Origin of the sequence: Sphingomonas sp. Leaf21 (assembly GCF_916858675.1) — a bacterium.
Lineage (GTDB): Bacteria > Pseudomonadota > Alphaproteobacteria > Sphingomonadales > Sphingomonadaceae > Sphingomonas.
This window is the reverse complement of record NZ_CAKASM010000019.1, coordinates 1-57,671: the sequence shown is the minus strand read 5'-3', so window position 1 is coordinate 57,671 and position 57,671 is coordinate 1. Positions and strand designations below refer to the sequence as shown.

Below are 57,671 nucleotides of genomic sequence, written 5' to 3'. Positions count from 1 at the left end.
GTTGAACGACAGGATGTTCTTGGTCAGCTCGCTCGGCTGGCTGCCGTCGAACAGCGCATCGCCATCGTCGAACGCGCCGATCGTCGGCGAGGTCGGGTCGAAGCACAGCGACAGCTCGTCGGCTTCGGGACGCAGCTTGGCCAGCATGTAGGGATAGCGGCGGATATAGGCGGGAACGTAGAAGTTCGTCTCGGTCAGACGGCCTTCGTCGTCGACGAAGACGTTGACGCCCTCGTTCAGGCCCATCAGCGCCAGCGGGATCGGCTGCTCGCCCACCGAGAAGACGATCGGCATGAAACGCTGCACCAGCGGGAATTCATCGACGGTCACGGGGATCGCATGCTGCCCGACCAGGAAGGGCGCCGTCTCCTGCGGACGAACCTTGAAATTGGCGTGAGCCTCGCTCGAAAGCGGCTCGAGGCCGTTGTAGAAAAGGGGAAGGGACGGCGCGCTGGCCATGATGATCTCCAAAAAACTCAGTCCACGCGAGCCCCCCGGCCGCGTGTCGGACGCCAGTGTCTATGGGGCCGAAGCCTTATGCGCAAGCGACGAGCTTGCCGGGATTGAACAGACCGTGCGGATCGAGCGCCGTCTTGATGGCGCGGATCGCGCTAACCCGTTCGGGCGAAAGGCGCGCCAGCTCGTCACGCTTCATCTGACCGATGCCGTGTTCGGCCGAAATCGTGCCCCCCGCCGCCATCACCAGGTCATGCACGAAGCAGTTGATGGTCGCCGCCTGCTCGGCATAGAATCGGTCGCGATCGGTGCCGGGTGCCGCGCGGACGTGGAAATGGATGTTGCCGTCGCCCAGATGGCCGAAGCCCGAGGCATGGGTGCCGGGGAAGCGCGCGTCGCATGCCGCCGCCGCCTCGACCATGAAGCGCGGCATCGCCTCGACCGGCACCGCGATATCATGCTGGACCGCCGGACCCAGCGCCCGCTCGGCATCGGACAGCGAATGGCGGAGCAGCCACAAGGCCTCGCCCTGCGCCTGCGACGCGGCGATCACCGCATCGGCGACGACGCCCTCGGCCAGCGCCCTGGCGAGTTGCCCCTCCAGCATCGCGGCCGGATCGGCGGCGGGATCGCCGCTCACCGCCTCGATCAGGACGTGCCAGGGGTGATCGCGGTCCAGCGGGCTGCGCGCACCGGGGAGGTGCGCGACCGCGGCGGCCAGGCTTTCGGCGGGCATGATCTCGAAGCTCTCGACCATGTCGGTCGCCGCCTGCAAGCGCCGGAGCAGCGCCAGTCCGGCGGCGGGATCGGCCAGCCCGACCCAGGCCGTCGCGCTGGCCGCGATCGCGGGCGCGAGCCGCAAGGCCGCGGCCGTGACGATGCCCAGCGTCCCCTCGGCACCGATCAGCAGCTGTCCGAGGTCGTAGCCGCGATTGTCCTTCTTGAGCGCGGCCAGCCCGTCATACAGCGTGCCGTCGGGCAGCACCGCCTCGACGCCCAGGGTCAGCCCCCGCATCGTGCCGAAGCGCAACACCTGCGTACCGCCCGCATTGGTCGAGACCAGCCCGCCTATGGTCGCATTGCCCTTGGCCCCCAGGGTGAGCGGGAAGCGCATCCCCTCCCGCTCGGCGGCCGAATGCAGATCGGCCAGGATCACGCCGGCCTCGGCCACGACCGTCGCGGCATCCGCATCGATCCGGCGAATGCGGTTCATCCGACGGGTCGACAGGATCAGCGCCGATCCGTCGTCCGGCGGCGTCGCGCCACCGACCATCGAGCTGTTGCCCCCTTGCGGGACGAGCGGCACCCGGTGCTCGACCGCCGCGCGCAGCACCGCCTGCACCTGCCCGGTATCGGCGGGTGCCAGGATCGCGGGCGCATGGCCCGAAAAGCGACGCCGCCAGTCGATCTCCCACGGCGCGATCAGCGCGGGATCGGTGACGATGCCCTTGTCCCCCAGGATCGGCGACAGGGCTTGCAGCAGGGCGGTCTGGGCGGAATGCATGGCGGCACCGACTAAAGCAGGTTCATGAAGCGTTCAACGATGCGCCCTATGAACAGCTCCGCTGACATGTTGCGCCGCTATCGAAACCTCGCCGCCATCGCGTCGTTGACGCTGACGACGCCCGCCTTGCTCGGGGCGACGGATCCGATTCCGGCCGTCCGCTATGCGCAGGTCGTCATCCGCGAGCGGGTCGTGATCCGCGTGCCGCGTACCGCCCCGCCGCCTGCGCCGACACGCTGGAAGGAGCGCAAGGGCCCCCGCTGCATCGCCGCGCAACAACTGGCGGGCGCGCTGCCCGCCGAGGAGGGCGCGATCGACATCGTCCTGACCGGCGGCAAGCGGGTGCGCGCGCGTCTCGCCCGCGCCTGTCGGCAGATCGACTATTATTCCAGTTTCTATATCCGCCCTGGCCCCGACGGACAGATCTGCGCCGATCGCGATCCGATCCGCACGCGGGCGGGCCGGACCTGCGACATCGAACGCTTCCGCTCCCTCGTTCCGGCACGCTAGTCCGGGCGCGTCGACCTCGGCAAAACTTGACTTTCGGCGCCAAATCCGCAAGCGCGGAGACGCTGCTGGGCGAGCGCGGGACGATTCCCTTCCCGCCATATCTCGGAAAACTGCATGAGCTTTGCCGATCTCGGCCTCTCCGACGAACTTCTGAAGGTGGTCAACGACGCCGGCTATACCGAGCCGACGCCGATTCAGGCCTCCGCCATCCCGTCGGTTCTGATGATGCGCGACATCATCGGTATCGCACAGACCGGGACGGGCAAGACCGCCTCCTTCGTGCTGCCGATGATCGACATCCTGGCGCATGGCCGCAGCCGTGCCCGGATGCCGCGCAGCCTGATCCTCGAGCCGACGCGCGAGCTGGCCGCGCAGGTCGCCGAGAATTTCGAGAAATACGGCGCCAACCACAAGCTTTCGATGGCGCTGCTGATCGGCGGCGTGTCGATGGGCGACCAGGTCAAGGCGCTGGAAAGGGGCGTCGACGTGCTGATCGCGACGCCGGGCCGGTTGATGGACCTGTTCCAGCGTGGCAACATCCTGCTGACCGGCTGTTCGATGCTGGTCATCGACGAGGCGGACCGGATGCTCGACATGGGGTTCATCCCCGACATCGAGGAGATCTGCACCAAGCTGCCGTCGCAGCGCCAGACCCTGCTCTTCTCGGCGACCATGCCCCCGCCGATCAAGAAGCTGGCCGACAAGTTCCTCGAGAACCCGAAGACGATTGAGGTTGCGCGTCCCGCCTCGACCAACATCAACATCAAGCAGTGGATCGTGCCCGTCGCGGCGCAGTCGTTCGAGAAGCGCAAGCGGCTCCGCCAGCTTCTCCAGCAGGAAGAGGTTCGCACCGCGATCATCTTCTGCAACCGCAAGACGACGGTTCGCGAACTCAACAAGTCGCTCAAGCAGCACGGCTTCCGCTCGGGCGAGATCCATGGCGACATGGAACAGCCGCAGCGGCTGGCCGAGCTGGATTTGTTCAAGCGCGGGGACGTCAACATCCTCGTCGCCTCCGACGTCGCGGCGCGCGGGCTGGACATCAAGGGCGTCAGCCATGTGTTCAACTTCGACGCGCCCTGGCATCCCGATGACTATGTCCATCGCATCGGCCGCACCGGGCGTGGCGGCGCGACGGGCGTCGCCTATACCTTCGTGGCGCCGGACGATGCCGAAAATCTCGAGAATATCGAGAAGCTGACCGGTCAGAAGATCGATCGGCTCGACCTTCCCGCTCCCGCCGAGGAGGAACGCCCCGCCCGCCGGACCTGCCGCGATCGCGCGCCCCGACCGGTCGAGACCGAGACGTCGCCGCCGCAGCCCGAGGTCGTGGCCGAGGAGCCCCCTGCCCGCACGCAGCGGCCACGTCGGCAGGAGTCCCGGTTCGAGGAACCGCGTGCGCCGCGCAACGACGACACGCCGCGCCGCGATCGCCGCCGTTCGCGCGGTGACGAGGTGGCGGACGACACGGGTTGGAACGGCCCGATCCCCGACTTCCTGAAGGTGTCGTTCGGGATCTGATCCGATCATGTCGCTGGACATCATCAGCTTCGTCGAGCCGCAGTCGCCGAGCGTCGCCAGCCCCTGCGTCAATGTCTGCACGATGGACAAGGCGACGGGCTGGTGCCTGGGCTGCGCACGGACGATCCGCGAAATCTCCAACTGGAGCGCCAAGCCCGCCGACGAACGTCGCGCGATCCTGGCGGCGCTGCCCGCGCGCAAGGCGGAACTGGCGGCGCGATAGGGGTCGTCCCGACCGCCGTTCGGCCTGAACGGAAGATCGGCCTTACCGGCCGACGAACCGGCCCGGCCTCCTTTCGGTCACCGCGCGGACGCCCTCGGCGAAGTCCTCGGTCCGCATCAGCTTCGCCTGTTCGGCCAGTTCATGATCGGTGGCCGTCTCGACCAGCGCGCGCAGGTCGCCGCGCAGCGTCCGGCGGGTCGACGCCACCGCGAGCGGCGCCGCCGCCGCGATCTCATGCGCCAGTGCCAGCGCGGTGTCGTAGAGCGACTCCGCGGGCACCAGTTCGTCGACCAGGCCCCAGCGCTCCGCCTGTTCGCCCGCGATACGCCGCCCGGTCAGCAGCATCATCGCGGCACGCTGGCGCCCGATGACGCGCTCCAGTACCGCCGAAATGCCGAAGCCGGGATGCAGTCCGAGTTGGACGAAGTTCGCCACGAACCGCGCCTCGGGTGAGGCGATGCGGAAATCTGCGACCAGCGTCAGGCCAAGTCCGGCACCGACCGCCGCCCCCTGCACCGCCGCGACGACCGGCGTGGCCACGCCGAACAATCGCGCCGCCGCCAGATAGAAGGGGCTGCGCTCGCCCTCGGGCAGCGGGTCGGCGACGGGATTGGCGTTAACCAAATCCGCGCCCGCACAGAATACCCGACCCTCGGATCGCAGCAGGATCGCGCGAATGGCGGGATCGGATTCGATTGCATCGAACGCACCCACCAGCGCCGAAATGGTTCCCAGCCCCAGATGATTATTGGGCGGATTCCGTAGGGTCAGGATCGCGACGGGCCCGTCATGGCGAATTTCGACTGTCATGCCCTTCTATTAGCCCGCGTCGCGACATCAACGCCAGCACCATACCCGTTGCTCGAAAGTCACACCGCACGGTCTTCGATCACGGTTGTGCCGACAGACGCTTGAGCCCGTGCCGATGACGGGACTAGATGACGGGCATGTCATGATGATCGGTCGGCACAGGTCGGCATCGGACATCGGGAGCCGGCGGGCTTCTTGGCGGGAGAGGATGCCGGGCGGCCCGGAGGCGGGCCGCCCCTTCCCCACCTCGCCGACCCGCCCCGCGCCTTCGCGACGTGGGCCTTTCGGGGGTGGCGCCCGAGGCAATGACCGGGACGGCGAGGCAGTGCGTCGACGACCGGCAGTCGGGGAAACGGCATGAAGGCGATGATGACGGCTGCGTTGCGTGCAACGCTGGCAGGTTCGACGATCCTGGGCGGCGCGGCGGTGCTGAGCGCCCCGGCGGCGGCGCAGACGACCACCGCGCAGATCCGCGGACAGGTTCGCGGGGCCGATGGCGCGGGCAGTGCGAGCGCGCAGATCGTCGCGGTCAACACCGCGACCAACCAGACCTTCCGTCAGACCGCCGACCCGGCGGGCAATTTCGTGCTCGGCGGCCTTCGCCCCAGCCAGTATCGGGTGACCGCCACGGCCACGGACGGCCAGACCGTGACCCAGCTCGTCACCGTCTCGATCGGCCAGTCCGCGACACTCGACCTGCGCCTCGGCGCGGCGGCGGCGGCGGGCGAGGCCGGCGCGGGTAGCGAGATCGCCGCCGGCGGCGCTTCGGCCGGAAACGGCCAGGAAGTCGTCGTCACCGGCAGTCGCCTGGTCGAAACCCGCACCAGCGAGATCGCCACCAATGTCAGCCAGGCGCAGATCCGCACCCTGCCGCAGACCGACCGCAACTTCCTGACCTTCGCCGCGCTCGCGCCCGGCGTCCGCTACAATGACAGCGAGACCGACAAGAGCTTCACCTCGGGCGCGTCGACCGCCAGCCAGGTCAACGTCTTCATCGACGGCGTCTCGCTCAAGAACAAGCTGCGCGAGGGTGGCGTGGCGGGTCAGCAGAACAGCCGCGGCAATCCCTTCGGCCAGCTCGCCGTCCAGGAATTCCGCGTCCTCACCCAGAACTACAAGGCGGAGTATGAGCAGGCGGGCTCGGCCATCATCACCGCCGTCACCAAGTCGGGCACCAACGAATTCCACGGCGAGATCTTCGGCCAATACACCAATCGCAGCCTGACCGAACGCAGCTATCTCGACGAGGTCAACGACCGGCCCAAGCCCGCCTTCACCCGCAAGCAATATGGCATCTCGCTGGGTGGCCCGATCATCAAGGACAAGCTGTTCTTCTTCGGCGCCTATGAGGGCAATGACCAGGACCGCGCATTCAACGTGCAGAGCACCGGCTCCGCCGCCGCGATCGCCGAGTTCGAGCAATTTTCGGGCCGCCGCCTCAGCGAGTTCGAGGGCGCCTATGTCAGCCCGTTCCGGGGCGACTTCTATTTCGGCAAGCTGACCTTCACCCCCGATGATCGCCAGGTGTTCGACCTGTCGTACAGCCGCCGGACCGAAAGCGACATCCAGGGCTTTGGCGGGAACGTCGCCTATGAGGCGGCGGAGAACAAGCTCAACACCGTCGACACCTATCTCTACAAATGGACCTATAACGGCGACAACTTCATCAACGAATTCAACGCCAACTATCTCTATTACGCGTTCAACCCGACATCGTTGAACCCGGGCCTGCCCTCCTACGACTATGACGCGGTCATCGTCTTCGGCGGCAAGGATTCGACCCGGCGCGAGGTGCAGCAGAATTACACGATCCGCGACGACTTCACCTATAGCGGGCTGGACAACCACGTCTTCAAGATGGGCGCACGCGTCGAGATCACCGATATCGAGTTCAACAACCAGGCCTATATCCAGCCGCGCTACACCTATCGCCGCGAGCCGCAGAACAATCTGAACTTCGCCTTCCCCGCCGAGGCGCGGCTGGGGCTGGGCAATGGCCGCATCTACGGCTCGAACACGCAGGTCGGCCTGTACGTCCAGGACGATTGGGACGTAACCGAGACGTTGCAGCTCAATGTCGGCGTCCGCTGGGACTATGAGACCAACGGCTTCAACAACCAGTATCGCACCCCCGCCGCCGCCGCTGCCGCGCTGCGCGCCTTGCCGCGAACCAGCTATTTCGATCCCGAGAACTACATCACCGACGGCACGAAGCGGAAACCCTTTGCCGGTGCGATCGCGCCGCGCTTCGGCTTCTCCTGGGATATCAAGGACGATCAGTCGACCGTCATCTTCGGCGGCGCGGGCCGCTATTACGACCGCAACAATTTCAACAACACGGTCGACGAACTGAGCCGCACGATCAATCCGATCGGCGTGTTCCGCTTCTCCGCCGACGGCAGCCCGCGCAACGGCCTGCCGACCGTGCGGTGGAACAGCGCCTATGCCGACCGCGCGGGCCTGCTGACGCTGATCAACACCAATCCCGAGGTCGGTCTGCCCGAGCTGTTCGCGGTGAAGAACAATGCCCGCCCGCCGGTCAACGATCAGGTGTCGTTGGGCGTGCGGCAAAAGGTCGGCATCTTCCAGGCCGCGCTGACCGGTTCGTACCAGCGGGGACGCAACGGCTATACCAACATCTTCGCGACGCGGACGCTCAACGGGCTGGGCCCGTGCTGCAATACCGCGCCGGTCATCCCCTTCGGCTATTCCAACGCGATCATCGGCTTCGACGGGCTGGATACGCGGTACAAGGCGATCTTCTTCACCCTCGACAAGACCTACACCCAGGCCTCCGGCTGGGGAGTCAACATCGCCTATACCCTGTCGAAGTCGGAGCAGAATGGCGGCGATCTGTTCAGCCTGGATGCGGTGACGCCCGACGATTATGGCTGGCGCCCGACGCGCGGGGACGAGCGGCACCGGGTGGTGATCTCGGGCATCGTCGACCTGCCGCTGGGCTTCCAGTTCTCGACGCTGACCACGCTGGGCAGCGGCTCGGCCTATCAGGTCACCGACGGGACCAATGGCGCGGAGTCGGGCTTCAACCGCTTCACCGCCGCCTATCCGGCCAAGAACTGCATCAAGGGGCTGTTCGCCTTTTGCGAGGTCAACCTGACGCTGGCGAAGAAATTCCGTGTCTTCGGTCGCGAGGATCAGCTCGAGGCGGCGGTCGATGTGCTGAACGCCTTCGACAACAAGAACTTCTCGGGCTTCGACGAGTTCTTCAACAACACCCCCGCGCCGGGCGGCGGGGTGACCGATCCGCTCGAGCCCGCGCGGGTCGGCACCAATTTGCTGACCCTGCCGCGTCGGATCCAGTTCCGGGTCGGTTATCGCTTCTGACGACCGACCGGATCGGGCCGCAAGCAAGGAGAGGCCATGTACGATCGCCGCCGCGTCCTGAGCCTGGGCGGCCTGAGCCTTGCCGCGCTGGCGACGGGCTGTACCCGGTCGGGGGAGCGGATCGCGCCGCCGCAGCTCATCCCGCCTGCGCAGCCCGACCTGATCCGCGACCTGCAAGAGCGGACCTTCCGCTTTTTCTGGGAGACGACGGACGCTCAGACCGGCCTCGCCCCAGATCGCTGGCCGACGCCGTCCTTCGCCTCGATCGCGGCGGTGGGCTTCGCGCTGACCACCTATCCGGTCGGGGTGGTCAATGGCTGGATCACGCGGGAGGAGGCGCGCGCGCGGACGCTGACCACGCTGCAATTCTTCGCCGACACGCCGCAGGGGCCGGGCGAGACGGGGTTCAGCGGCTATAAGGGCTTCTTCTACCACTTTCTCGGCGTGACCAAGGGGCAGCGCTTCGCGCGCTGCGAACTGTCGACGGTCGACACCGCACTGCTGCTCGGCGGCGTCCTGTTCGCGCAGAGCTGGTTCGACGGCGAGCATCCCGACGAAGCCCGGATACGCGCGCTGGCCGACCGGATCTACGGCGCGGTCGACTGGACCTGGATCACCCCGCGCGCACCGCTGCTCGCCATGGGATGGCATCCGGAAAGCGGGTTCATCCCGTCCGACTGGGATATCTATAACGAAGGCATGCTGCTGTATCTGCTCGCGCTGGGGTCCCCCACCCATCCGCTGCCCGAAGGCACATGGGCCGCCTGGACCAGCCGGTTCGAGCCGAGCTGGACGACGCAGCGGGGCGAGCCGCATCTCCACTTCGCGCCGCTCTTCGGCCATCAATACAGCCATGTCTGGGTCGACTTCAAAGGCATCCGCGACGGCTATATGGCCACCAAGGGCATCGACTATTTCGAGAACAGCCGCCGCGCCGCCTATGCCCAGCGCCAATATGCCATCGACAATGCGGGGCGCTGGCGCGGCTATGGCGCCGACATCTGGGGCCTGACCGCCTGCGACGGTCCCGGTGATTTCACCCGGGTCATCGACGAAACCCCCTGCCGCTTCTTCAGCTATTCGGCGCGCGGCCCCGGCGAGCGCGACGACGGCACGCTCGCGCCGACCGCCGCCGCCGCGTCGATCGCCTTCGCGCCCGAGATCGCCGTTCCGGCCGTGCGCGCGATGCATGATCGCTATGGCAATGGCATCTACGGTCGATACGGCTTCCTCGACGCGTTCAACCCGACGCTGACCGATACGGCCGAGCCGTTGAAACACGGCCGGATCGTCCCCGGCATCGGCTGGGTCGACAAGGATTATTTGGGGATCGACCAGGGACCGATCGTCGCGATGATCGAGAATCAGCGCACCGGCCTGATCTGGAAGACGATGCGGCGGAACCCCCATCTGCAACGGGGATTGCAAAGGGCAGGATTCACCGGCGGCTGGCTGAACGGATAGCCGCCCCCCCTTTTGGGAGCGCGGCGATGACCGACACTATCCTGATCACCGGCGCCTCCGCCGGACTGGGCGCCCAATTCGCCCGCGCACTGGCCAAAAAGCCGGTCACGCTCGTCCTGACCGCGCGGCGGACCGATCGTCTGGCGGCGCTGGCGACCGAATTGGGGCAGCGACCGGGGGTGACGGTGCATGTCGTCTCCGCCGATCTGGGAAAGCCGGAGGGCGTGAAGGCGCTGCTCGAGGGGATCGCCGACCGGGGGCTCTCGATCGACACGCTCGTCAACAATGCGGGTTATGGCGCGCTGGGCGATTTCGCCGAGAGCGACCTCGGCGCGCAGACGGGAATGATCGACCTGAACGTCCGCGCGCTGGTCACGCTGACCCACGCCCTGTTGCCGCCGATGCTGGCGCGCGGGCGCGGCGCCGTGCTCAACATCGCGTCGACCGCCGCCTTCCAGCCAGGGCCCTATATGGCGGTCTATTACGCCACCAAGGCCTTCGTGCTCCATTTCTCCGAAGCCTTGCACGAGGAGGTCAAGGCGCGGGGGATCACCGTGACCGCGCTATGTCCGGGCCCCACCAGGACCGAGTTCGCGGAGGTCGCGGGCATGGCGGAGACGCCGCTCTTCACCCGCTTCGCCTCGGACTCCGAACAGGTGGTCCGCGACGGCCTCGCCGCGCTCGACCGGGGACAGGCGGTGATGGTGTCGGGCCTGCTCAACCGCGTCACCGCCGCGAGCACGCGCGTGACCCCACGCTCGGTACTCCGGCGGGCGGTGGCGCGGTTGCAGAGCGGGCGGCGATAGGTCCTGCTTCGCACGGAGGCGCGGACCTATTCCGCCGTAACCGGTGTCCGGCTGCCGCGCACGCTGTCGAACGCGTAGAGGGCGCAGCCGGTCCAGATCAGTGCGAAGGTGACGATGTGGACGGGCTTCAACGGCTCGCCGAACAGCAGCACGGCTTGCGCGAACTGGAGCGTCGGGGCGATATATTGCAACAGCCCCAGCGTGGCGTAGCGCATCCGCCGCGCCGCCGCCGCGAACATCAGAAGCGGCGCCGCCGTCACCGCCCCCGCCAGGATCAGCAGCATGTCGAGGTGCCGGTCGCTCCCGAACGCCGCCGTCCCGGTGCTGTTGGCGTGAAACAGCACCGCCAGAGCCGGACCGGCGAGCAACAGCGTCTCGACCGTCAGTCCGCCCAGCGCATCGATCGCCGCGATCTTGCGGACGAAGCCGTAGAAGCCGAACGACAGCGCGAGCGCGAGCGAAATGCCGATCGCCCCGCCGTCGCTGACCGCCAGCACCACGACGCCGAGCGCGGCGATCCCCACCGCGATCGTCTGACCGCGCCGGATCCGCTCGCCGAGCAACGCGACGCCCAGCGCGACATTGACCAGCGGATTGATGAAATAGCCGAGGCTCGCCTCCAGCACATGGTTGTTCTGGACCGACCAGATATAGATCAGCCAGTTGATCGCGATCAGCGCGGCGCTGGCGCAGAGCAGCAGCAGCGTCCGCCCCCGCGCCGCCGCCCGGATCGCGGGCCCGCGCCGGGCGATCAGCACGACGACCGCGAGCAGCAACAGCGACCACAGGATTCGGTGCGCCAGCACCTGCAGTGCGGGCACGCCCTTCAGCAGCTTGAGATAGAGCGGGAGAACGCCCCAACTGATATAGGCCCCGATGCCGAGCAACAGGCCGGTTCGCGCGGTGCGGTCGGTCGTCATGCCCGCCCCTGACCACATTTCGCGGCGGGAAGGCAAGCCAGGGCTCAGCCCGCGACCATGCCCCGCATGTCGACCAGCCCGCCGTGGTTCACGACGCGGCCTGCGACCATGCCGGTGATACGGACCTCCGCACCGGCCTCGACGATGACGTCGCCTGCGACCATCCCCTTGACGATGGCCCGGATCCCGGATGCGACGATGACGTCGCCGCCGATCATGCCGTCGACGACGCCGTCCGAGGTAACTTGCACAGATCCCGCCGTCATGCCGCGCATCCCAATCCTCCTGTCAGGGGTAGGACGCGCACCTGGCGGATAGGTTCAAGCGTGCACCCGACATCCGTTCAGCCCGCGCGAAGTCGAAGGCCACGCCCCGACACCACGCCCCGCCCCAGGCCTCAATCCGCGAACAGCATCACCGGCGTTTCGAGCAACCGCTTCAACGCCTGGACATAGCTTGCCGCGTCATAGCCATCGACCACCCGGTGATCGCAGCTGATCGACAGGTTCATCAGCTTGGCGCGCGCGATCGTCTCGCCGCCGCGCCCGTCCGAACGGAACACGGGTCGCTCGACGATGCGGTTCGGGCCGATGATCGCGACCTCGGGCCGGTTGATGACGGGCGTCGTCGCGATCCCGCCAAGCGGCCCGAGCGAGGTCAGCGTGATCGTGCCGCCGCCCATGTCGGTGCTGGCGATGCCGCCGGTACGCGCCGCGTCGGCGAGACGGCCGATCTCGGTCGCCAACTGCCAGACATTGCGGCTCTCGGCGTTGCGGATGACGGGGACCATCAGCCCGGCAGGGGTCTGCGTCGCCATGCCCATGTGCACCGCGCCCGAACGGTTCACCACGCCCGCCTCGTCGTCGTAACGCGCGTTGAGCATCGGAAAATCGGGCAGGGTCTTGCAGATCGCGACGATCAACAGCGGCAGCAGCGTGAGTTTGGGCCGGTTGCCGCGCCCCGCATTCAACTGCGCGCGCGTCTCTTCCAGCGCGGTGACGTCGATTTCCTCGACATAGGTGAAGTGCGGAATGGCGCGCTTGGAGGCGGCCATGTTCTCGGCGATGCGGCGGCGCATCCCGATGACGCGCACCTGCTCGTCCGCGCGGGGCGCACGGGCGGGGGTATAGCCCTGCCCCGAACCGTAACGCAGGAACGCGTCCAGATCCGAATGGCGCACCCGGTCGCCCTCGGCGGGCTTCACGCTGCCAAGGTCGATGCCCAGGTCCTGCGCCCGCGCCCGGACGGCCGGAGACGCCAACACCTTCTTCTGCTCCCTCTCCGCTTGTGGGAGAGGGTCGGGGTGAGGGGTGGCCACGGGGGATTCAGCAGAGGGCGCAGCTTGCGGCGCCCCCTCACCCCGGCCCTCTCCCACAAGGGGAGAGGGCGTGGCGACTTCTTCGACGCCAGGATTTTCCGCCTCCAGCACCGATTCCCCGGTCGCGGGCGACGCGGCTTCCTCGACCGTATCGGTCTCGATCACCATCAGCGCCGAGCCGATCGGCACCTGGTCGCCGACCTCGCCCGCCAGTTCGACGATCGTCCCCGATACCGGCGACTCCATCTCGACCGTCGCCTTGTCGGTCATCATGTCGGCGACCGACTGATCCTCCTCGACCCGATCGCCGAGCTTGACGTGCCAGGCGACGATCTCGGCCTCGGAGATGCCTTCGCCGATATCGGGCAGGCGGAAGGTGAAACGAGCCATGTCAGGCGTCCTTCAACAAGGTCTTGAGCGCCTGGCCGATACGGACCGGGCCGGGGAAATAGGCCCATTCCAGGCTGTGCGGATAGGGCGTGTCGAAGCCGGTCACGCGCGCGATCGGCGCTTCGAGATGATAGAAGCAGCGTTCCTGGACCAGCGCGGACAGCTCCGCGCCATAACCGCCGGTCCGCGTCGCCTCATGCACGATCATGCAGCGGCCGGTCTTCTTGACCGACTCCTCGATCGCCTCGATGTCGAGGGGCACCAGCGTGCGCAGGTCGATGATCTCGGCATCCACGCCCATGTCGGCGACCACGGCGGCGCAGACATGCACCATCGTGCCGTAGCACAGGATCGTCACCGCCTCGCCCGCGCGCACCGTCGCCGCCTTGCCCAGCGGGATCTTATAGTATCCGGTCGGCACTTCGCCACCGGGATGCTTCGACCAATTCTCCGCCGGGCGATCCCAGTGGCCGTTGAACGGACCGTTATAGATGCGCTTGGGCTCGAAGAAGAGGACGGGGTCATTGTCCTCGATCGCCGAGATCAGCAGGCCCTTGGCGTCATAGGGCGTCGCCGGGATCACCGTCTTGATACCGGAGACATGGGTGAAGATGCCCTCGGGGCTCTGGCTGTGGGTCTGGCCGCCGAAAATGCCCCCGCCAAAGGGAGAGCGCACGGTCAATGGCGCGGTGAACTCCCCCGCCGAACGATAGCGCAGCCGCGCCGCCTCCGACACGAGCTGGTCGAGCGCGGGGTAGATATAGTCGGCGAACTGGATCTCCGGCACCGGACGCAGGCCGTAGGCGCCCATGCCGACCGCGACGCCGATGATGCCGCATTCGGTGATCGGCGTGTCGAACACGCGGGTCTTGCCATATTTCTTCTGAAGGCCGGCGGTGGCGCGGAAGACGCCGCCGAAATAGCCGACATCCTCGCCCATCACGACCACGTCGGGGTCGCGCGCCATGACCACGTCCATGGCGGAGTTGATCGCCTGGATCATGTTCATGCGGGTGGTTTCGCCCGTTTCCGGGGCGGTTTCGGTGGTCAGATCGCTCATGAATGATCTTCCCCCCCGGCGAAGGCCGGGGTCCAGTTACGAGACGAAAGGAGGCGCGCAATGCCCTGCGGTCGCGAAGACACGGCGACTGGACCCCGGCCTTCGCCGGGGTGGCGCGGGCGGGGGGTCACTTGCGCGCCCATGGCCGTCCGCTGGCCTCTTCCTCGTCGAGCATCTGCTGGCGCTGCTCGCGAAGGTGCCAGGGCATCTCCTCGAACACGCCGTCGAACAGGCTGTCGAGCGGCTGGTGAAGGCCATGGCCCAGGATGCCGTTCGCCTCGGCGGCCTTTTGCGCGGCGCGGACCTGCTCGGCGACTTCGCGATCCTGCGCGGCATGGGCGTCCTCGTCCCACTCGCCCAGGCCGATCAGGTGATCCTTCAACCGCCGGATCGGATCGCCCAGCGGCCAGGCGGTCGGCTCGCCCGCCGAGCGATATTGGGTGGGATCGTCCGACGTCGAATGACCCTCGGTACGATAGGTGAAATGCTCGATCAGCGTCGCACCCTGGTTGGTCCGCGCCCGCTCGGCGGCCCATTGGGTGGCGGCATAGACCGCCAGCGCATCGTTGCCGTCGACCCGAAGGCCCGCAATGCCATAGCCGATCGCCCGCGCGGCAAAGGTCGTCGCCTCCGCGCCCGCGAAACCGGAGAAGCTGGAGATCGCCCACTGGTTGTTGACGACGTTCATGACCACCGGCGCGCGGTAGACGGCGGCGAAGGTGCAGGCCGAGTGGAAATCGCCCTCCGCGGTCGAGCCCTCACCGCACCACACGGCGGCGATGCGGGTATCGCCCTTCGCCGCCGAAGCCATCGCCCAGCCGACGGCCTGCGGATATTGCGTCGTGAGGTTGCCCGAGATCGAGAAGAAACCGGCTTCCCTGGCCGAATACATGATGGGCAACTGCTTGCCGCCCAGCCGGTCCGCGCTGTTGGAATAAATCTGGTTCATCATGTCGACCAGCGGCCAGTCGCGCGCGATCAACAGCCCCTGCTGGCGATAGGAGGGGAAACACATATCCTCATAGTCGAGCGCATGGGCGGCGGCGACCGAAACCGCCTCCTCGCCCAGCGCCTTCATGTAAAAGCTGGTCTTTCCCTGGCGCTGTGCCCGGAACATCCGCTCGTCGAAGGCGCGGAGCAGGACCATGTGCCGCAGCATCCGCCGCAGACCATCGGGCGAGAGCTTGGGATCCCAGGGCCCGACCGCGTTGCCCTCGTCATCCAGCACGCGGACCAGCGTATAGGCGAGTTCATGAAAGCTGTCGGCAGGCGCCGCGGTGTCCGGGCGGCGCTGGGCACCGGCAGGCGGAACCTCGACACTGGCGAAGTCGACCGCATCGCCCGGCCGGAATTTCGGCTCGGGAACATGCAGTTGCAACGGGGCCAGGTTGGCGCGCGAAATGCCTTCTGGCGGCACGGCCATGCTCTCTCCTCAACGCTTCGCCCGATTCCGCTCGGGTCGTTGCTATCTTTCAACTGGATGGAATTTTATTTCAAGCGCCTTTTGTGGGGGTTGATCGAGCGAACGCATCGGGTGGTGGTGTTTTTCCGTGTCCACCCGAACCCCCCTCGCCCTTCCCACCCGCTTGCAGCGGGCAGATGGGAAGAGTGAGGGCCGCTTCGGTCAGTTCCCCGCAATCGCCATCTCGAACGGCACCACCGGATGCGGTGCCTCGTCGTAGAAATTGATCACCGGCGCATCCGCCCAGGCATAGCGGACGCGGACATCGCCGGGCTTGGCATCCGCGAGTCGGACTTCCGACCCGTTGACCGTCGCATCGGCATAACGACACGCGCTGGCATCACACAACTCGAACCCGATCGGTGCCGCGGCGCTCCACGCGTGCAGCGCCCCTTGCACGCCCGCAAAGCGCAGCACCACCTCGCCCTGCTGCCCCCGTGTCGCCGAGGCGATCATCGGCCCCGACGCGTTGGCGCGGTCACCCGCCGCGAGATGCTGTTGCGCGAAGACCAGCCGCTTGGCGAGCTCGTTCTTGTCGGCGGGATGGATGTCGGTCCGCACCCCGATATCGACCGCCGTCGCCAGCGCCGCATGATCGTCGCGCAGCACCGCCAGCCGCTGCGCCTCGCGCAATGCCGCCCAGCCGCTGTCACCCGGCTTGACCGGCGGCGCGCCGAAATCGGCGAGCTGAATGATCAGGAAGGGCAGGCTCGGGTCGGCGAACTGGCGACGCCACCCGGTCATCAGCGCCGCCAGCCGGTCGCCATAGCTGGCCAGTCCGACATCCGATTCCCCCTGATACCAGGCGACGCCCTTCAACCCGATCGGCCCGAGCGGCGCGATCATGCCGTTATAGAGCGTGCCGAGCCCCGCATGGCTTTCCCAGGGACTGCGCGGATAGCTCTGGTCGTCACGCTTGTAGATCGAATAGCGCCATCCGGCGCCGAGCGGGATCGGCTGTCCGCCGGCGGGTGTGAATTGCACCTTCTCCGCCGGACCGAACATTCCGCCCGGACCATAGGTATCGCCCAGCCCGACCACGATTTCGTTGTGCCCCTGCTTCAACGCGGCGCGCGGCACGACATAGCGCCGCCGATCGCCCCAGCCGAAGGTCGCGCCGACGACCACGCCGTTGACCCAGACGGTGTCGAGCTCGTCGATCCCGCCCAGCTCGATGACGCCATCGCCGGTCGGCGCGGCGGGCAGGTCGAAGCCCTGCCGGAACCAGACCAGCCCGTTATAGTCGGCCAGCGCGGGCACGCCCCATTCCTCCCACGGGCTGAACTTGGGCACCGGTTGCCAGCTCAGCCGATCGGGCGCGTTCCAGGGCTCGGCCCCGCGCGCGGTGCCGCTCGCCTTGCGCCACCACTCGCCCCAGCGATCCCCGAACGCGCGAAGCCCCGCCGCGTGGTCGCGGGCGTAGAGCGCCAGCAGATCGGCATCGGCGGCGAGGCCGGGCAGCTTGCGCGCATCGGTGCCGGGAACCCAGGGCAGGATCTTGGTCCCGCCCCAGCTCGAATCGATCGCCCCCATCGGCACATCGGCCTTGGTGGCGAGATCCTTGACCATCAGATAGCAGGCGGCGGAAAAATTGGCGACGCTCGCGGGTGAGGCCGCTGCCCAGACCGGACGCGTCTTCAGCGTCTCGTCGGCGGACAGCCCTACATGATGCGCGACGTCGAGCAGGCGGATCCGGTCGTTGGCCGAGCCGCCGACCAGACCCTCGCCGTTCAGCGCCTGCTTGGTCGGATATTCCATGTTGGACTGGCCCGAACACAGCCACACATCGCCGATCAGCAGGTCGTCCATCCTGTCGGCCGCGCCGTCCTTGCCGGTCGCGGTCAGGGTCAGCGGGGTGGCGGTCGCCGCCATGGCGGGCAGGGTCGCGCGCCAGCGGCCCTGGCGGTCGGCGGTCGCCTGCGCGGTCCGGTCGCCAAGCGCCACGGTCACGCGCTCGCCCGCATCGCCCATCCCCTCGACGATGATCGGACGGTCGCGTTGCAGCACGGCATGCGCGCTCATCGGGGTCAGGATGCGGGGCCGCGCCTCCGCCAGCACCGGCCAGGCCGCCGCCGTCCCCAACAGCATCGCCACACCCGCGCGCCGCACGGCGCCGACACGCAAAAGCCCGTTCCGCATCCCATCCCTCTCCTTCGCCTGCGGCACGCGATTCCGCGCCGTCATCGGCCGTCGACGGAGCATAGGATCGTCAAAATGATAACGCTATCGCAAACGCTCCTCCCCGCTCCGGGGGAGGCATGAGGGCGGTCAAGGCGCCTCGTGCTCGGGAAACGCCACCAGCGCCTCGACCGGGAAATGATCCGACGGATAGGTCCGCCCCCGATGATAGCTATCGGTGGTGACGGTGTCCGCCGTGAACCCGCGCAGGAAGAGATAGTCGATCCGGCGATCGGGCGTGCCGGTGAAGTCGTGGAACGTCATCTCCGGCCCCTCACGCCGCCTGGCGCTGCCCCGGGCGTCGGTCAGCGCCCCCGCGAATGTCCCATAGGCCGCCGTGTCGGGCCGGGCGTTCATGTCACCCGCCAGGATCACCGGCATTCCCTGCGCGAGCACCGGCAGTCGCGACAGGATCAGCTTGGCCGAGCGGTCGCGGGCCTCGGCATCCTCGTCACGATGGGCGAGATGGGTGTCGACGAACAGGAAACGGCGGGGCCTGGCCTCCTTCGTCTCGAACACCGCCCAGTTCGCCATGCGCGGCAGGTCGGTGCCCCAGCTCCGGCTACCGACCGCCTCGGGTGTGTCGGACAGCCAGAAATCGCCATGCCGCACCAGTGTCAGCCGATCGGTACGATAGAAAATGCCCATATGCTCGTCGTCATGCCGCCCCCTTCGGTCGCGCCCGAACCAGCGATATCCCGGCAGCGCGCGGACGATGTCGTCCCCCTGACGCCGCAGCAGTTCCTGCGTGCCGATCAGATCGGGCGCGGCGCGACGGAGCAATTCGACGAGCACGGGCCGTCGCACCGCCCAACGCTGTTCCCCCTCGTCAGAGGCATAGCGGACGTTGAATGTCATGACCTTGAGCGGCTGACCCCACGCCATCGCCGGGACCAGCATCGCCACCGCCAGCACCGCCACCTGCCGCAAGGCTCGCCGAAATTTCGTCATCCGTTCATCCCGTCGTTGCTGGCAGTTCGACCGCCATCGCCGTTCCGTGGCGAAGGCTTGTGGCAGGCGCATGACACCGATCCCCAACCGTACCCCGCAGTTCGTCATTGCGAAGGATTATCATTATCGATATTGCGCCGCCGAAATCGTTTGATGGGGGTGGTCGATGGGGGGATTGGCGATAGGGCGCGCCGTGATGCTGGCCGGGATGATGCTGGCACCGGCCGCACATGCCCAGAGCAGGAGCGCCGACGCCATGCCTGCGGAGGATCAGGCCGATGTCGTCGTCAACGGACTGCGCGATGCCAATGCCAGCATCACCGGTACGGATACGCCGCCCCGCCGCTATCCCCAGTCGCTGCGCGTCATCGACCGGGCGCTGATCGACCGGGTCGGTGCGACGCGGCTGGACGACACGATCGATCTGGCGGGCGGCGTCGCGCGGCAGAACGACTTTGGCGGCCTGTGGGACAAATATTCGATCCGTGGCTTTGCGGGCAACGAGAATAGCGGCCCCGACATCCTCATCAATCGCTTCAACAGCAACCTGGGGTTCAACGCGCCGGTCGATGCCGCGACGGTCGAACGGTTCGAATTCCTGAAGGGCGCCGCTGCCGCGCTGTCGGGGCTGGGCGAGCCGGGCGGGTCGCTCAACATCGTCACCAAGACGCCGACCGCCACCCGCCAGGGAGAGGTCTCGCTGAGCTATGGCAGCTGGAACCGGCTGCGCGCGACGGGCGACGTGAGCGGTCCGCTGTCGGACACCGTGTCGGCGCGGCTGATCGGGGTGAGCGAGGAGGGCGACAGCTTCCGCCGCTATGTCCATACCGACCGGCTACTGCTCGCGCCGTCGCTGTCCTTCACGCCCAGCCAGGATCTGCGGTTCCTCTACCAGGCCGAATTCATGCGCAACCGTGCGCCGATCGATCGCGGCGTCGCGGCGATCCGGGGCGACGCGCGGGCGATGGACCGCGACACCTTTCTGGGCGAACCCGCCGATGGCCGGATGACCCAGCGCATGTTGTGGCAGCAGGGCAGCATGTTTGCCGCGCTGTCCGACCGGATCTCACTGGAGGCCGGTCTGTCGAACCGCGACGGCTTGCTGACCGGTTATTCCACCCAGGTCGATTTCGGCGCGCGCGGGGTGCAGGCGGACGGACGGACGATCGGCCGATCGCGGCGCTTCCACGATTTCCGCTGGCAGGATCTGACCGCGCGCGCCGAACTGGCCGCGAAGCTCGACTGGCTGGGCATGACCCACGATCTGCGCATCGGCGTCGACCGGGTGCGACATGGCATGGATTTCCGCATGGATCAGGCGCGGGGCCGCCCCGGTGCGCCAATCCTGACCATCGACGCCTTCGACCCCGTCTATGGCCAGCCGCTTCCCACCCCGACGCCGTTCGCGCATCGCTACGCCTCGTTCCGCAGCGAGAGCATCTATGCGCAGGATCTGATCGGGTTCGGCGACGTCACCGCGCTGATCGGCGCGCGGTGGAACAGTTTCCGCGAGACGATGACCAATTATCTTCGCGGCGACCTGCGGCTCGATACCGTCGATCGCGGCGTGACGCCCCGCGCCGCGCTCACCTGGGCGGTGAACCGCCATGTCTCGCTGTTCACCAGTTGGGGTCAGTCGCTGCGGCTCAACCCGTCGGACGGGATCAGCAGCTTCGATGCCGAGCGTAGCGTCTCGACCGAGATCGGCGCGAAATACAGCCTCTTCGGCGGCGCGCTGACCGGGCAGACCGCGCTGTTCACCATGACCAAGCGCAACGTGCTGAACCCCAATGCGACCGACCCCTTCGTCAAGACCCAGATCGGACGACAGCGGTCGCGCGGCGTCGAGACCGTCGCCGACTGGCACCTGACTGGGGGGCTGACCGGCACGGCCACCTACACCTATACCGACGCCACCGTCCGCAACGACAGGAATCCGGCGCTGATCGGCACCATGTTGTCCAACGTGCCCCGGCATCTGGCGGCGCTCGACCTGCACCAGCGGCTGGGCGTGGTGACGCTGGGCAGCGGGGTCACCCATGTCGGCGCACGCAACGGTGATCCCTTCGCCAGCGGCTATCGCCTGCCCGGCTATACGATCGTGCGCGCCGACGCGACCTGGGCGGTCACCCCGCGCTTCGACGTGCGGCTCGATCTCGAGAACCTGTTCGACGTCTATTACATCGCCAGCAGCTATGCCGATGTGTGGACCATGCCCGGCGCGCCGCGCAATGTCCGGGTGACGCTGCGCGGGCGTTTCTGAAAACCGGACGATCGTCACCCGGCGAAGGCTGTGGCCTTTGCCGGGTGACGCGCGTCAGGCGTCGGCCCAGCGACGCAGGAGATTGTGATAGACCCCGGTCAGCTCGACCACCGACCGGTCGCCCTGCCCCTTGTCCGCCCCGACCCGCTGGATGGCGCGGTCGAGGTCGAACAGGATTCGGCGCTCGCCATCGTCGCGGACCATCGACTGGATCCACAGGAACGACGCCACCCGCGTGCCGCGTGTCACCGGTTCGACCCGGTGGAGGCTGGAGGCGGGATAGAGCACCGCGCTGCCCGCCGACAATTTGACCCGCTGCTCGCCGTACAGATCCTCGACCACCAGCGCGCCGCCGTCATAATTGGCGGGATCCTCCAGGAAGAGGGTCAGCGACAGGTCGGAGCGCATCCGGAAATCGCTCCCCCGTTTCAGCCGGACGGCGTTGTCGACATGCACGTCGAACGCCTGTCCCCCCGCATAGCGGTTGAACAGCGGTGGATAAACCTTGAGCGGCAGCGCCGCCGCCACGAACAGCGGCGATCGCCCCAGCGCGTCGAGGACCATCCGCCCCGCGCCGACCGCCGCCGTCGAATCCTCGGGCAACTGGTCGTTGCGCTTGGCCAGCGCCGCCTGCGGGCCCGAGGTGGCGTTGCCATCCGCCCAGGGGCCCGCATCGATCAGGCGACGGACCTCCCCCACTCCGGCGGCGTCGAGGATATCGGGGAGGACGATCAGCATGGCGTCAACCTAGCCCGGTCAGAAATTATAGAACAGGCTGAGCGTCGCCTGCCGCCGGTCGCCGGGGATCGCCCAGCCGCCGGTGACGACGCCGGTCGTCGCGTTGACGTTGTTGCGCACGCCCGTGACATATTTCTCGTCGGTGAAGTTCTGCACGTTCAACTGCATCGTCCAGCGCTGCGCGATGGTATAGGCCAGATAGGCGCGGTGGATCAGATAGTCGTCGACATGGAACTGCACCGGATTGGCGGCGATCGGCGCATTGGTCGCGAAGGACCCCTGATAGGTCAGGCCGTAGCCGACCTCCAGACCGAAGGGTAGCTTGTAGGTGGTGAACAGGCTGCCCGAATGTTTCGGGGTCTGGAACAGCTGGCTGCCCGCCTGCGGATCGGCGACACCCGCCGCCTTGTCGCGGTTGGAGATGCTCTGCAGCACCTTGCCGTCGAGATAGGTATAGTTGGCGAAGATCGTCCAGGCCGGGGTGATCGCGCCCGACAGGCCCAGCGCGACGCCGTCGACCCGGCTCCGCCCGTCGAGCACCTGCAACCCGGCGGGCAGCGCGGGATCGTTGGAGGGGACGCGGTAATTGGTCCGCGCGTTGCGGAAGACCGCGGCGGTCAGCTCCAGCCTGCGGTCGAGCAATCCGGCCTTGACCCCGACCTCGTAGTTCTTGGCGGTTTCGGGCGCGACGGCACACGGGTTCGCGGCGGTCGCGGTCGACGGCACGCCACAACCCAGCCGGACCGTCGAGGAGGACGGCGTCTTGGCATTGCCATAACCCGCATAGAGGCTGACATTCTCGACCGGGTGGAAGACGCCACCCACCCGCCAGGAGAACAGCCGCTCGCGGCTGATCTGGGGTGCGGCCTGAAGCGCGGTCAGCGCGGTCGAGCCCGGCGGTACGATGTTGAGCGGCAGCGCGCGGAAGCTCGCCTCCTGATATTCCCAACGGACGCCGCCGTTCAGCTCGAAGAAGCGGTTCAGCTCCAGCGTGTCGAACGCATAGACCGCCAGGTTTCGGGTCTCGCTTCGCGACTGCGCCGTCGTGGTCAGGTTGATCGGCCCGGCATAATTGGTGTTCGGATTGGCGATATCGATCAGCGGCAGCGGGGAAACCGCGCTGCCGTTGCTGTTGCGCAGCAGCGAGGCCGTGGTGATCCGGTAATTCTCCAGCATCCCCGAAAGCCCGACGTTCAGGATATTGTGGAAGCCGCCCTTGGCCCCCGCCTCATGCCGCAGGTCGAGCTGGTCGTAGAGCATCTGGTTCTGCTGGTCGCGCACCAGTCCGCGCGGGCCGGATGGCAGATAATAGCCGGGCGGCACATTGGCCGGACAGGCCGCGCCCACCGTCGCGCCGGGGGTCGCGGTGATCGGCTGGAGCCCCGTCGAGGCGAGGCAGAAGGTGCCCTGCGGCGCGGAGGTGACGCTGTATTGCGTCACCTGTTGCCAGCGGGTCAGGTTGCGCACGCTCCAATGCTCGTCGATCGCGTGGCGGAAGGTGGCGGTGAGGCGATCGACGGTGCTATCCTGCCGATCGAGATTGGCGATCCCGAAATAGGCGTCGCGCCGCGCACCCGGCACGAAGCCGTCGACGATGCCGTTGTCGAAATAGGGGATGCCATAGACCGGCGTGTTGCGATCCTCCTGATGGACATAGGCGAGCGTCAGGCTGGTCGGACCGCCGATGCCGATCGTGACCGAGGGGGCAATTCCCCAGCGCTGCATCTTCTCGACGTCGCGGCCGGGCACGTCGTTATGATGGTAGGCGCCGTTCAGCCTTACCGCGACGAGGTCGGACACGCGGACATTGCTGTCGATCGCGCCGCGATAATAATTGTCGGTGCCGACCGATCCCTGCGCGATGGTCAGCGTCTCGGCCGTCGGCACCTTGGAGACGAGGTTGATCGTGCCGCCGACCGATCCCGATCCGTTGAAGACGCTGTTCGCGCCGTTATAGACCTCGACCTGTTGCAGGTTGAACGGGTCGGTCCGGCTATATTGCGCGCTGTCGCGCACGCCGTCGATGGTGATGTCGTTGTTCGCCGAATAGCCGCGCAGGTTGATCGAGTCGCCATAACCGCCGCCACCCTCGCCCGCGCCGAAGGTGATGCCCGGAATCGTCTGCAACACGTCGCGCAGCGTCTGGAGATTCTGTTTCCGGATGGTCTGTTCGCTGACCACCGTGATGGTCTGCGGCGTATCGAGCAGCGGCGCGGTCGCCTTGGGGCTTTCCAGCGCCTGGGTGGCGGCACGCTGGCCGGTGACGACGACCATGTCGCGCTGGCCGGTTGAATCCTGCGTGCGCGATGGTGTGGCCGAGGGCGGTGCCGTCTCGGCGGATGCGATATGCGGCGCGGTCGCCAGGAAGCCTACGCACGACAGGGCGATGAACGATTGCGACATGGATTTTCCCCTTTGCCGCCGCCGCTAATGCGAAACACTCGCACCGTCAATGCAAACGCTAGTGATTCTCATCTGGTGGCGGGTGAGGCGAAACGGACGTCGTTTGGGAAACCGATCGATGGCACGCCGCACGCGGCTTTATGCCCATAATGGACAATATGTCTTTATTTCAGCTCGTTAAGCAATCAGCAGGATTTCAGATCAACCCGTATCGAGAAACCAAGTCTTTACGTGGGTCCGCTAGGCTTGGTGCATGACACAGGGTTCGACCAAGGATCGGTACATCCGCATCAGGGGGGAGCAGGCGACGCTTGGCATGTACGTCCACGCCCTCCATTGTTCGTGGATGGACAGTCCATTTTGGCGACAGTCCTTCCTGCTGACCAAGGATGCGGACTGTGCCAGGATCCGCGAATCGGTGCGGCATCTGACCATCGATCTGCACAAGGGGCGCGGTCCCGCACGCATCGCCGCTGTCGAACCGATGATGGCCGACACGGTCCGTGCGGACTCGTCGGTCGCGCGCCCGGCGCGGGCGCATCGGCGCAAGCCGCCGACGGACCTCGAACGCGCGGCCGCCATGGCGGAGCGGGCCAGCGCGGTCATCGCGCGGCTGTTCGACGAGGCGCGGCTGGGCCGGGCGGTGTGCAGCGCCGATCTGACGCCGCTGGTCGAGGAGCTGGCGGAGGCGACCATGAGGGGCAATGCCGCCATCATCGCGGTGACGCGGCTGAAGGACCGGGATCGCTATACCTATATCCATTCGGTCGCGGTCGGGACGCTGATGATGGGGCTGGCACGGCATTTGGGGATGAGCGAGGCGGACATCCGCGTCGCCGGAATGGCGGGCCTGCTCCACGACATCGGCAAGGTACGGATCGCGAGCGCCATCGTCGACAAACCGGGCACGCTCGACCCCGCCGAACTGGCGCAGATGCGGCGTCACCCCGACCTCGGGCACGACATGCTGCTGGATATCGCGGATCTCGACCCGCGCATCCTGGCGGTGTGCCGCCATCATCACGAACGGATCGACGGCACCGGCTATCCCGCCGGGCTGGCCGGGGATGCGATCGGTCCGTTCGTCCGGCTGGCGGCGGTCTGCGACGTCTATGACGCCGTGACGTCGATCAGGCCCTATAAGCGCGCCTGGTCGCCACACGAGGCGCTGGCGCGGATGCTCGAATGGGAAGGGCATTTCGATCCCGTCATCCTGCGGGCGTTGATCGCCAGCCTTGGCATCCAGCCCTTCGGCGCGCTGGTCCGGCTCCATTCCAACCGGCTGGGCATCGTCGTCGAAGAAGGCGACACGCCGACGACGCCGATCGTCCGCACCTTCTACGACGTGCCCGAACAGCGGCGCGGCACGATCGTGGATGTGGCGACGGCGGACGACCCGATCCTGCGCGCCGAACGCGGCGGATACTGGTTCGGCGATGACTGGCCAACCCTGCGGTCGGAGGTCATGGCAGCATCCCCGCCCCCCGCGCCCGTCGCGCGGCGGCCGGGAACGGACGACAGCGCACATCAGGGCGCCAGGCCATGCTGATCCGTCCCGCCGTCGAACAGGACGCCACCGCGATGAGCGATGTGCTTCGGGAGATCATCGAATCGACCGGCCGGATGCGGCCGCATGATCCGGACTTCACGCTGGCGCACTATATCGCGAATCGCGACAGCGTTCGTTGCAGCGTCGCCCTCGACCCGGAGGGCGTGGTGCTGGGTTTCCAGTCGCTGGTCCGCGCGACACCCGGCAATCGCTATGACGTACCGTCCGGCTGGGGGATCATCGGCACGCATATCAGCCCGCGAGCGCATCGCCGGGGCGTCGGCACCGCGCTGTTCACCGCGACGCGGGCGGCGGCGGTGACGGCGGGCCTGCCCAGGGTCGATGCCTGTATCGGCGCCGACAATGACATGGGCCTGCGCTATTACGAGGCGATGGGATTCCGCACCTATCGCACGGGCGACGGCCTCATCCAGAAGCGACTGGTCCTGACCCCGGGCGACTGACACGCGAGCGATGGCGGGATGGCGCGCAATTCTGTATGGCGCGCGGGATGATCCGCCTCAGTGAATTGAAACTGCCTCTCCACCACGCGGACGAGGCGCTGCCCGCCGCCATCTGTCGCCGATTGCGGGTCACGCCGCGCGAACTGGTCCGCTTCTCCATCGCCAGGCGCGGCCATGACGCGCGCGACAAGAACAACATCCAGCTCGTCTATTCGGTCGACGTCAACCTCAAGAACGAGCCCGCCGTGCTCGAGCGGTTCCGCCGCGACCGCGATGTGCAGCGCACGCCCGACACCCGCTACCACCTGCCCGGCGCCCCGCCGCCGGGTGCCAAGCGGCCGGTCGTGATCGGCGCCGGGCCCTGCGGCCTGTTCGCCGCGCTGGTGCTGGCACAGGCGGGGCACCGCCCGATCATCCTGGAGCGCGGCAAGGTGGTGCGCGAGCGGACGCAGGACACCTGGGGCCTGTGGCGCAGGAGCGTGCTCAATCCCGAATCCAACGTCCAATATGGCGAAGGGGGTGCCGGCACCTTCTCCGATGGCAAGCTCTACAGCCGGATCAAGGATCCCCGCCATCTGAACCGCAAGGTGCTGACCGAGTTCGTCAAGGCGGGCGCGCCCCCGGAGATCCTGACCGAGGCGCATCCGCATATCGGCACCTTCCGCCTGGTGACGATGGTCGAGAGCATCCGCGCGACGATCGAGGAACTGGGCGGCGAATATCGCTTCTCCACCCGCGTCGACGGGCTGGACGTGGAGACGGACGGATCGGGTGAGCGGCGGGTGCGCGGACTTCACCTGAACGGCGGCGGCTATCTGGAGGCGGACCATGTCGTCCTCGCCATCGGGCACAGCGCGCGCGACAGCTTCGCCATGCTGCAGTCGGCGGGCGTCCATGTCGAGGCCAAGCCCTTTTCGATCGGCGTGCGGATCGAGCATCCGCAGGGGTGGATCGACCGCGCCCGCTTCGGGCATCAGGCGGGGAACCCGATCCTTGGCGCGGCGGAATATCACATCTCGCATCACTGCTCGAACGGGCGCACGGTCTACAGCTTCTGCATGTGCCCCGGCGGCACGGTGGTCGCCGCGACCTCGGAAGAGGGGCGCGTCGCGACCAACGGCATGAGCCAGTATTCGCGCAACGAGCGGAACGCCAATTCGGGCTTCGTCGTCGCGATTGATCCCGAGCGCGACTTTCCCGGCGATCCGCTGGCGGGCCTAGCGCTGCAACGCCATTGGGAAGAGCGCGCCTATGTCGCGGGCGGCTCCAACTACAAGGCTCCGGCGCAGCGGGTCGGCGACTTCCTGGCGAAGCGGCCCTCGACCAGCCTGGGCTCGGTCACCCCCTCCTATCGCCCCGGCGTGACGCCGACCGACCTGGCCGAGTGCCTGCCCGATTTCGTGGTCGAGGCGATGCGCGAGGCGATCCCGGCCTTCGGTCGCCAGATCGCCGGTTACGATCACCCGGACGTGGTGATGACCGGGGTCGAGACGCGCACATCGTCGCCGGTCCGCTTCACGCGCGGCGAGGACGGGCACAGCCTGAACACGCGCGGGCTGTTCCCGGCGGGCGAGGGCGCGGGCTATGCGGGCGGCATCCTGTCGGCGGCGGTCGACGGGATCAAGACCGCCGAGGCGGTGGCACACAGCATCGCCGCCAGACCGTGAAGATCTTCTTCGACGGCGGCCACCGCCCCTCCGGCATGGAATGGGCGGTGGTGCTGGGCGGCGAAACGCGGGTCGCGCGGGACCTGGGCGCGGGGTCGGCGATGGCGGCCGAATGGCTCGCACTGATCGCCGCGACCGAGTGGGCGGTCGAGCGGGGCGTGACCGACGCGATCCTGCTGGGCGATGCGCTGGCCGTCATCGCGCAGGCGAACGGCACCGCCCGTATCCCGACGCTTTGCCGCCCCTGGCACGAGCGATGGCTCGCCCTGCCCCGCCCGCCCAGGCTCAGGCTGCGGCACGTCAAACGGACGCAGAACCTGGCGGGCATCGCGCTGACCCGGCTCTCGCGCGGCCCCACCCTGGCGGCGAACCATAGGTAAGCCGTTGCGCTACCGTCATTAACTTTACAGTCATCGTTAACGTTCCGCCTCTATGATCCGGTCGCTTGCGGAGGCCTCCTGCCAACGCGCGGGGATGGACTATGCGGCCCGATTCGACCTTTGCCTGGCGCGCGTTGCTGCCGCTGATCCTGACCGCGCCACTGCTCGCGTCGTGCGGCGGAGGCGACGCCTCGACCACCACGGCGGATGTGACCGTCGTTCCGGGAGCGACCGCCACTCCCGCGCCCGCCCCGACAGCGACAGCGACGCCGACGCCGACCCCCACACCGACGGCAAGCCCGACGCCGACCGCCAGCATCCCGACGGAATGGGCGGCGGGCATCGCGGCCAGCTACGCGGTCCAGCCCGATGTCGCGAACTGCAAGGCCGGTACGCTGGGCACGAACGTGCGCGCGGAGGCGCTGGCGATCATCAACGGCATCCGTGCGCTGCATAAGCTGCCGCCCGTCAGCTATTCCGATGCCGACCAGGCCGAGGCGATGGAATCGGCGCTGATGATGGCGGCCAACGGCCAGTTGAGCCACACGCCGCCGACGAGCTGGAAATGCTATAGCGCCAGCGGCGCGGCGGGCGCCGGGTCGAGCAACCTCTACGGTTCGGTCCCCTCGCCCTATCTCTCGCTGAGCCCGACCGACACGATCTTCGCAGGCTGGATGACCGAAATCCGCAACATCGTCGCGGACAATGTCGGCCATCGTCGCTGGATCCTGTCGCCCTTCCTGACCAGCATCGCCTATGGCCGGGTCGCGGGCACGGTCGGCGGCAACCGGACCGACGCCACCTCGCTGAAGGTATTCGGCCAGGCCAACCCGCCCGCGGTCAACGCCGCCGCGCTGCCCGACTTCGTCGCCTATCCGCAGGGCGACTATCCGGCGCGCTATTTCGACACCTCCGCCCTGTCGTCCTTTTCCGCGATCATCGATCCCAACCGGATCGGCAACAACAGCGCGGTGGATTACAGCGCCGCGACGATCCGCGTCATCGCGCCGGACGGAACCGCGCTTGCGGTATCGGGCGTCAGCTTCGACACGCTGGGATACGGCGTCCCCAACAATATCCAGTGGAAGGTCGCGGGGCTTGGAAGGAATATCGCCTACGGCGTGACGATCGACAATGTCCGGGTACGCGGCGCGGCGCGGTCCTACACCTACGGCTTCCGCATCGTCGGTTAGGCCACCGCTTCGGCTCGCCGCGCCGCGAAGGTGCGCGAGAGGCCGTGGTAGAGCTTCTCGCGGCACACGAGCTGGCTGACGCCATCGGCGATGAAGGCGGTGGCGAACATGGGCAGCATCAGGCCCCGGCTCGCGGTCGTCTCCGACAGGATGATCACGGCGGTCAGCGGCGCGCGGACCACGCCGGCGAAATAGCCGACCATGCCCAGGATCACGATCGCCGAGGCGGGCGAGCCCGGAAAGACCGCGCGCAGCAGATTGCCCACGCCAGCGCCCACCGCCAGCGACGGCGCGAAGATCCCGCCAGGCAGACCCGCCACCGCCGTCGCCAGCGTCGCGACGAACTTGGCCGGGCCGAACCACAGGGGTGCGTCGACCCCGACGATCATCGCCCGCGCCGCGCCATAGCCGGTGCCCCAGGTCAGCCCGGTGCCGACGCCCAGTCCCGCGACGACGCCACCGCACAGCGCGGCGAACAGGATCGGGCGTTCCTTGCTCCACCGGGTAACTCGGTTGGTCCCGGTCGCCATCACCAGCATCAGCCGCGCGAAGCCGCCCCCTGCCAGCCCGCCGACCACGCCCGCCAGCGGTGCGACGACCAGCGCGGTGACGATCGGCATATGCGCGCCGATCAGTCCGAAATAGACGTAATCGCCCTGCACCGACTGCGCGATCATGCCCGCGATGGCGATCGCGGCGATGACCAGCAGCGTGACCTTCTGCTCATAGGCGGAGGCGAGTTCCTCGATCGCGAACAGCAGCCCCGCCAGCGGCGTGTTGAACGCCGCCGCGACACCCGCCGCACCGCCCGCGATCAGCACCGCCCCGCGCAACGGCACGCCCAGGATGCGGTGGGTCAGGCCCATGATCGCGGCCGCGATCTGCACCGTCGGCCCCTCGCGCCCCACCGAGGCGCCGCCAAGCACCGCCGCCAGGGTCAGCCCCGCCTTGCCGACGACCGTCCGGATCGACACCAGGCCATGCGTCGCGCCTTCGGGATCGGCCTGCGCCGCCATGACCTGCGGAATGCCCGAGCCGCGCGCGAGCGGCACGAACCGCCGCGTGATCCACACCAGGGCGGCGAACAGCAGCGGCGTGACGACCAGCGGCGCCCAGTGCCAGCGCTTGGCGAGATGGCCGAATATCTCCCCCGCCATATCCGCCGCCTGCGCGAAGGCGCTTGCCGCCAGGCCGATCGATACCGCGCCGATCAGGATGGCGAGGCGGGTGCGGAACTGGACCGAGCTGGGCCCCTGCTTGCGTAACAGCGCGCGGTAGCGGGCGGGCGTCCATCTGCGGATGCCGGGGATGTCCGAGCGGTGAAGGGCCATCCGTCACTCCTACACCCGGACAACGCGCAAAAACCAGACAATCCGGTGCGCTAGCCCAGGGTCAGCCCGTGGATGACCGGGGTGAAGCGCGCATTGTGCAATTGCCGCAACCGCTCGGTCTGCGCCAGCGATGCCGTCATCACCGCCGCCGGGGCCAATGCATCGGCACGGTGGAGCGCGCCCAGCGCCGCATCGGACAGCGCGCGCATCGCCGCCTCGTCGATGGTGTAGAGTCCGGCAAGGTCGTGACCCGAACCACCCTCCAGCGCGACCGACAGCGACAGCGGTCGGATCAAATGATGCGCGGCATAGGAATCGACCAGCGACTGCGCCGCCTGCACATCGGCGACGAGCGCGTCGAGTGCGGCGCGGATCCGCGCGGCCAGCGGCGTCGCGACGCCCCCGTCGAACAGCGCTTCGCCGGTTGCGCCCAGCGTCGGATCGGCGGGATCGACCGCCAGCCCCTCCACGCCCGCACCGTGCAGGCGGAAGCCGCCGAGCAGCACCGCCTGCGGAACATAGGTCGCCTGGAACCCGCCGCCGAAGACGAAGAGATTGGCGGGCTCGACCAGCGACATCAGCGCGATCAGGTTGAAACGCCCGGTCTGCCCGTCCTTGGCCAGGCACAGCGGCATATCGGCGGCGGCAAAGGCGATTTCGGACAGGCCGAGCCGCGCGAAACGCCGCCCCGCCCCCGCCGCATGACGATCATAGCGGAGTGCTGCATGCGCGGATGCGGATAGCGGAACGGGATCGGTCATACCCGCTGAAGACCATGTTCGCGGATCGCGCGCAACAGGTCGCGGTGCCGCGGCGCCCGAGCGCGCAATTCGTCCTTGGCGCGCCCGTTCCGCGCGACGAAGCGCTGCGCCAGCCCCGCATCGGGCGAAGCCGGGTCGACCGGCGCGAAACTGCTGGCGAACCCCATGCCGTGGAGGACATATTGGTAGCTGGGCCAGGAGAACACCTCGCGCGCATGGTCGAAATCCTGCGGTCCCGGCGAATGGTGCCGCCATAGTTCCAGCCGCTCCTGCAAGGCGTCGGGAATGGAGGCGGCGGCGACATTGTCGCGCCAGAAGTCGGTATCGGTCCGCCGGGTCAGGACATAATGCAGCTTCAGGAACTCGATGATCCGCATCCAGTGATGGGTGAAGGTCGCGTTGAACTGCCGCGCCATCACGTCCATCGCCTGGCGCGTGCGCGGCAGCCGGTCGGCGATCGCGTCCATCGACGTCTCGATCAGCATCAGCGCGGACGCCTCCAGCGGCTCGATGAACCCCGCGGACAGGCCGACCGCGACGCAGTTGTTCTTCCAGAACTGTTCGCGATGCCCGGCATCGATGGTGATCCGCCGGACGCTCAGCGTGTCGGCGCGCGGCCCGGCATAGCGGCGCAGCGCCGCCTCCGCCGCATCGTCGCTGACATGCGCGCTGCTATAGACATGGCCGATCCCGCGCCTGGTCCACAGCCCGATGTCCCAGATCCAGCCCGCGTCCTGCGCCGTCGCGACGGTATGGCAGGTGATCGCCTCATCCTCCTCGGCATAGGGGAGTTGCAGCGCCATCGCGCGGTCGGCGAACAGCACGTCGCCACAGCGGCGGAACGGCACGCCATAGACGCCGCCGATCAGCCGCGCGGCGAAACCGGTGCAGTCGACGAACAGGTCGCCCTCCACCCGGGCCCCGTCCGCCAGCTCCAGCGCGGCGATGTCGCCATGATCGGTCATGTGCGGGATGACCACGTCGCCCAGCACGTGCACCACCCCCAGCGCATCGACGGCGTGATCGCGCAGCAGCGTCGCGAACTTGCCCGCGTCGAGGTGATAGGCGTAATTGGCATGGCCCGCATATTCGGGCGTCACGATGCTCTTGGGGGCAAGCCCGGCGTCGCACAGCATCGCCTGGTAATCGACCCAGTCGGCGAACGCGCCGCCTTCGCCCTCGCCCCGCTGCAGCCAGTGCGGCGCCATGTCGATCTCGGTCGCCCCGGCGGGTGGATTGAGCGGGTGGTAATAGGCGTCGCCCGGCGTGCCATCGGCCCATCCGACGAAGCGCGCGCCCTGCTTGAAGGCCGCATCGCAGGCGCGGATGAAGTCGGTTTCCGCAACGCCGATCCTGGCCAGCGTGTTGCGCATCGTCGGCCACGTCCCCTCGCCCACCCCGACCGTGGGCACGGTACGCGATTCGACCAGCGTGACCGTCACGTCGTCGCCGGTCCGCCGTACCTGCGCCGCCAGACGGCAGGCCGCGATCCATCCGGCCGAGCCGCCGCCCACCACGACCACCCGCCGTACCGGACGATCCCCCGCCCCCGCTCGCTCCGTCATCGCCACCTCTCCACCCGCCGCACGCAATATGATGATCGTGTCATTTTTATTTGAATATGTCAGACATAGCGCATAACAAACGATCAGCAACCAGCTCGAAGAGGCTGGACACGCGTTATGCACAGGGGAGAAATATGACACAAGTCGCCGCTTTCGTGAACCTTGGTCGGCTGCGTTCGCGCGCCGGATTGTCCACCGCACTTGTCGCACTTATCTCGGCCACTCCGGCTCTCGCCCAGACGCAGACTCCCCCTGCCGACCAGACCGCCACGCTGCCCAGCCAGAGCGAGGCGGACGGCACCTCGGGCGACATCGTCGTCACCGGCATCCGCCGCAGCATCGAATCCGCCGCCGCGATCAAGCGCGACGCGGCCGGCATCCTCGACGCCATCTCGTCCGAAGACCTGGGCAAGTTCCCCGATGCCAACGTCGCCGAATCGCTTCAGCGCATTCCGGGCGTCGCGATCGACCGCAGCAACGGCGAAGGCGCCTCGGTCAGCGTGCGCGGCCTTGGCCCCGCGTTCAACACCGTGCTGTTCAACGGCCGCAGCTTCGCGTCGGACAATTACAACCGCGCCTTCTCCTTCGACCTGATCCCCGCCGAGCTGATCAGCGGCGCGCAGGTCTATAAGAGTTCGCAGGCCCCGCTCCAGGGCGGCGGTATCGGCGCGACGATCAACGTCCAGACGCCGCGCCCGCTCGCGCTCAAGGGATTCAAGGGCGTCTTCACCGGCAAGGCGCTGTACGAAGGCAACAGCAAGAAGTTCACGCCGCAGCTTTTCGGCCTGCTCAGCGACACCTTCGCCGACGGCAAGCTGGGCCTGCTCGCCTCGCTCTCCTATCAGAAGCGCATCGCCTCGATCCGCGCGATCAGCACCGACGGCTATATCCCCGGCACCTCGGTCGGCCCCAACAACGCGCCGATCTACACCAACGTCTATGCCCCGCGTAACCAGGACGTGAACGAGACGCGCGACGATCGCACCCGGCTGGGCGCGACGCTGGTCGCGCAATATGCGCCGACCGACGAGCTGACCTTCACCGTCGACGGCCTCTACAACCGGTTCAAGAGCGATACGACGACGCGTGGCCTGGGTAGCTGGTTCGAACCGACCAGCTACACCACCGCCGGGATCGATTCGAACCGCACCGTCACCTCGCTGACGACCAACGGCAATGCCGACTTCATCGCCTCGGGCGGCGTGCGCGAGACGACGACCTATGAGGGCGGCTTCAACGCCGAATGGCGGCCGACCGAGTCGGTGCGCATGGTCTTCGACGCCACCTATTCGCAGGCCAAGAATGCGGGCGGCGGCAAATCCTATTTCACCGTCATCGGCGTACCGACCTCCTATTCCTTCACCGCGGCGCAGGGGAACGGCATCCCGTCGACCTCGGGCTATGACAGCGGGGTACTCACCAACCCGGCGCTCGGACGGACGCATATCGCCGGGCGCAGCGGCAACGACGTGATCGAGAAGGTCCAGGAATATCGCTGGAACACCGAATGGAAGCCCGGCTGGAACATCGTGTCGGCGCTTCGCTTCGGCGTGACCGGCACGTCGCGCGACAAGAGCAACGTGCCCTTCTCGTCGGATCCGAACATCGGCTGTCTCTATTGCGGCTATCCGACGCTCGCCGATCCGTCGCTGCTCTCGCCCTACACGATCGGCTCACTCGGGCAGAAGAACGGCACCGTGCCGACCACCTTCCTGACCTATGACCCGCAGGCCTATTTCAACTATCTGACCAGCCCGGCGGCGACCACCGCGCTCGACCTGGCGCGTGGCCAGCCGGTGGGCACGACGGCGGCGATCTTCGCCCGGACCAACGGCTATGCGGTGACCGAGCAGCCCTCGGCGCGCGTGCGCGAGAAGGTCTTCGCCAGCTATGCCGATATGGACCTGGAAGGCACCGTCGCGGGATTGCCCTGGTTCATCAACATCGGCGGTCGTTACGAATATACCGAGCTGGTCTCGTCGGGGCAGCAGCTTCAGCTGACCGACCTGTTGCCGGTGCCGGGCGATCCGACCACCTATACTGGCGTGTTCGCCAACAACCGCGCGGCGGTGTCGGTCAACAAGCGTTCGTCCTACAGCAACTTCCTGCCCAATCTGAACGCGAAGCTGAACCTGACCTCCAAGCTGCAGGCGCGCTTCGCCGCCTACAAGACGCTGACCCGCCCGGCGATCGGCGATCTGGCGCCCAGCCTCGACATCGGGACGCTGCGCCCCGCGACGCTGACCGCGACCGGTGGCAACCCGGACCTGAAGCCCTATCGCGCGACCAATTTCGACCTGTCGCTCGAATGGTATCCGACGCCGACCACCACCGTGTCGGCGGCGGTGTTCCACAAGACGGTCGACGATTTCATCGTGCAGACCTTTGGCGAGGAATTGTTCACCATCGCCAATGCGGGCAACCTGCCGGTCGGCGGGCTGATCGTCGGCCCCAATACCGCCAAGTTCGCGGTGCGGCGCCCACGCAATGCCCAGTCGTTGAAGATCAAGGGGCTGGAGCTCAACCTCGTCCATACGTTCGACTGGCTGCCCGGCGTGCTCAGCGGCTTCGGCGTGCAGGCCAATGCGACCTTCGTGTCGACCGACCGCGAATTCGACGTGACCCAGATCGGCCAGTCCTTCGCCGCCGAGGGGATCGGCAATTCGCAGAACGCGACCCTGTTCTACGAAAAGTTCGGCGTGTCGGCGCGCATCGCCTATAACCGGCGCGAACGCTTCCTCCAGCAGCTCGCGGGCGGTCCGGGCAACGAGCCGGTGTTCGTCCGCGACTATGGCCAGTTCGACGGCAGCGTCGCGGTGAACGTCACCCCCTTCGCACAGGTCTTCGTCGAGGGGACGAACCTGTTCAACGCGAAGTATTTCGCGACCGGCCGCTTCGACAACCAACTGCTGCGCTATCAGAATTTCGGACCACGCTACGACGCGGGCGTCCGATTCTCCTTCTGATGCCTGACGATCCTCCCCTCTTTCCGGGGGGAGGATCACGTGGTCAGCCTTCCCAGCGATGCTCCGCCTTCAGCGCCTCGACATCGCGCCCGGCGGTCAGGATCGCCTGCTCGCGACCCTGTTCGGCGAAGCGAACGGCGAAATCGCGTTCGGCCGGCTTGCCGTCGATCGTCCGGTCGTCGGGCGACGCGACATGGCCGACATAGCGCAGGCTGAGATCGTAATGGCCCGACCAGAAGAACGGCACCTCGCGATATTCGGGATTCCCCTGCCCCAGCAGATGCCGTGCCAGCCACTGGCCCATGCGCTGCGCCACCACCCAATGCTCGACGCGGATGGAATGGCCCAGCCGGGGATCGGGAACGCTGGCGATATCGCCGATCGCATGGATCGACGGATCGGACGTGCGCAGCGTCGCATCGACCGCGACCCCGCCGCCCGCCGCCTTGTCCGCCAGCGTCAGCCCCGCCGCTTCCGCCAGCGCGATCCGGGGCTCGGCACCGACACCCGCCACCAGCAGATCGCCTTCGACCCGGCTACCGTCGTCGAGATGCGCGACATGGCCATCCCAACGCGCGACACGGGCAGCGACGTGGAAGGTCACGCCCTTGGACTCATGCAGGTCGCGGATCATCGCCCCCACCTCCGGTCCGGCGGTCTTCTCGAGCGGCAATTCGTCGTCCGACACCAGTGCGACCTGCAAGCCGCGCGCGATCAGCGAGGCGGCGACCTCCAGCCCGATATAGCTCGACCCGATCACCACCGCGCGCTCCGCGGAGGCCAGCGCCGCGATCAGTCGGTCGGCATCGCCCAGACTGCGCACGACATGCACGTCGGCGCGATCGGCACCGTAGAAATCGGGTGACACCGCCGCCGCGCCGGTTGCCAGCACCAGCCGGTCATAGGGCACCCGCTCGTCATTGTTGAGGATCACGGCCTTGGCCTGTCGATCGATCCGCGCCACGGTCGCGTCGCCACGCCAGGTCACGGTGTCGGCGACCGGCGGCAGTGCCGCCTCGCCGCGCTCTGCCTTGCCCGACAGATATTGCTTGGAACAGAAGGTCCGGTCGTAGGGCGCATCCCCCTCCGCCTCGATCACCGTCACCGCGTCGCCCGCGCCATGCCGCGCCAGCATCTCGGCACAGGCATGGCCCGCCGCGCCGCCGCCGATGATGACCACCCGGCCGATATCGCTCCGCGTCGCAGGCACGGGCTCGTACCGATCGGCGGGACCGTCGATCCGCACCAGTCCTTCCGCCTCGACCACCGTGAACCTCTCGAGCGGTTCGAACGCTGGCGCACCGACCGCCTCGCCCGTCCGCAGGTCGAACCGCGCATGATGGAAGGGGCAGCGCAACGTGCCGTCGGCGACGATCCCATCGGCCAGCGGCGCCTTCAGGTGCGTACAGATGCCAGAAAGCGCGCAGACGCGCCCCCGATGCCGGACGAGGACGACATCCTGCCCGTCCAGCGTTCCCGCGACGATACGCCCTTCCTCCAGATCGGCAGAGGCGACACCGTTCGCCAGATCCCGTTGTGCCATCGCCCCTACCTTTCCTGGGTCACGTCATGCCGCTGGCGCCGGCTCAGCCAGCGCGCTGGAGCGCGGTCGCGGCGAGGTGCTCGCCGATGAACCAGACCTGCGGCTCGTTGGAGCGGATGATGTCGCTGACCAGCAGGTCGTTGGTGCCGTCATCGCCCGACTCATCGGCGGTCTTGGCGCCCTCATGCGCCTGTTCCAGCACAACTTTGTGCGCTTCGAGCAGGCGCGCCAGCATGGTCGGCACGTCCTCGCGCCCCTGCGGCGGGCGCTGGATACGGGTCATCTCGGCGACATCGTGCGGTGTCGCGATGCTGATGCCACCCAGCGCCTGGATGCGTTCGGCGACCATGTCGACCAGCTCGGCCTGCTTCTCGTAATGCGTGTCGAGCAACAGGTGGAGCTGGTAGAAGGTCGCGCCCGACATCTGCCAGTGATGCTTCTTGTACAGGTCGCGCAGCATCATCGTGTCCGCCAGTACCTGGTTCAGGATCGACACGCTCTGCTTGCGGGCATTGTCCGACAGACCGAGCGGAAGATCCTTCAGCGTGCCGAACGCCTGGATCTCCTTATACTCGATCTTGTACTGCGGCTGTGCTTGGTCGGTCTTGGCCACGACGTGACTCCCATCATGATAAAGGTCCGTGGCGAAGCGCTTCTTCGCGCGCAGGGTTCCATGAATTTATCGTGGGATAGCGGGAACCATATGCGTCCGGATCATGATCCAAATTAATTTCCGATCAGCCGGTCGGATGCGGAACGGTCCCGCCTTTGTAACGTCCAGCATGGGATTTTACCGGGCGAGACCGCATGACCCAACCGACATTGGTATTTCTCCACGCGCTGGGTTCCAGCGGCCGCGAATGGGACCGGGTGCGCGAGGCGCTCGCCCCGCTGCCCAGCCTCGCGCTCGACCTGCCCGGCTTCGGCGAGCGGGCGGATCAGGGTTATGCCGACGTCACGACCATGGCGGACGATCTGGCCGATACGATCCGCGATCACCGACTGACGGCGTGCGTGCTCTTCGGACACAGCATGGGCGGCAAGATCGCCACGCTGGTCGCCGCACGCGCCGCCAGCGGTGAGGCCGGTTTGGCGGGCGTGGTCGGTGTTGTGCTGGTCGCCGCCTCCCCACCCTCGCCCGAGCCGATGGAAGAGGATCGCCGCGCGCAGATGATCGGCTGGGTCCAGGACGGGCCGATCGCGCAGGGCGACGCGCAGACCTTCGTCGACGCCAACAGCGCGGAACGCCTTCCTTCACGCTGGCGCGACCAGGCGGTGGCCGATGTCCGCCGCTCCAGCCGCGAGGCGTGGCTCGGCTGGCTCGAGCGTGGCAGCCGGGAGGACTGGAGCGACGAGGCTGGTCGCATCGCGCTGCCCGCACTGATCGTCGCGGGGGCGGAGGACGGCGACCTGGGTGAAGCGGCGCAGCGCCGCGTCAATCTGCCGCATTATCCGCATGGCGAGATCCGCGTCGTCGCGGGCGCCGCACACCTCATCCCCTATGAACAGCCCGAGGCGCTGGCGGCGCTGATCGCGGATCATGTCGCCGCCCTGAAGCCTGCGATCCTGCCCGACGGGTTCGTGCGGCTGCTGGGGTCCGACCGGGTCAGCCGCCGCACCCGCACCGCCATGCTCGACCGGACGCGCCCCGTCGAGCGACCCGAACAGGGCTGGTCGGATTCGCAGCGCGCGACCGTCGCGGCCCTGATCGCGCACATCCTGCCCGACCGGGGTGCCGATACGGATCTGGCGGACCGGGTCGAGCAGGCGGTCGTCGCGGGGCCGGGCGACGGATGGCGCTTCGCCGACCTTCCGCCCGACGCGCAGGCCTGGACGCGCGGGCTGGCGACGCTCGACGAAATGACCGGCGGATTCGTCGCGCAGGAGCGGGCGACGCAGGCCGACTGGCTGATGCGCATGGCGGCGGGACAGGCGGGCATCCCCGACGACGATGGCCATTTGTCCCCAGAGCAGATGGCGCTGTGGTTCACCGATGTGCGAGCCGAGGTGGTGCGTCAGTGGATCGCCTCGCCCGCCGCCATGGCGGCGATCGGCTATGACGGGTTCGCCGTCGGCGGCGACGGCCCGCGCAAGCAGGGCTATGTGCGCACCGCGGCCAACGATCACGAAGCCTGGCAACACGTCACGGAGACCAAGGCATGAGCCGCGCCCCCTACGCCCCGCAGGATATCGTCGATGCGGTCGTGATCGGCACCGGCGCAGGCGGCGCGCCGCTGACCGCGCGACTGGCGGAGGCCGGGCTGTCGGTCGTCGCGCTGGAGGCGGGGCGGGGTTTCCGGCCACGGGACCATGTCGCCGACGAACTCGCCGCCGACATCTACTGGATGGAGGAACGGCTGAGCGGTGGCGCCGATCCCACCGCCTTCGGCTCGAACAATTCGGGTATGGGGATCGGTGGATCGACGCTGCACTGGGGTGCCTTCTGCCCGCGTCCCGACCCGCGCGACCTGTTGCTGAAGTCGATGACCGGGCAAGGCGCCGACTGGCCGGTCGAACATGCCGAACTGATCGCCTATATCGAGCAGGTCGAGGACTTTACCGGCGTCTCGGGCCCCGCCCGCTACCCCTGGGACGATAGCCGCCGCTACGCCTATCCCCCGGTCGCGCGCAATGCCTCGGCCGATGCGATGGCGCGGGGCTGCGCCGCGCTGGGCATCACCGCCACCGATGCACCCGCCGCCCTGGTCTCCCGCGATCGCGACCAGCCGCATTGGGGACAGCGACAGGCCTGCGTCAATTGCGGCACCTGTCATCAGGGATGCCGCAACGCCAGCAAGACCAGCATGGATACCAGCTACCTCCCCTTCGCCGTCGCACATGGGGCGGAGCTGCGCTCCGAATGCCGGGTCCTGTCGTTCGACATGGACGGGGCCGGACGGATCGAGGCGGTGGTCTATCGTCAGGGTGGCGAGGAGCGCCGCCAGCTTTGCCGCAACGTGTTCCTGTGCGCGGGCGGGGTCGAGACGCCGCGCCTGCTGCTCAACCTGGGGCTCGCCAATTCGAGCGGGCAGGTCGGTCGCAACTTCATGGCGCATGTCGCGACCCAGGTCTGGGGCCGGTTCGACGACGATATGCGGATGAACCGGGGCTATCCCTCCTCGCTGATCACCGAGGACATGATGCGACCCGCCGATGCCGATTGCGCGGGCGGATATCTGATCCAGAGTTTGGGCGTGCTGCCGGTCAATCTGGCCACGGGGCTGGCGCGCGGCGCCGGGCTCTGGGGTGAGCGGCTGCAGGCGCTGCTCTATGGCTATAACCGGATGGCCGGGATCGGCATCAACGGCGAATGCCTGCCCCATCCCGACAACCGCCTGACCCTGTCGGACGAAACGGACGCGTTCGGCCAGCGCAAGGCGCGGATCGACTTCAGCTATCACGACAACGAGCGTGCGATCGACGCCCATTCGCGGCGGACGATGACCGCCATCTGGGAAGCGGCGGGGGCGAGCGACATCTTCGCGGTCGACCGGTCGGCGCATACCATCGGCACCTGCCGGATGGGGGACAATGGCGACGAGGCGGTGGTCGACGCCGATGGTCGCAGCTTCGACATCGCCAACCTTCTGATCTGCGACAATTCCATCTTCCCCAGCGCGCTGGCCGCCAATCCAGCGCTGACCATCATGGCACTGTCGCTGCGTACCGCCGACCGCTTCCTGGCCGCCGGGCGATGAAACCGGGTTAGGGGTATTCCCCCTTCATCATGCTTCCTATGATCCCCCTCCCCGTCGCGGGGGAGGATTATCCTCACACCGCCAGGTCGTTCTCCGCGACATGTTTGGCGATCGCGCCGGCGGTGGTCCACCAGATGCGGGGATCGTCGGCCTGGCGCAGTTCCTCCAGCACCCGCGCCAGCGGCGGCACCCGGTGCGCCTGTCCCATGATATAGGGGTGAAGCGCGATGCCCAGCACGACCGGGCGCCGGTCCGCCTCGCTCAGCAACTGGGTCACGGTGTCGCGGATCATCGTCGCGAACCCTTCCGCCTCCTGCTTGCGCTGGATCACGGCGGGCAGGTCGTTGATCTCCTGCGAATAGGGGACCGACAGCAGGTCGCCGTGGCGGGTGGCCATCCGGGTCGGCTGGTCGTCATGCGCCCAGTCGAGCACATAGCGATAGCCCGCCTCCTTCAACAGGTCGGGGGTGACCTTGCTCTCCGATATCCAGGGGCCCAGCCAACCGGTCGGGCGCGTGCCGAGCGCGGTCAGCCGTTCGGTCACGTCGGCGATCAGGCTGCGCTCACCCGAACGGAACAGGCTGCCCTGCGCCCTGGCATTGCTGCCGCCATGCGCCGCGATCTCGTCGCCCCGGTCGCGGCAGGCCTCGGCCAGTCCGGGACAGCGATCGAGCACATCGGCGTTGAGGAGCGCGGTGGTCCTGAGCTGGAGCCGGTCGAACAGGTCGAACAGCCGCCACACCCCGACGCGGTTGCCATAATCGCGCCAGGCATAGTTCATCACGTCGGGCTGGGTCTGCGACGGCGCGAGTTCGGCCCCAAGCCCGCCGCCAAAGTCGAACACCTCGTGATTGACGCCCAGATAGAGCGCGAGACGCTTGCCGCCGGGCCAGTCATAGACCGGGCGATCGACGATGGGGCGATAGGGGTAGCGACCATGTTCGGGCTCACTCATCGCCCTCGAACGCCGGTCGTGCCGAATGGATGCCCCGACCCGATCGGGCCGGGGCATCGACCGGTCAGAAGCGGACGCGCACCCCCGCGGTCACCCGGCGGCCATTGTCGACCACCCCGCGCAGCAGCCCGACGCCGGTGTCATTGTAGATCCGGGCATTGGTCGCGTTGGTGACGTCGGCGTTCAGCGTGATCATCCGGTTGACGTCATAGCTCGCCGAAATGTCGAGCTGGCCATAAGCGCGCTGATAGTCGCCGTCGCCGAAGGTGCTGATCGGATCGACCACGAAGCCGTTGCGATAGTTGTACGATGCGCGGATGCCGAAGCCGTCCTTCTCGTAATAGCCCGCGATATTGTAGCTGCGCGTCGAGGCGCCCGAGATCGGCAGCGCGGGCTCGCCCTGGGTCACCACCACGTCGCCGAGGTCGAGATAGGTGAAGTTGCCCAGCACGCCGAACCCGTCGAGCGGCGACGGCAGGAAGGTGAAGGGCACCTGCGCGCCGAGTTCGAAACCCTTGATCTTGCTGCTGGCGCCGTTGCGCGGCTGGCGGAGCAGGAAAACCTGCTGGCGGCTCCCGCCTTCCTCCAGCTGGACCGTCTGGGTGACCGAGGTGGCGGCGTTGACGATGAAGTTCTTCACGTCCTTGTAGAAGACCGCCGCCGACAACAGCCCCGACTTGCTGAAATAATATTCCAGCGACAGGTCGACCTGATCCGCGACGTAGGGGCGAAGGTTCGGGTTGCGCGCGCTCATCGTGCTGGTGTTCGCATCGACGCTGAGCGTGGGCGACAGCAGGCCGATATCGGGCCGGGTCAGCGTGCGCGCGACCGCGCCGCGGACCTTCAACTTCGGGGTCAGGTCGTAGGACAGGTTCACGCTGGGCAGCCATTCGGAATAGCTGTTGTCGACCGAGACCGGCGTGGTCCGCTGGACGACGGTGATGATCCCGCCGCGCCGCACCAGCAACGACGACAGATCGGCGGCATAGCCCGCCGAGGTCTGGTCGGTCCGTACATAGCGCAGGCCGATATTGCCGTTGAACCGCCCGTCGAGTGCACGAACGTCGAGCTGGCCATAAGCGGCATAGGACCGCTCGGTCACCGTGAAGTCGTTGGCGAGCTGCGCCTGGGGCGGCGCGAGCGACAGCATCTGCGACAGCGGCAGCCGGTTGAAGAACGCCTCCAGATCGGGCGCCAGATAATTGCCCAGCGACGGCTGGACGAACTTCGAATAGTCGACCTGCGACAGGATCGGCGCGGCGGACGTGCTGCCGCCCTCGACATTGGGATTATAGGCCTGGCCCAGCGCGTCGGCGAATTGCTGCGAGGTCAGGTTGAAGGTGCGCGAGGAGAATTCGCTGCGCCGGTTGGCGAACATGCCGCCGGCCTTCACGACCAGCGAGGCATCGGCCAGCTCGACGTCGCGTGCCACGTCCAGCCGCCCGTCATAATTGCGGTCGATGCTCGGCGCGCGATAGGTGCCGCCCACCGCCAGCAGATTATAGGTCGACGGATCGAGCGGGTCGTAACCCCGCGCGAACGTCACCGTCGGTTCGCGCCCGAGCTCGCCGCCGGTATCGTAGCCGACGCGCGCGCGCGAATTGATCGCGAAGCCGTAATTGGTCGAGGTGCGGCGCGCCTTGGAGAAGGTGAACTCGCTCGACACCTTGAGCTGATCGACCGTCCAGATACCGCCGATCGCGCCACTGAACAGCTGGTCGTGCGTGTCGATCGGCCGCGTGTCCGAACGGTGGTCGACGCCATTGGCGTCCAGCGCGGTCAGGTAGCCGTTCGCCAGGGTGCTGCCGACGATCCCGGCGCCGGGGCCCTGGATATTGGTGAAGCGGACCTGATGCTCGTTGTAGATCGAATAGTCCTTGAAGTCCGAAAAGAAGCCGTCGACGTAGAAGTTGAGGGTATCGGTCGGCTTGAACTGCAACCCGCCGATCATCGTCGCGCGTTCGAACGTACCGTCCTGCGCGACGAGGTTGGTGGTGTGGATGAAGCGCGCCTGGTCGTTGAAGTCGCCGTCGAGATTATAGTCGAGCGGCGGATTGCGCCGCGCCTCGACGCCGTTCTCCGCGCCATAGCCCAGATAGCCCGCCGACAGCACGCGGCGCTTTTCGTAATTGATGCCGAAGCTGGCGCCGAACCGGTCGGTGATGACCTTGTTGACGAACAACGAGGCGTGCGGCGTCACCCGGTTCGGGTTTTCCTCGTAAATGCCCTCGGCGGTGATCGCGACCACGTCGCGCCCGGCATCCAGCGGTCGCGCGACGCGGACATTGACCAGACCGGCCAGGCCGCCCTCGACCTGCTCGGCGCTGGGCGACTTGATGACCTCCACCGCGCTGACGAAGTCGGAGCTGAGCGAGGTGAAGGAAAAGCTGCGCCCGCCACCCGGCGTCGCGATCTGGCGACCGTTATACAGCGTCTGGGTGAAGTTGGGGCCGAGGCCGCGCAACGCGACACGCGATCCCTCGCCCTTGTTGCGGGTGATCTGCACGCCGGTCACGCGCTGGAGCGATTCGGCGAGATTCTGGTCGGGGAAGCGGCCGATATCCTCGGACGAGATCGCGTCGACGATGCCGACATTGTTGCGCTTCAGCGCGGTCGCGTCGGCCAGGCTGCGGCGGATGCCGGTGACGACCACCTCGTCATTGCTGCCCGGCAGCGCGACCGTGTCGGACGGGGTGCCCGTGTCGGAGGGGGCGGCGGGTGTATCGGCGGGCACGGTCTGCGCCTGACCGCCCGTCGCGATGGTCAATGCCAGCAGCGACACCGCGCCGGTTACGAAATGCCTGATCATACGTCTTCTCCCCGTGGGCCGCCGCGCCTTGCCGCGCGGTCGGCGATGATGACGGTCGCCGCGCTCAGGCGGCGCCGATGGTCAATGTGATCCGATCCCCCGGTCGGGTGGTGAAGCGCAGGCCGTCGGCCTCGCTCCGTGTCGGTATGGCGGCACCGCCCCGCATCGCGGCGCGCAGGCGACGACCGGCGGGCAGGCGGACCAGCATGTCGCCACCGCGTTCGGACAGCAGCTCCGCCTGCTCCAGGCCCCCCGCCGTCCATCGCTGATCGACGGTCACCCCGCCGCGCGCGCGAAGCCCCCGGACGCTGCCGTCGCGCCAGGCGGGCGGCAGGGCAGGCAGCAGCGCGATCGCACCGTCATGGCTTTGCAGCAGCATTTCCGCGATGGCGGCCGTGATCCCGAAATTGCCGTCGATCTGGAAGATCGGCCCCTTGTTCGACGGGTGGGTGTCGAACAGATTGTCGAGCGTGCTGCCCTTGAAGAAGGCGTCGATCGAGCGGCCCGAGCGCGCCGCATCGCCCATCCGGGCCCAGATGCAGGTTGCCCAGGCGCGGCTCCAGCCGGTCTGCGCGCCGCCATTGTCCTCGCGCCGCTGCATCGAGGTGGCGACCGCCTTGGCCCATTTGGGCGTCCGCCGGGGGGTGAATTCGTCGCCGGGATAGAGCGGATAGAGATGCGAGATATGGCGATGGCCCGGCTCCGCCTCGCCGAATTCCTTCGACCATTCGAGCAACTGGCCCTGGCTGCCGATCCGATAGGGTTCGAGCCGCTCGACCAGGCCGCGTAACCGGGTGGCGAAGGCGGCATCGGTCTTCAACAGCGCGGACGCCGCGATGCAATTGGCGAACAGCTCGCGGATCAGCGCCAGGTCCATCGTGCAGCCCGCGCTGATCGACGCCTTCTTGCCGTCGGGCGCCAGGAATTCGTTCTCGGGCGAGATCGACGGCGCGGTCGTCAACCGCCCGCTCGCCGGATCGGCGACCAGCCAGGCGGCGCAGAACTCGGCCGCGCCGCGCATCAGCGGCCAGGCGCGCTCGCGCAGGAAGGCTAGGTCGCCGCCGAAGCTGTAATGCTGCCACAGATGCTGCATCAGCCAGGGGCCACCCATGGGCCAATTGGCCCAGACCGGGGTCGCGTCGCCCTCTCCCACCGGGTTCGCCATCGCCCAGATGTCGCTGTTGTGATGGAGGCACCAGCCGGGCATCCCGTAATAGCCCTTGGCCACCCGCGCGCCGCGCACCGCCACGCGCTCGATCCAGTCGAACAGCGCGGTGTGGCAATCGGCGAGGTTGGCGACCTCGGCGGGCCAGTAGTTCATCTCGGTATTGATGTTGGTGGTGTGGTTGCTGCTCCAGGGCGGCCGCACCTCGGCATTCCAGATACCCTGGAGATTGGCGGGCTGGCTGCCCGCGCGCGAGCTGGCGATCAACAGATAGCGACCGAAGTGGAAGAGCAGCGCGGCCAGTCCCGGATCGCTGGCGCGCTCGTTGCCCGCGCGCCGCTGCGCGGTCGTGCCCGCCGCCGAACCCGCCAGCGTGAGCTCGGCGCGACGATAGAGCGAGCGGTGGTCCGCGACATGCGCCGCGCGAAGTGCCGCGTAATTCGTGCCCCGCGCCGCCGACAGCGCGGCGAGCGCCTTCGCCTCGATCGCCGCGATCGGCAGGTCGGGCGCCTGATCGAAACGACGAAAGCCGGTGGCGGCGGCGATGCGGATCTCGACGCTGCGCGCGCCGCGCACCGCGATATGGTCGCCCGCCGCGCTCGCCTTCCCGCCCTCGGTCGTCACCTCGGCGATCCCGGCGAACATCATCCCGCGTCCGGCGGCGTCGTCATAGCGGATCGGTTCGGCGACCTGATGATAATTGGGCGCGGCATAGGCCGGCGCCTTGCCGGTCAGGACCAGTCGGTTGCCCTCGACCCGCACCGCCCCCCGCAACAGCGTGGAGAGCGACAGATCGGCATCGATCGTCCCCGCCTCTGCGGTCAGCCGGACGATGACCAGCTGCGCCGGATGCGACACGAACACTTCGCGCCGGTGGCGCGTCCGCCCCGCGACATAGGAGACGTCCACCACCGCCTGATCCAGGTCGAGTTCGCGGCGATAGTCCGCGACCGCGCCGCCGCCCGGCAAGGCGATCACCAGATCGCCGAGCGGCGCATAGCTGTTCGAATAGGGCCCCTGCAGCCGCTTGGCCCGTTCGTCGGCGCCGTGATAATCGCCCGCGAAGACCGCCGCGCGAACGCCAGGCAGCGCGGCGGGCGCGCCCGGCTTGTCATCCGGCGTGGGATAGCCCGACCACAGGCTGTCCTCGTTGAGCGACACGATCTCGCGGTCGGTGCCGCCGCGAACCATCGCGCCGAGGCGTCCGTTGCCCACCGGCAGCCCTTCGACCCAGCGCGTCGCGGGCGCATCGAACCAGAGGCGATGGGAGTCGTCGGCACCGACCGGCTGCGCATGGAGAGGCAATGTCGAAAAGCCGCCCGCAGCCATGGCGAACGCCCCGGCCCCCAGCACGCCGCGTCGGGTCAGATCGACCGCCATCCCTCTCTCCACTTGCTTATATGAGATTCATTATTCGTCGATGATAGTGGACGATTTGACGGGATGACGAAAGAGAGAATTTTTCGTCATGTTTTCGACAGGATGCAGAGCTAGGCGGAGCGGCAGCCATCAACGCAAAGTTGCAAATGAAATGGCGTAACGCCTATGAAATCACACCCGGCCTTTCCCACGCCCCCTCGAAAGGGAGAGAAGGTTGCGCAGACGTGTTCTTTGCCAAGGTAAAGGCCTTCGGCCGGATCGACATTCAGCGTATTCTCCCCTCTCCCCTGGACAGGGGAGCGGAAAGAAGGGTCGGTGCTAGATTGCTGATAATGACGGGTCTTTGTGGGGATGCTACGCTAGGTGCGCATCGATGCCGGACCGGCGGCGAGGATTGGGAGAATGGGTTTGCGTGCTTTCGCGACGGACGATGCGCTGACCGGCACGATTGGCCTTGATGACGTCCTCGCCGGTGGGCTCGAGCGGGCGCGGACGTTCCTGCTGGAGGGAAGCCCGGGCACCGGCAAGACGACGATCGCGCTGCAGTTCCTGGTGACCGGGGCGGCGGCGGACGAACGCTGTCTGTACGTCACGCTGTCCGAGACCGAGGACGAATTGCGCGCCACCGCCACGTCGCACGGATGGGACTTGGCCGGTGTCGAACTCTACGAATTGATTCCGCCGGAAAATCTGCTCGACGACGATCAGCAGCAGAGCCTGCTCTATTCCTCCGACCTCGAACTGGGCGAAACGACGAAGCGCATCTTCGAGGCGTTCGAGCGGGTGATGCCCGACCGCGTCGTCATCGACAGCCTGTCCGAAATCCGCCTGCTCGCGCAGAGTTCGCTGCGCTACCGGCGGCAGATCCTGGCGCTCAAGCATTATTTCGCCAAGAGCGGGGCGACGGTGCTGATGCTCGACGACCTGACCACCGATGCCAATGACAAGACGGTGCACTCGGTCGCGCATGGCGTCATCCGGCTGGAGGAGCTGGCGCCCGAATATGGCGCGGAGCGGCGGCGGCTTCGCGTCATCAAATATCGCGGTCGGCGGTTTCGCGGCGGCTTTCACGACTCGACGATCGAGACGGGCGGCATCCACGTCTATCCGCGCCTGGTCTCGTCCGAGCATCGGACCAGCTTTCCCCGTGACGTGCTGACCACCGGGTCGGCCGAGCTGAACCAGCTGCTCGGCGGCGGCATCGAGCGCGGGTCGAGCGTGCTGGTCCTGGGCCCGACCGGCACGGGCAAGAGCCTGATCGCGTTGACCTTCATCCAGACGGCGGTGGCGCGCGGCGAAAGTGCCGCGATGTTCGTGTTCGACGAGGAGGTCGGGCTCCTGATCCAGCGCGCATCGGGGCTGGGCATCGATCTCCAGGCGATGATCGATGACGGCAAGCTGTTGCTGCAACAGGTCGATGCCGCCGAATTGTCGCCCGGCGAATTCTCCGCGCGGGTCCGCCACTGCGTCGAGCAATATGGCGCCAAGACGGTCGTCGTCGACAGCCTGAACGGCTATCAGGCGGCGATGCCGGGCGAGCAGGCGCTGATCCTCCACCTGCACGAGCTGCTGCAATATCTGAACCGACAGGGGGCGACGACCTTCCTGTCGGTCGCGCAGCACGGACTGGTCGGCGACATGAAGACGCCGGTGGACGTGACCTATCTCGCCGACACCGTGATCCTGCTTCGCTATTTCGAGGCGTTGGGGCAGGTTCGCCGCGCCATCTCCGTCGTGAAGAAGCGCACCGGTCCGCATGAGAACATGATCCGGGAATATCAGATCGGCAGCAGGGGGATCACGCTCGGCGAGCCGCTGGCGAAGTTTCAGGGCGTCTTGCGCGGCGTACCGACGCTCCACGGCGTGAACGACCTGCTGGACGGTCACGAGGCGTGAAGCGGACGACCGTTTCGGAACGCGCGCTCGTCCTCGCGCCACGCGGTCGCGACGCCGCGCTGGCGAGCGCGATGCTGGCCGAGGCGATGCTGGAGACGGCCATTTGCCCCTCGCTACCGCATCTGGTCGCCGAACTGGATCAGGGCGCCGCGCTCGTCGTCGTGACCGAGGAGGCGATCGCGACGGCGGATCTTTCCGCCCTGACGGCCTGGCTGGCCGCGCAGGAGGAATGGTCCGACCTGCCCTTCATCCTCCTGACCAGCCGGGGCGGCGGGCTGGAGCGCAATCCCGCGGCGGCCCGGCATCTCGAGCTGCTGGACAACGTTACCTTTCTCGAGCGTCCTTTCCATCCGACGACGCTGATCAGCATCGTGCGGTCCGCGGTCCGCGCGCGGCGGCGCCAGTATGACGCGCGCGCAAGGCTGATCGCGTTGCAGGACAGCGAGGCGCGTTACCGGACGCTGTTCGAGAATATCGAGGTCGGCTTCTGCATCATCGACATGATCTTCGACGATACGGGCAAGCCGGTCGACTATCGCTTCGTCGAGGCGAACCCGGCCTTCGAGCGGCAGGCCGGGTTCCAGCCCGCCGGTCGCCGCGTCCGCGACGTCGTGCCGGGTCATGAACAGCATTGGTTCGATTTCTACGGAAAGATCGCGACCACCGGCATCGCCGACCGCACCGAGCAAGGCTCCGCCGCGCTCAAGCGGTGGTGGGACGTCCATGCCTTTCGGATCGGGCCGCCCGCCAGCCGCCGGGTCGCCGTGCTGTTCAACGACATCACCGCGCGACGCAAGGCCGAACTGCGGTTGCAGACGATGAACGAGACGCTGGAGGCGCTGGTCGCCGCCCGCTCGGCCGAACGCGACCGACTGTGGAACCTGTCGCAGGACATGCTCGCCCGCGCCGACTATAGCGGGATGATGTCGGCGGTCAGCCCGGCATGGACCTGGGTCCTCGGGTGGAGCACCGAGGAACTGCTGTCGCGCGGCTATGCGACCTTCATGCACCCGGAGGACGAACCGCCGACCCTGGCCGCGATCGCGACGATGGCCCGGACCGGTCGACCGGCCCGGTTCGAAAACCGGATCGCCACCCGCGACGGCGACTGGAAGTCGATCGAATGGACGGTCGCCCCCGAACCGGACGGCGTCAATTTCATCGCCGTCGGCCGTGACCTCAGCCTCGCCAAGGCGCGTGAGGCGGAACTCCAGGCCGCGCAGGAAGCCTTGCGGCAGAGCCAGAAGATGGAGGCGATGGGCAGCCTGACCGGCGGCGTCGCGCATGACTTTAACAATCTGCTCACCCCGATCGTCGGCTCGCTCGACCTGCTCAATCGCAAGGGGCTTGGCTCCGAACGTGAGCAGCGGCTGATCGACGGCGCGCTGCAATCGGCGGAGCGCGCCCGGACGCTGGTCCAGCGGCTCCTGGCCTTTGCGCGCCGCCAGCCGCTCCAGGCGATGGCGGTCGACGTGCCTCAGCTCGTCCGGGGGATGGTCGAACTGATTGGATCGACGCTGGGGCCGACGATCACGCTGGCGCTGGAGGTCGAAGCGGATCTGCCCCCGGCCAAGGCGGATGCCAACCAGCTGGAGATGGCGCTGCTCAACCTGGCGGTGAATGCGCGCGACGCCATGCCCGATGGCGGCACGCTGACCATCGCGGTCACCCGCGCCTCGGTTCAGGACGCAAGGCCCGGCCTGTCGCGCGGCCATTATGTGCGGGTCAGCGTCGGCGACACCGGCATCGGCATGGACGAGCAGACGCGCGCGCGGGCGATCGAGCCCTTTTTCTCGACCAAGGGAATCGGCAAGGGGACCGGCCTCGGCCTGTCGATGGTGCACGGACTGGCCGCACAGCTCGGCGGCGCGCTGACGATCGACAGCGTCGTCGGCCAGGGGACGACCATCGCGCTCTGGCTGCGCATCGGCGACGACCTTCCCGAAGTCGAGCAGCGATCGGCGCAGCCTGTCGGACAGCCGAATATCCTGGGAACGGCGTTGCTGGTCGACGACGAGGATCTCGTCCGCATGAGCACCGCGCATATGCTCTCCGAATTCGGCTACGACGTGGTCGAGGCCGCATCGGGGGAAGCCGCGCTGCAGATGATCCGCGACGGGTTGGCCCCCAATCTGCTGGTGACCGATCACCTGATGCCGGGAATGACCGGCGCCCAACTGGTCGACGCGGTGAAGGCGATCCAGCCGTCGCTGCCCGCGCTGATCGTGTCGGGCTATGCCGAGGCGGAGGGCATCGACCCGACCGTTCCGCGCATGACCAAGCCGTTTCGGAGCAGCGAACTCGCCGAAACGCTTTTCGACATGCTCGCATAGCGTAGCGGAAGCGCCGACCGGCACGCTTCCGTCCCGACGAGCCGCGCCGCCCGGGGGTGATAGAGGAAACCGGACGGCGCGACCTGCGCTGTCGACGGTTGAGCCCCCGCACCGTTCCAATCGGTCGCAAATGCGGATTCATGCGTGGCCACCTGCGCGTCGCCCGATCTGCCCGACGTTGCGCCTTTGTCGGCACGTTATCCCATATGGGCCGTTGGGGGATCTCCGCAGCAGCAGGACATGCCATGACAGACGATCCGCGCACCAGCCAGCCGACCCGCTTTCCCGACGAGCCGCATCAGCCACGTCCGGGGTTGACGACCGCGATGCGGACCAAACCCGATCATGGCGAGGACAGCTATACCGGCAAGGGCCTGCTCGACGGCAAGGTGGCGCTCATCACCGGTGGCGATTCCGGCATCGGTCGCGCCGTGGCGATCGCCTATGCCCGCGAAGGCGCGGATGTCGCCATATCCTATCTGGCCGAGGAGCAGGGCGATGCCGAGGAAACGCGCAGCTGGGTCCAGAAGGCGGGGCGGCGCTGCCTGTTGCTGCCGGGTGACATCCGCGACCGGGACCATTGCGGCGCTCTCGTCGCGCGCACCGTCGCCGAGCTGGGCGGCCTCGACATCCTCGTCAACAATGCCGCGGCCCAGACGATCAACGCGGGCCTGGACAGCATCGACGACGACGAGATGCAGGGCGCCTTCGCGGCCAATGTCTTTGCGATGATCCGCCTCGCCAAGGCCGCCGCGCCAAATATGAAGCCGGGGTCGGCGATCATCAACACGACCAGCGAACAGGCCAAGGTCGCCACCAAGTCGATGATCGTCTACGCCGCGACAAAGGGCGCGATATCGAGCCTGACGGTGGGGCTTTCCAACCTTCTCGCCAGTGACGGGATCCGCGTCAACGCGGTCGCGCCGGGCCCGATCTGGACGCCGATCCAGCCGATCGCCAAGTCTCCGGACGAACTGGAGACGCTCGGCCACGACACGCCGATCGGGCGCGCCGGACAGCCGGGCGAGCTCGCGCCCGCCTATGTCCTGCTCGCCTCGGCGGAGGGCAGCTACATGTCCGGCAACGTCATCGCGGTGACCGGCGGGGTTCCGATTTCCTGATGGTCTCGTGCCCGCGCTAGGCGACGGCCATGCCAGCGTGTACGCGGGCGGTGCGGGCACCGATCACGGGATGGGAGATCGAAATGACTATCGCATTCGAACCATGGGACGGCGTCGCCGTCGGCAAATGGCTCGATCGCCGGATCCACGCCGCCAGGCTCGACCAGGCGGCGGCGGACAGGCGTGGCTATGACGCGCAGGATGATTACGACAAGGCCGCCGCCGAGGAATGGGCCTGCCGCGCGTTGCAGGCCGGCGGCAAGGCGGACGATCAGGCGGCGTTCGCCGCGCATGTGAAGGCGCTGCTCGCGCAGGAGGAATATCGCACGACCGGCATCTATGACGACCGGCGGTTCGACCGGAACGTCCGCGCCACCCTTCGCAAGATCGCGAAGATGACCAAGGCGAATCAGGGCTTTTCGAACATGTTACGGTATCAGGGCTGACCATCCCGCCACCCTGGTCTGACATGGTCCGACTTACGCGGCCGGTCGCCGATGGCCTGCCCTTGCCGACATGCTTCGGCTCCAATGCTCTCATGCTGGCCGGATGGATTCTTGCAGCAAAATCCGGTGCTAAGGCGCACGCTCCATAGTTACCACCGCTCACCCCAAGAGCTCGGCGCACCCCGTCACCCCACGCGCCACGGGCACAAAGTGTTCATGACGCTACCTTAAAATAAGTGATAGAACTGAAATTTGGTAGTGCAATGGATCGCAATTGGTTCACTATCTGTGGAGGGACAGGGCTGGCGGTCGTGAGGAGACCAGCAGCTCGACCCCTTCCGATCTACTAAAATCACCGGCTTTCCAGGCGGTTGAGATCGGAATCCGTTGGAGAGGGGAAATCTGATATGCGCTTGCGCCACGCCATTCTGGTGAGCACTGCACTCGCCTGCCTCACAGAGACCGCCCAGGCTCAGTCCACCGCGCCCGCGACACAAGCCGCGCAGGCGCAGGGTTCGACCGCCCAGGACAACGACATCGTCGTGACCGGCATCCGCAGGAGCCTTCAGGACTCGATCGACACCAAACGCAGCACCAATGCGATCGTCGACGTGATCAGCGCCGAGGACGTCGGCAAGTTTCCCGACACCAATGTCGCCGAGTCCCTGTCGCACCTGCCCGGCGTGACGGTCGACCATTATTTCGGGGAAGGCGAACAAGTCTCGATCGCGGGCACCGAGCCGGCGCTCAACCGCATCCTGATCGACGGCCATTCGGTCGCGTCGGCGAACTGGGGCGGCAATCCCAACGATCGGTCGAGCCGCAGCTTCAACTATTCGCTCCTGTCGCCCGAAATCATCAGCCAGGCGGTGCTCTACAAGACTCCCGAGGCCCGCTTGCAGGAGGGCGCGATCGGCGGAACCGTCGACATCGTCACGCGCAAGCCGCTGGACCTCAAGCCCAATACGCTGACCGCGACGCTGGGCGGCGAATATAATGACAGGTCGAAGCAGGGAAATTTCCGTGGCTCGGCCCTGTATAGCTGGCACAATGAGGCCGACACCTTCGCGATCCTGGGATCGGTCAACTACAATCGCGAGAACCTGTCGCAGGGCGGCGTCGAGGTGTTCGGCTATCTTACCGGCGACCAGTTCGTCGCCAAGGATGCCAATGGCAACACCATCACCGATGCCAGTGGCAATCCCGTGTTGCAGAACCCGAATGCGAAGATCACCGGCGGCACCACCGCCGATCTGCAAAAGGCGAAGCTGCCCGCCTATCTGTCACGCGACGACTTCGACCAAGTCCGCCAGCGTATCGGCTATACCGCCACCGTGCAGTTCCGGCCGACACCCGACCTGACGCTGACCGCCAACGCGATCATGATCCGCGGCAAATATGACAACCTCAACCGGTCGATGTTCAGCTACAACACGCATGGCGATTTGCTCCAGGCGGCGACGGTCAATAACGGCCTCATCACCTCGACGACCTTCGGTGCCAGCGCGGCGCCGGGCGACGAATGGACGGGTGAGGTCGACACCGACTATCGCCGTACCCGCCTGAAGAACGACACCTTTACCGGCTTCTTCGACTGGACGCCGGGCGAATGGAAGGTCAGCGGCAATGGCGGCTACACGCGCGCCAGCGGCGGCAAGAGCCCCGAATATCTGACGAGCTTCTACACGCGCCAGGGTTTCACCGCGAGCGCGGTCGGAAAGGTGACCTCGCTCGACTGGGCCAATCCGGCCAGCGACGCCTCGCAATGGGTCAATTTCTCGCCGAACGACGCCAAGCTCCAGCAGGAGCCCGCAGTGCTCGCCGCGACGAACGGCGCCGGATTCTTCGGCGCGCAGGTCGGCGGCATCACCAACGCCGACCAGACGGTGGACCGCGAACTGTTCGGCCAGCTCGACGTGTCGCGCGATCTGGGCATGGGGCTGTTGCGCAAGATCTCGTTCGGCTTGCGTGGCAACGACCATCACAACCAGCAGACGACCTTTGGCGGCGCCACCTTCGCCAATACGCCAGCCACGCTCGCCAGCTTCAACCCGGGCCTGGTGCCGTCGAGCATCTATGACGGCCTCAACGTCAGTGGCAATGGTACGCCCTATGCCGCGCTGAACGAGGCGGGAGCGATCGCCGCGCTCAATGCGCCGGGCAATCTCAACGTGACGCGGTCGCTCGACACCGGATCCTATTTCAACGTCGCCGAGCGGATCCTGACCGGCTATGTCCAGCTCGACTATCAGGCCGGCAAGTTCCGCGGCAACATCGGTGGCCGGTTCGTGTCGACGCGCGATACCTCGCATTATTACCTGACGTCGGGCAGCCAGACGACACTGGTCACGACGCCCAATACCGACAACCGCTTCCTGCCCGCGTTCAACATAGCCTATGACGCGAGCAGCACGGTGGTGCTGCGCGCCGGTGCGGCGAAGGTCATCGCCAGACCGCGGTTCGAGGATCTGGCAGGCTCGCTAAGCCTCGACGACACCACCCGCACCGGCGGCGGCGGCAATCCGGACCTGAAACCCTATGCGGCGACCAACTTCGGCGCCTCGGTGGAATGGTATTTCGGCAAGCAGAGCTACCTGTCGGGCGAAGTGTTCTATCGCGACATCAGCAACTATATCGGCAACACCAATGTCGAACAGACGATCACCAACCAGTTGACCGGCCGCACGTTGGAATATGCGATCTCCCGGCCGACCAATGGCGGCAAGGCGAGCGTCACCGGCTTCTCGCTGACCGCGCAAGCCAATCTGATCTGGGGTTTCGGCATCCAGTCCAACTATACCTTCGCATCCGCCGACACCGGCATCAACGGACAGGGCCTGCCCTTCCTGTCGCGCGACACCTTCAACATCATCCCGTATTTCGAAAGCGGCCCGTTTTCGGCGCGCGTCAGCTACAATTACCGCTCGAAATATTTCTACCAGTTCGGCCGTCTCCAGTCGGCGGACTATACGGACGCCTATCGGCAGCTCGACTTCTCGGCCTCGTACAATATCAACGCGCATTTCCGCCTGACCGCGACCGCGTCGAACCTGCTCGACGAGACCTATTACCAATATAGCGACACGCCGAGCGCACCGACCGCGATCTACAAGAACGGCCGCGTCTTCTCGCTGACCGGCACGGCCCGCTTCTAGGGCCGATCGACATTCAACTATGCCTGTCCTTCCCTGGGGAGAATAAGCTGAATGTCGATCCGGCCCAAGGCCATGTCGCGCCGGTAGCGGCGCGCGAACACGTCAGGCATGTGACGGAGAACAGGGGTTCCGGGAATCCCTGTTCTCTTCAGTTCATCGGAAACCTCGCAACGCTGCGACGAGGCCGGCCGAACACGCGCGACGGCGCGGGTTCCGTTGGCCGATCAACGGGATGACGCTGTGGAGAAGGTCGCTTTCGCAGACCAGTTGGCGGAGCGGGAGCCCGCCACAAGAGGCGTAAAAAACCCGACTTTTCTGCCGTTTTTAGGAAAACCCTTACGCGCAGTACCCCGAATTATACCCCAACCACATTTTTGGATGCCGGTGCGGGATTCTAACCTTCGCGATCCTACCCGATTGTCCGCCACGGTCCCAGCCCAAACCATTCCCAGAACAAATAGAGAACGCTATATTGGCGCCACACCCGATTCGCAGAGGAGCGACAATATGTCCTTCACCTCAACTATCGCGCGATCCGAAACCTTCGGAGAATGGCTGCTCGTGCAGGTCGATCGCCATGGCCCGATCGGCGACCTGGTCAAAGCCGCGAAGGCCGATCGCGCGTTCCCGCGCACCGGATCACCGGACGATGTCCGCAAGCACCTGAATAAGATGCAGGCAGACGGTGGCATGTTCGAAGCCGTCGACGACGCGGAAACGGACTGGCTATGCTACTGAGCGTTGTGTCGACGGACGACAACGTCGTCCCCTTCCCTCGCGAAGGCTTTCGCATCGGCCAGCAGCATTGCCGCTGCCCTGGCCCTGAATCCCACCTCATGTGCTTCCGCTTGATTGGACATGATGGCGAACACCAGTTTGCCGACTGGCGGGGATGCTGAGTAGCCCCTAGATTTCTGGACGCCTCGGGTCCTAATTTTGAGGACAGGAGGCGACGATGGGGAAACCCAATTT

Annotated in this window: 41 protein-coding genes (1 of these 41 running past the window's edge); 21 read left to right on the top strand and 20 right to left on the bottom strand. The window is 67.1% G+C overall.

What is annotated here, in order from left to right; all coding sequences use genetic code 11:
• Positions 1-459: the 5' portion of a SapC family protein gene (locus tag LRP66_RS13610; RefSeq protein ID WP_230483143.1), read on the bottom strand. 315 nt of this gene lie to the left of the window's left edge; the window shows 459 of its 774 coding nt (coding positions 1-459); the start codon lies at positions 457-459; the stop codon falls past the left edge of the window.
• Positions 460-535: 76 nt separating this feature from the next.
• Positions 536-1,960, bottom strand: coding sequence for an FAD-binding oxidoreductase (locus LRP66_RS13605; protein WP_230483142.1), 1,425 nt, complete (start codon positions 1,958-1,960; stop codon positions 536-538).
• A 48-nt stretch (positions 1,961-2,008) separates the two neighbouring features.
• Between LRP66_RS13605 and LRP66_RS13600 the strand changes: the two genes are divergently transcribed.
• The 3 genes from LRP66_RS13600 to LRP66_RS13590 all read left to right on the top strand — a co-directional run bounded on the left by LRP66_RS13600 (position 2,009) and on the right by LRP66_RS13590 (position 4,214).
• Positions 2,009-2,470: a hypothetical protein gene (locus LRP66_RS13600; protein ID WP_230483141.1), complete on the top strand. Its 462-nt coding sequence runs from the start codon at positions 2,009-2,011 to the stop codon at positions 2,468-2,470.
• Between the two features lie 114 nt (positions 2,471-2,584).
• The gene (locus LRP66_RS13595) at positions 2,585-3,991 is read left to right on the top strand and encodes a DEAD/DEAH box helicase (RefSeq protein WP_230483140.1); all 1,407 of its coding nucleotides are present in this window, start codon (positions 2,585-2,587) and stop codon (positions 3,989-3,991) included.
• Positions 3,992-3,998: 7 nt separating this feature from the next.
• The gene (locus tag LRP66_RS13590) at positions 3,999-4,214 is read left to right on the top strand and encodes a DUF1289 domain-containing protein (RefSeq protein WP_230483139.1); all 216 of its coding nucleotides are present in this window, start codon (positions 3,999-4,001) and stop codon (positions 4,212-4,214) included.
• Between the two features lie 42 nt (positions 4,215-4,256).
• On the opposite strand, the gene LRP66_RS13585 is transcribed toward LRP66_RS13590, so the two are convergent.
• Entirely contained in the window at positions 4,257-5,024 is a 768-nt protein-coding gene (locus LRP66_RS13585) for an enoyl-CoA hydratase/isomerase family protein (RefSeq protein ID WP_230483138.1), read from the bottom strand.
• A 357-nt stretch (positions 5,025-5,381) separates the two neighbouring features.
• Here LRP66_RS13585 and LRP66_RS13580 point away from each other — a divergent pair, with 357 nt between their 5' ends.
• From LRP66_RS13580 to LRP66_RS13570, 3 genes are read left to right on the top strand one after another with little or no spacing between them, the layout of a single operon-like run.
• On the top strand, positions 5,382-8,369 hold the full coding sequence (locus LRP66_RS13580) for a TonB-dependent receptor (protein ID WP_230483137.1): 2,988 nt from the start codon (positions 5,382-5,384) through the stop codon (positions 8,367-8,369).
• A 36-nt stretch (positions 8,370-8,405) separates the two neighbouring features.
• Entirely contained in the window at positions 8,406-9,833 is a 1,428-nt protein-coding gene (locus tag LRP66_RS13575; RefSeq protein ID WP_230483136.1) for a glucoamylase family protein, read from the top strand.
• Positions 9,834-9,859: 26 nt separating this feature from the next.
• Positions 9,860-10,639, top strand: coding sequence for an SDR family NAD(P)-dependent oxidoreductase (locus LRP66_RS13570; RefSeq protein WP_230483135.1), 780 nt, complete (start codon positions 9,860-9,862; stop codon positions 10,637-10,639).
• A 26-nt stretch (positions 10,640-10,665) separates the two neighbouring features.
• Here LRP66_RS13570 and rarD read toward each other — a convergent pair whose 3' ends face one another.
• The 7 genes from rarD to LRP66_RS13535 form a co-directional block, all read right to left on the bottom strand.
• Positions 10,666-11,559 carry an EamA family transporter RarD gene (gene rarD / locus LRP66_RS13565; protein ID WP_230483134.1) on the bottom strand — a complete coding sequence of 298 codons (894 nt, stop codon included), beginning with the start codon at positions 11,557-11,559 and terminating at the stop codon, positions 10,666-10,668.
• Positions 11,560-11,603: 44 nt separating this feature from the next.
• Positions 11,604-11,825 carry a hypothetical protein gene (locus tag LRP66_RS13560; protein ID WP_230483133.1) on the bottom strand — a complete coding sequence of 74 codons (222 nt, stop codon included), beginning with the start codon at positions 11,823-11,825 and terminating at the stop codon, positions 11,604-11,606.
• Between the two features lie 131 nt (positions 11,826-11,956).
• Entirely contained in the window at positions 11,957-13,267 is a 1,311-nt protein-coding gene (locus tag LRP66_RS13555; protein WP_230483132.1) for a dihydrolipoamide acetyltransferase family protein, read from the bottom strand.
• A gap of 1 nt (position 13,268) precedes the next feature.
• Positions 13,269-14,276: an alpha-ketoacid dehydrogenase subunit beta gene (locus LRP66_RS13550; protein WP_230483153.1), complete on the bottom strand. Its 1,008-nt coding sequence runs from the start codon at positions 14,274-14,276 to the stop codon at positions 13,269-13,271.
• A gap of 178 nt (positions 14,277-14,454) precedes the next feature.
• Positions 14,455-15,750 carry a 3-methyl-2-oxobutanoate dehydrogenase (2-methylpropanoyl-transferring) subunit alpha gene (locus LRP66_RS13545; RefSeq protein ID WP_230483131.1) on the bottom strand — a complete coding sequence of 432 codons (1,296 nt, stop codon included), beginning with the start codon at positions 15,748-15,750 and terminating at the stop codon, positions 14,455-14,457.
• A 201-nt stretch (positions 15,751-15,951) separates the two neighbouring features.
• Entirely contained in the window at positions 15,952-17,928 is a 1,977-nt protein-coding gene (locus LRP66_RS13540; protein ID WP_230483130.1) for a sialate O-acetylesterase, read from the bottom strand.
• A gap of 129 nt (positions 17,929-18,057) precedes the next feature.
• Positions 18,058-18,918 carry an endonuclease/exonuclease/phosphatase family protein gene (locus LRP66_RS13535; RefSeq protein ID WP_230483129.1) on the bottom strand — a complete coding sequence of 287 codons (861 nt, stop codon included), beginning with the start codon at positions 18,916-18,918 and terminating at the stop codon, positions 18,058-18,060.
• A 166-nt stretch (positions 18,919-19,084) separates the two neighbouring features.
• Here LRP66_RS13535 and LRP66_RS13530 point away from each other — a divergent pair, with 166 nt between their 5' ends.
• On the top strand, positions 19,085-21,181 hold the full coding sequence (locus LRP66_RS13530; protein ID WP_230483128.1) for a TonB-dependent siderophore receptor: 2,097 nt from the start codon (positions 19,085-19,087) through the stop codon (positions 21,179-21,181).
• 54 nt (positions 21,182-21,235) lie between these two features.
• On the opposite strand, the gene LRP66_RS13525 is transcribed toward LRP66_RS13530, so the two are convergent.
• Positions 21,236-21,919 (bottom strand): Fe2+-dependent dioxygenase, encoded by a 684-nt coding sequence (locus LRP66_RS13525; RefSeq protein WP_230483127.1) that lies wholly within the window; start codon positions 21,917-21,919, stop codon positions 21,236-21,238.
• Between the two features lie 18 nt (positions 21,920-21,937).
• A complete protein-coding gene (locus tag LRP66_RS13520) occupies positions 21,938-24,322 on the bottom strand; it encodes a TonB-dependent receptor (RefSeq protein ID WP_230483126.1) in 2,385 nt (794 codons plus the stop codon).
• Between the two features lie 253 nt (positions 24,323-24,575).
• Between LRP66_RS13520 and LRP66_RS13515 the strand changes: the two genes are divergently transcribed.
• From LRP66_RS13515 to LRP66_RS13495, 5 genes are all read left to right on the top strand, one after another.
• Positions 24,576-25,871, top strand: a complete 1,296-nt coding sequence (locus LRP66_RS13515; RefSeq protein ID WP_230483125.1) for an HD-GYP domain-containing protein — start codon at positions 24,576-24,578, stop codon at positions 25,869-25,871.
• A complete protein-coding gene (locus LRP66_RS13510; protein WP_230483124.1) occupies positions 25,865-26,335 on the top strand; it encodes a GNAT family N-acetyltransferase in 471 nt (156 codons plus the stop codon). Before LRP66_RS13515 ends, LRP66_RS13510 begins: the two co-directional genes overlap by 7 nt.
• A 47-nt stretch (positions 26,336-26,382) precedes the next feature.
• Positions 26,383-28,002 carry an NAD(P)/FAD-dependent oxidoreductase gene (locus LRP66_RS13505; protein ID WP_230483123.1) on the top strand — a complete coding sequence of 540 codons (1,620 nt, stop codon included), beginning with the start codon at positions 26,383-26,385 and terminating at the stop codon, positions 28,000-28,002.
• Entirely contained in the window at positions 27,999-28,382 is a 384-nt protein-coding gene (locus LRP66_RS13500) for a reverse transcriptase-like protein (RefSeq protein WP_230483122.1), read from the top strand. Before LRP66_RS13505 ends, LRP66_RS13500 begins: the two co-directional genes overlap by 4 nt.
• 101 nt (positions 28,383-28,483) lie before the next feature.
• A complete protein-coding gene (locus LRP66_RS13495; protein ID WP_230483121.1) occupies positions 28,484-29,575 on the top strand; it encodes a CAP domain-containing protein in 1,092 nt (363 codons plus the stop codon).
• On the opposite strand, the gene LRP66_RS13490 is transcribed toward LRP66_RS13495, so the two are convergent.
• The 3 genes from LRP66_RS13490 to LRP66_RS13480 are packed head-to-tail and all read right to left on the bottom strand — an operon-like array spanning position 29,572 to position 33,232.
• Positions 29,572-30,906, bottom strand: a complete 1,335-nt coding sequence (locus tag LRP66_RS13490) for a chloride channel protein (RefSeq protein WP_230483120.1) — start codon at positions 30,904-30,906, stop codon at positions 29,572-29,574. The genes LRP66_RS13495 and LRP66_RS13490 overlap by 4 nt on opposite strands.
• Before the next feature lie 50 nt (positions 30,907-30,956).
• Positions 30,957-31,667 (bottom strand): SapC family protein, encoded by a 711-nt coding sequence (locus tag LRP66_RS13485; RefSeq protein ID WP_230483119.1) that lies wholly within the window; start codon positions 31,665-31,667, stop codon positions 30,957-30,959.
• Positions 31,664-33,232, bottom strand: coding sequence for a tryptophan halogenase family protein (locus LRP66_RS13480; RefSeq protein WP_230483118.1), 1,569 nt, complete (start codon positions 33,230-33,232; stop codon positions 31,664-31,666). The genes LRP66_RS13485 and LRP66_RS13480 overlap by 4 nt, the downstream gene beginning before the upstream one ends.
• 134 nt (positions 33,233-33,366) lie before the next feature.
• On the opposite strand from LRP66_RS13480, the gene LRP66_RS13475 reads away from it, so the two are divergent.
• Complete coding sequence (locus LRP66_RS13475; RefSeq protein ID WP_230483117.1) at positions 33,367-36,198, top strand: TonB-dependent receptor; 2,832 nt, start codon at positions 33,367-33,369, stop codon at positions 36,196-36,198.
• A 43-nt stretch (positions 36,199-36,241) separates the two neighbouring features.
• On the opposite strand, the gene LRP66_RS13470 is transcribed toward LRP66_RS13475, so the two are convergent.
• The gene (locus tag LRP66_RS13470) at positions 36,242-37,741 is read right to left on the bottom strand and encodes an FAD-dependent oxidoreductase (RefSeq protein WP_230483116.1); all 1,500 of its coding nucleotides are present in this window, start codon (positions 37,739-37,741) and stop codon (positions 36,242-36,244) included.
• Positions 37,742-37,784: 43 nt separating this feature from the next.
• Positions 37,785-38,354 carry a Dps family protein gene (locus LRP66_RS13465; protein WP_230483115.1) on the bottom strand — a complete coding sequence of 190 codons (570 nt, stop codon included), beginning with the start codon at positions 38,352-38,354 and terminating at the stop codon, positions 37,785-37,787.
• A gap of 194 nt (positions 38,355-38,548) precedes the next feature.
• Here LRP66_RS13465 and LRP66_RS13460 point away from each other — a divergent pair, with 194 nt between their 5' ends.
• Together LRP66_RS13460 and LRP66_RS13455 are read left to right on the top strand one after the other, a co-directional pair.
• Positions 38,549-39,904 (top strand): alpha/beta hydrolase, encoded by a 1,356-nt coding sequence (locus tag LRP66_RS13460; protein WP_230483114.1) that lies wholly within the window; start codon positions 38,549-38,551, stop codon positions 39,902-39,904.
• The gene (locus LRP66_RS13455) at positions 39,901-41,439 is read left to right on the top strand and encodes a GMC family oxidoreductase (protein ID WP_230483113.1); all 1,539 of its coding nucleotides are present in this window, start codon (positions 39,901-39,903) and stop codon (positions 41,437-41,439) included. Before LRP66_RS13460 ends, LRP66_RS13455 begins: the two co-directional genes overlap by 4 nt.
• 73 nt (positions 41,440-41,512) lie before the next feature.
• Here LRP66_RS13455 and LRP66_RS13450 read toward each other — a convergent pair whose 3' ends face one another.
• The 3 genes from LRP66_RS13450 to LRP66_RS13440 form a co-directional block, all read right to left on the bottom strand.
• Positions 41,513-42,394: a polysaccharide deacetylase family protein gene (locus LRP66_RS13450; protein WP_230483112.1), complete on the bottom strand. Its 882-nt coding sequence runs from the start codon at positions 42,392-42,394 to the stop codon at positions 41,513-41,515.
• Positions 42,395-42,458: 64 nt separating this feature from the next.
• Positions 42,459-45,203, bottom strand: a complete 2,745-nt coding sequence (locus tag LRP66_RS13445; protein WP_230483111.1) for a TonB-dependent receptor — start codon at positions 45,201-45,203, stop codon at positions 42,459-42,461.
• 64 nt (positions 45,204-45,267) lie between these two features.
• On the bottom strand, positions 45,268-47,748 hold the full coding sequence (locus LRP66_RS13440; RefSeq protein WP_230483110.1) for a glycoside hydrolase family 95 protein: 2,481 nt from the start codon (positions 47,746-47,748) through the stop codon (positions 45,268-45,270).
• Positions 47,749-48,150: 402 nt separating this feature from the next.
• On the opposite strand from LRP66_RS13440, the gene LRP66_RS13435 reads away from it, so the two are divergent.
• From LRP66_RS13435 to LRP66_RS13410, 6 genes are all read left to right on the top strand, one after another.
• A complete protein-coding gene (locus LRP66_RS13435) occupies positions 48,151-49,644 on the top strand; it encodes an ATPase domain-containing protein (protein ID WP_230483109.1) in 1,494 nt (497 codons plus the stop codon).
• Between the two features lie 71 nt (positions 49,645-49,715).
• Positions 49,716-51,977, top strand: coding sequence for an ATP-binding protein (locus tag LRP66_RS13430; RefSeq protein WP_230483152.1), 2,262 nt, complete (start codon positions 49,716-49,718; stop codon positions 51,975-51,977).
• A gap of 245 nt (positions 51,978-52,222) precedes the next feature.
• Positions 52,223-53,098 carry an SDR family oxidoreductase gene (locus LRP66_RS13425; protein WP_230483108.1) on the top strand — a complete coding sequence of 292 codons (876 nt, stop codon included), beginning with the start codon at positions 52,223-52,225 and terminating at the stop codon, positions 53,096-53,098.
• 83 nt (positions 53,099-53,181) lie between these two features.
• Complete coding sequence (locus LRP66_RS13420; protein ID WP_230483107.1) at positions 53,182-53,544, top strand: hypothetical protein; 363 nt, start codon at positions 53,182-53,184, stop codon at positions 53,542-53,544.
• A 407-nt stretch (positions 53,545-53,951) separates the two neighbouring features.
• Positions 53,952-56,699, top strand: a complete 2,748-nt coding sequence (locus tag LRP66_RS13415; RefSeq protein WP_230483106.1) for a TonB-dependent receptor — start codon at positions 53,952-53,954, stop codon at positions 56,697-56,699.
• Between the two features lie 507 nt (positions 56,700-57,206).
• Positions 57,207-57,437 carry a YozE family protein gene (locus LRP66_RS13410; RefSeq protein WP_230483105.1) on the top strand — a complete coding sequence of 77 codons (231 nt, stop codon included), beginning with the start codon at positions 57,207-57,209 and terminating at the stop codon, positions 57,435-57,437.
• Positions 57,438-57,671: the final 234 nt, after the last annotated feature.

What these genes read in the sequence shown, in the direction of transcription:
- LRP66_RS13605 (WP_230483142.1), bottom strand. Translation starts at nt 1,960, where the DNA reads ATGCATTCCGCCCAGACCGCCCTGCTGCAAGCCCTGTCGCCGATCCTG.
- LRP66_RS13600 (WP_230483141.1), top strand. Translation starts at nt 2,009, where the DNA reads ATGAACAGCTCCGCTGACATGTTGCGCCGCTATCGAAACCTCGCCGCC.
- LRP66_RS13595 (WP_230483140.1), top strand. Translation starts at nt 2,585, where the DNA reads ATGAGCTTTGCCGATCTCGGCCTCTCCGACGAACTTCTGAAGGTGGTC.
- LRP66_RS13590 (WP_230483139.1), top strand. Translation starts at nt 3,999, where the DNA reads ATGTCGCTGGACATCATCAGCTTCGTCGAGCCGCAGTCGCCGAGCGTC.
- LRP66_RS13585 (WP_230483138.1), bottom strand. Translation starts at nt 5,024, where the DNA reads ATGACAGTCGAAATTCGCCATGACGGGCCCGTCGCGATCCTGACCCTA.
- LRP66_RS13580 (WP_230483137.1), top strand. Translation starts at nt 5,382, where the DNA reads ATGAAGGCGATGATGACGGCTGCGTTGCGTGCAACGCTGGCAGGTTCG.
- LRP66_RS13575 (WP_230483136.1), top strand. Translation starts at nt 8,406, where the DNA reads ATGTACGATCGCCGCCGCGTCCTGAGCCTGGGCGGCCTGAGCCTTGCC.
- LRP66_RS13570 (WP_230483135.1), top strand. Translation starts at nt 9,860, where the DNA reads ATGACCGACACTATCCTGATCACCGGCGCCTCCGCCGGACTGGGCGCC.
- rarD (WP_230483134.1), bottom strand. Translation starts at nt 11,559, where the DNA reads ATGACGACCGACCGCACCGCGCGAACCGGCCTGTTGCTCGGCATCGGG.
- LRP66_RS13560 (WP_230483133.1), bottom strand. Translation starts at nt 11,825, where the DNA reads ATGACGGCGGGATCTGTGCAAGTTACCTCGGACGGCGTCGTCGACGGC.
- LRP66_RS13555 (WP_230483132.1), bottom strand. Translation starts at nt 13,267, where the DNA reads ATGGCTCGTTTCACCTTCCGCCTGCCCGATATCGGCGAAGGCATCTCC.
- LRP66_RS13550 (WP_230483153.1), bottom strand. Translation starts at nt 14,276, where the DNA reads ATGAACATGATCCAGGCGATCAACTCCGCCATGGACGTGGTCATGGCG.
- LRP66_RS13545 (WP_230483131.1), bottom strand. Translation starts at nt 15,750, where the DNA reads ATGGCCGTGCCGCCAGAAGGCATTTCGCGCGCCAACCTGGCCCCGTTG.
- LRP66_RS13540 (WP_230483130.1), bottom strand. Translation starts at nt 17,928, where the DNA reads ATGCGGAACGGGCTTTTGCGTGTCGGCGCCGTGCGGCGCGCGGGTGTG.
- LRP66_RS13535 (WP_230483129.1), bottom strand. Translation starts at nt 18,918, where the DNA reads ATGACGAAATTTCGGCGAGCCTTGCGGCAGGTGGCGGTGCTGGCGGTG.
- LRP66_RS13530 (WP_230483128.1), top strand. Translation starts at nt 19,085, where the DNA reads ATGGGGGGATTGGCGATAGGGCGCGCCGTGATGCTGGCCGGGATGATG.
- LRP66_RS13525 (WP_230483127.1), bottom strand. Translation starts at nt 21,919, where the DNA reads ATGCTGATCGTCCTCCCCGATATCCTCGACGCCGCCGGAGTGGGGGAG.
- LRP66_RS13520 (WP_230483126.1), bottom strand. Translation starts at nt 24,322, where the DNA reads ATGTCGCAATCGTTCATCGCCCTGTCGTGCGTAGGCTTCCTGGCGACC.
- LRP66_RS13515 (WP_230483125.1), top strand. Translation starts at nt 24,576, where the DNA reads ATGACACAGGGTTCGACCAAGGATCGGTACATCCGCATCAGGGGGGAG.
- LRP66_RS13510 (WP_230483124.1), top strand. Translation starts at nt 25,865, where the DNA reads ATGCTGATCCGTCCCGCCGTCGAACAGGACGCCACCGCGATGAGCGAT.
- LRP66_RS13505 (WP_230483123.1), top strand. Translation starts at nt 26,383, where the DNA reads ATGATCCGCCTCAGTGAATTGAAACTGCCTCTCCACCACGCGGACGAG.
- LRP66_RS13495 (WP_230483121.1), top strand. Translation starts at nt 28,484, where the DNA reads ATGCGGCCCGATTCGACCTTTGCCTGGCGCGCGTTGCTGCCGCTGATC.
- LRP66_RS13490 (WP_230483120.1), bottom strand. Translation starts at nt 30,906, where the DNA reads ATGGCCCTTCACCGCTCGGACATCCCCGGCATCCGCAGATGGACGCCC.
- LRP66_RS13485 (WP_230483119.1), bottom strand. Translation starts at nt 31,667, where the DNA reads ATGACCGATCCCGTTCCGCTATCCGCATCCGCGCATGCAGCACTCCGC.
- LRP66_RS13480 (WP_230483118.1), bottom strand. Translation starts at nt 33,232, where the DNA reads ATGACGGAGCGAGCGGGGGCGGGGGATCGTCCGGTACGGCGGGTGGTC.
- LRP66_RS13475 (WP_230483117.1), top strand. Translation starts at nt 33,367, where the DNA reads ATGACACAAGTCGCCGCTTTCGTGAACCTTGGTCGGCTGCGTTCGCGC.
- LRP66_RS13470 (WP_230483116.1), bottom strand. Translation starts at nt 37,741, where the DNA reads ATGGCACAACGGGATCTGGCGAACGGTGTCGCCTCTGCCGATCTGGAG.
- LRP66_RS13460 (WP_230483114.1), top strand. Translation starts at nt 38,549, where the DNA reads ATGACCCAACCGACATTGGTATTTCTCCACGCGCTGGGTTCCAGCGGC.
- LRP66_RS13455 (WP_230483113.1), top strand. Translation starts at nt 39,901, where the DNA reads ATGAGCCGCGCCCCCTACGCCCCGCAGGATATCGTCGATGCGGTCGTG.
- LRP66_RS13450 (WP_230483112.1), bottom strand. Translation starts at nt 42,394, where the DNA reads ATGAGTGAGCCCGAACATGGTCGCTACCCCTATCGCCCCATCGTCGAT.
- LRP66_RS13445 (WP_230483111.1), bottom strand. Translation starts at nt 45,203, where the DNA reads ATGATCAGGCATTTCGTAACCGGCGCGGTGTCGCTGCTGGCATTGACC.
- LRP66_RS13440 (WP_230483110.1), bottom strand. Translation starts at nt 47,748, where the DNA reads ATGGCGGTCGATCTGACCCGACGCGGCGTGCTGGGGGCCGGGGCGTTC.
- LRP66_RS13435 (WP_230483109.1), top strand. Translation starts at nt 48,151, where the DNA reads ATGGGTTTGCGTGCTTTCGCGACGGACGATGCGCTGACCGGCACGATT.
- LRP66_RS13430 (WP_230483152.1), top strand. Translation starts at nt 49,716, where the DNA reads ATGCTGGCCGAGGCGATGCTGGAGACGGCCATTTGCCCCTCGCTACCG.
- LRP66_RS13425 (WP_230483108.1), top strand. Translation starts at nt 52,223, where the DNA reads ATGACAGACGATCCGCGCACCAGCCAGCCGACCCGCTTTCCCGACGAG.
- LRP66_RS13420 (WP_230483107.1), top strand. Translation starts at nt 53,182, where the DNA reads ATGACTATCGCATTCGAACCATGGGACGGCGTCGCCGTCGGCAAATGG.
- LRP66_RS13415 (WP_230483106.1), top strand. Translation starts at nt 53,952, where the DNA reads ATGCGCTTGCGCCACGCCATTCTGGTGAGCACTGCACTCGCCTGCCTC.
- LRP66_RS13410 (WP_230483105.1), top strand. Translation starts at nt 57,207, where the DNA reads ATGTCCTTCACCTCAACTATCGCGCGATCCGAAACCTTCGGAGAATGG.